Genomic DNA, 55,541 nt, shown 5'->3' with positions numbered 1-55,541 from the left:
GCGTCACCGCACGGATCATGTAGGCGACCTGCCAGTTGTTCTTCGCGCCGGAGGAGCGGCTATAGGCCGCCTCGAACCGGTCGTCGCGGAACGCCTTGTAGTCGGGCTGCACCTGCTCCGGCCCGAGCCAGCGCAGAGCCGAGGTCTCGGCCGAGGCGATCAGGCTCGGATTGTCGATCTCGAAGCCGGCCGGCAACCGATCGACCAGCATGACCTGACCGAGCTGCGGGCTCGCCTCGGTCACCTGCAGCACCACGACGAGGCGCGTGCCCTGCGCCACGCGGGTGATGTCGACCGGGCGTCCGTCGAGCGACATGTAGCGCCGTTGCAGCGTGAAGCCGTTTGCAGCCGCAGGCTCAGGCGTCGCCGGCGTTCCCGTGACGGTCACCACCGCGCGCACCGGCTCGGGGCCGGTATTGCGCAGGGACAGACCGTTGCCGAGCTCGTCCGAGCGCAGCGTGCGCGCGAGCGCGCCCTCATGGGCCGCGCCGCCAACATCAAGGCGGATGCGCTTGGCATCCTCGATCAGGGCCTGCGCGGCAAGCACCAGCCAGACCTTCTCCTGCGTGGAGAGGTAGCGGGTGCGCGCGCGCAGGTCCTCGACCACGCGCTGGGCGTCGACAACGATGCGACGGCTGACGCGCGCCTCGACGCCGAGCGCCATGATCGCCGCTGCATCGCGCAGGCGCGAGCCATAGTCGAACCGGCCCATATCGGTCTGGCCACGCGCGGTGAGCAGCGTCACCGCCGAGGCCAGAACCCGCTCGGCGCGGGCATGGTCGCCCATCAGGGCGAGGGCAGTGCCAAGCTGGCCGCGCGCCACCGGCGTCGCAATCTCGTTCAGCTGGGTATCGGCGAGCCAGCGCAGCTCGGACAACGAGCCGCGGCCGACGCGGGCGAGCACGTAATGGGCATAGGCGACGTCCATGCCCTTGTTGTCGCCGACGCCGTTGGTCGAGACGACCAGGGTGCGCAGCCGCTCGATGGCCGCGTTGAACGCCTGCGTCGGGACGCCGTAGCCCTTGTCCCTGGCGCGTGCCAGGAAGTCCGTGACATAGGTGTCGAGCCAGGGATCCTCGCTCGAGCCCGCCGACCACAGGCCGAAGGAACCCGTGCCCGACTGGCGCGACAGGATGCGGTCGATGGAATCGCGGATGCGGTCGGCCACCGGCTTTTCGAGGCCGAGCCCGCCCTCCGCCGCCGCCAGCACGTCGAGATAGAGCAGCGGCAGGGCGCGCGAGGTGATCTGCTCGGAACAGCCGAACGGATAGCGGTCGAGCGCGAGGATCAGGCCGGGCACGTCGATGGCCGTGGACGGGCCGACCGAGACCGCGACACGGGCGGAACCCGGCACGAAATCGGTCAGCAGGTCGGAGGAGACCGTGACGTTTTGGCCGGGATCCATGCTCATCACCGTGCGACGGCTGATGTCCGGATAGGCCGGGCGCACGCCGAGCGAATAGCGCGAGGTGACGTCGAGCCCGTTCGGGCCGGTGAGCTGCACGGCCAGACGCCCGACGCCGAGCCCGGCGGCGGTCAGCGGCAGCGACACCGAGCCGCGCCCGCCAGTGCCGCCAAGCTGCACCGTCTGGCTCGTCTGGGCGAGCCGCAGCGGGCCTTCCGGCGTGACGGTGACGCGATAGGCGCCGGCCGGCGCCTCGGCATTGACGAGGTCGAGCCGGGCGGTCGCGGTGTCGGCATGGCCGAGCGCGCGCGGCAGGGTCGCAGTCACAACGACCGGATCGCGGGCGATCACGTCCTTCGACGCCGAGCCATGCTTGGTCGTCGTCCAGGCCATGGCCATCAGGCGTACGGTGCCGTTGAAGTCGGGGATGTCGAACGACGCCTCCGCCGTGCCGTCCGGACCGACGGTCAGGATGCCCGAGAACAGCGACACCGGCTCCTGCGCGGGCGGCGCTGTGGCAGGACGGTTGGCCGCCCCGTCGCCGCCGGAGCGGATCGAGCCGCGCACCGCCGACATGCCGTCGATCAGGAGGCCGTAGAGATCGCGGACCTCGGCCGATAGGCGGCGCTGGCCGAGATAATACTCGTCCGGCTTCGGCGGCTGGTAGTTGGTGATGGTGAGGATGCCGAGATCGACGGCGGCGACCGTGACATAGGCCTGCTCGCCGGGCGCAACGCCCTCGATGCGGATCGGCACGCGCAAGGCCGTGCGCGGCTGCATCTTGTCGGGCGCGTTGAGCGTCACGCGCAGGCGGCGCTGGTCGGTATCGACGCCGAACCATGCGAGGCCGATAGCCCGGCCCGGCATGCGGGAGGCGGCAGCGTCCAGCGGCCGGCGCACGAAGACGGTGGCATAGGCCCCCGCGCCCCAGTTCTGGCCGACCGGCACCTCGATGGTGGACCGGCCCTGCGGCACGTCGACGGTGCGCTCGGCGAGCAGCCGGTCGCCCATGACGGCGACGGTGGCCGAACCCGCGAAGCGCGAATTGATCGACACGGTCATGGTGTCGCCGGTCCGGTAGGACGGCTTGTCGAGGCTCATCTCCAGCACGTCAGGCGTATCCGCCGTGCCGCCGGCGCCATAGCCGGATTCGAATATGACCGTCGTGGTCGGCCCGGCGACATCGCCACCCGACGTGACTTCAAGGCGATACTTGCCCCACGGCACCGGCACGGCGATGCGCGACGCCTCGCCCGAGGCGGTGGCCTGCACCTGCCCGTCGGCGATGCGGCGGGTCGAGACGACCGCCTGGCTGCCCCAGCCGTTCGTTCCGCGCGTCCAGATCCAGCGGGTTTCAAGGCGCAGGACTTGCCACGTCAACGTCTGGCCGCGACGCGTGCGCCCGTCGGCGGCGACCGAAATGGCCTCGAAGCTCGCAGTCTCGCCCTCGCCGACACGGTTGTCCTCGAACAGCGGCTTGACGCCGATCAGCGGCGTGCCGGGCAGCACGGGAACGGTGGCGGTGCGCTCGACGGCGCGGCCGCCGGGTTCGGCGACACGCACCTGCAGGCGCGCGGAGAGCGGCCGGGTCGTGTCCTCCATGCGCGGCAGCCGCGCGGAGATGGTCGCCTTGCCGGCATCGTCTGTCGTGATGCCGTCGCCGAGCGGCTCGCGGTCGCGCTTGGCTTCCTCGTCGCCGAGACCGAAGCGGAAGCCGGGGAAGTCCGGCAGGCTCGGCGTCGTCTCCATGACAACCTCGCCCTCGACGCCGAGATTGGCGCCGGGCATGCCGAACAGGTAGCGGGCATCGACGGTCGCGCCGAAGGGCTGCGAACGCGTCAGGCGCTGGGCAGCGGGCGTCAGGTCGAAGGCGATCCGATCGGGCACGAAGTCCTCGACGAGGAAGCGGACCTCGCCGGCCATCGGGCTCTTCGGATCGGTGACGGCGCGGATGCGCCAGGTGCCGGTCGGCGCGGAAGAGACGATCGGGATCGGCACGGCGCGCGCGCCGGCGCCCTGGTCCTGCGTGACGATGCGGCGATATTCGACGCCGTCCGGACGCTCGACGACGAGCGTCAGCGGCAGACCGGTGACGGCATCGCCCTTGGCGTCGCGCAGCAGCGCCGTGAGATAGACCGTCTCGCCGGGACGGTAGATGCCACGCTCGGGAACGAGGAAGGCGTCGAGCGGACCGGGCAGTTCGCGACCGGCGACGCCGCGATCCGAAAGGTCGAAGGCCGGCTGACGCAGGTTGAGGAAGGCATAGTCGCCGGCCGCCGTCGCGGCCACCAGCAGGGCCGGCGCGAGCGAACCCTCGCCGCGCGTCAGGCCCGGCTCGAAACGGACATGGCCGGAGGCATCGGTGCGCTTCGTCCCCAGCACCTCGTTGTTGCGGGCGAGGAGCCGCACCTCGACATCGGCCATGGGCTTGGCCGAGTTCAGCGAATGGATGTAGCCGTGGACACCATCGACACCGGACAGGGCTGTCACGCCGAGATCGGAGACGATGAACCACTGGGCGACGCGGCCGCTGGAGCCGGAATCGTCGTCGTCCGTGCGGCGCTGGGCATTGGTCGGCTTGGCGGTGATGACATAGACGCCGGGCTCGAGATTGCGCACGGCCTCGTCCACCGGGAAGGCGGTGGTCACGTCCTCGTTCAGGCGATTCTCGACGGCGAGCTGGCCCTTCCACGCCGAAATGCCGCGCTCGCTGATGAGCTGCTGCATCTCGTAGCTTTCGAGCGGCTTCGGGAACTCCTCCTGGATCGTCTGGGCGATGGAACGGTCACCCATGCGGATGATCTCGACATCGATCGAGGCGAGATTGACCGAGACGACCGGCAGGCCGCGCTGTCCCGCGCGCGGCAGGACATAGGCGCGGCCGGAGAAGCGGACGGAAGGCGTGCGGTCGCGGACATAGACGGAGACGTCGACATTGCGCGTCAGGCTCTCGCTCGGCAGCACCGAGGGCAGTCCCTCGCGGAGCTGGAACGTGTAGCGCTCGCCGTGCTTGAGGCCGTCGACGCAGATCTGGCGGTCATCGACCGTGATCGGCGGATTGTTGACGCCGGTCTGGCGGATATAGGGAGCGAAGTCGGTGCGGCCCTTGCGCAGGTCCTCCGAGAAGACGAAGCAGGCGCGGGGCCTGAGGCTGTCGGAATCGATCTTGGTCTCGCGCAGGCGGAAACCGTGCTGGTCGCGCAGGCGGTTATAGGCGTCGCGCGCCTCCGGCGTGTCGCGCGTCTCGACAACCGCGCGGGCGACGTCGATCGCCGGGCGCCATTGCTGGCGAGCGACCAGGAGCTGGCGCACCTGCGCGAGAGCGAAGGCTTCCTCGTTGCGATTCTGCGAACGACGGTAGGCCATGAAGGCCGCGCCCATCATGTCGTCCTGCAACTGCTGACGCTCGCGCCACTCGTTGGTGCGGATGCCGGCGAGAGCCTGCGAATAGCGCACCCAGGCTGCCGTATCCGGGCCGGAGCGCAGCGCGATCGCTTCCCACGCGCGGGCGGCCGCGCGGAAATCGCCACGCGTCGCCGCCGCGTCGGCGTCGCGCCTGACATCGGGAATCGGCCGGTCGTCGCCGGGGCGGCGGTTGGCGATGGCGGCCTCGAACCGGCGGGCTTGCTCCGTGAGGTCGTCGCGGTTGTAGGCGCGCAGCGGCAGCAGCATGGGCTGCGGCGCGGGATTGCGCTGCTCCTGGCCGGGGCGCGCCGGCGGGCGCGGCGCAGGCACCTGCGCGAGATCGATGATCTCGGGCTCGGAGGATTGGGCGAATGCGGCGGATGGGGCAAATGCGGCCTTGGGGCCGGCGAAACCGAGAACCGCTGCGACGATGAGCGGCCCCGCGGCCGCAACAAGACCTCGGATGCGCATAGTCAGTATTCCCCAGCGCGGCCCGACGCCCCATCGCCCGCGAGTCGCGACTGAACCACCCGCATCCCGTGCGAGCAATCAGGAGAGATACGTATTTCCCCGTAGGGTAACGCTCACCGCATTGTCGCGCGTGCCGCCGCGACGATCTTGTCGGGGGTTACTTTCACCGCGTCTTCCAGGGGCGGCGCGAAGGGCACGGGGATGCGCGGCGCGCCGAGGCGGCAGGCGGCCCTGATGCGCGCCGGGCCGAGGTCCTCGACCACGCTTGCCACCACTTCCGCGCCAAAGCCGGCAGCCTCCACGGCCTCGTGGACGACCAGCAGCCGGCCGGTCTTCTCGACGGAGGCGCAGACGGCGTCCCGGTCCCATGGCCAGAGCGTCCTGAGGTCGAGGAGATCGACACTGATGCCCTCGGCGGCCAGCTTCGCGGCCGCCTGCTCGACCGCCGGCATGATCGCCGACCATGAGACCAGTGTCAGGTCACGCCCCTCGCGCACGCGGCGCGCCTTGCCGAACGGGATCGGCTCGATGACGGAGGCGACCTCGCCGGTGATCGGGAAGAGATTCTTCGGGTCGAAGAACAGCACGGGATCGTCGGAGCGGATGGCGGTGACGAGAAGGCCCGCGGCATCGGCCGGCGTCGAGGGCGTCACCACGATCACGCCCGGCAGATGGACGAACCAGGATTCCAGCGTCTGCGAATGCTGGGCCGCCGAATTGCGCCAGATGCCGTGCGGCATGCGGATGACGACGGAGGGCTTGGCCTGCCCGCCGAACATGTAGCGGATCTTGGCGATCTGGTTGACCAGCTCGTCCATGGCGCACATGACGAAGTCGAAGATGCGCATCTCGATGATCGGCCGCGTGCCGACCAGCGCCGCGCCGAGGCCCGCGCCCATGATGGTGGACTCGGAGATGGGCGTGGACACCACGCGCTCCGCGCCGAACTCGGGCAGGAAATCCTTGTACTGGCCGTAGAGCCCGCCGCGCGCGACATCCTCGCCGAGGACCCAGACGGTCGGGTCGCGGCGCATTTCCTGAAGGGCGGCAAGGCGCACGGCCTCGACCAGCGATACCTGGTTGCTGCTCATGCCCGCCCCCCGAACGCGACCGCGCCCACGTCCTGCACATCGTCGTAGGCGATGGCCTCGTCTGGCCACGGCGCGGCTTTCGCGTCCGCGACGGCTTCGGCCATTTCAGCTTCCGCCGCCGAGCGAATGCCGTCGATCTCGGTCGCGGCCACACCGCGCTCCGCGAGGAGCCCGGCCAGCTTCTCGATGGGGTCACGCGTCTTTGCGGCCTCGACCTCGGCCGAGTCGCGCCATGCCGCCGCATCCGTCGAGGTGTGGCCGGTGATGCGATAGGTCTTCGCCTGCAGAAGGCGCGGCCCCTTGCCGGCGCGCACCTCGGCGACCAGTCGTCCGGCCGCCTCGTCCACCGCCATGACATCGTTGCCGTCGACCGTCTCGCCGGGCACCCCCAGCGAGGCGGCACGCGCGATGACGCCGGGCCCGGCAGTGACGGTGTCGGTGCGGGTGAAGGCCGCGACGCCGTTATCCTCGCAGATGAACAGAACGGGCAGGTGATAGAGCGCCGCCCAGTTCAGCCCCTCGAGGAAGGGACCGCGATTGATCGCGCCGTCGCCGAAGAAGCAGACGGCGATGGCGTCCGATTTCGTCATCTTGAGACCCTGCGCGGCGCCCACCGCGATGGGAATGCCGCCCGAGACAACGCCATTGGCGCCCAGCATGCCGACCGAGAAGTCGGCGATGTGCATCGAGCCGCCCTTGCCGCGACAATGGCCGCCCTCGCGGCCGAACAGCTCCCGCATCATGCCCTGCACGCCCGCGCCCTTGGCGAGCGCGTGGCCGTGGCCGCGATGGTTGGAGGTGATGCGGTCGTCGGGCCTGAGATTGAGGCAGACGCCGGTGGCGACGCCCTCCTGCCCGATCGAGACATGGAGCGGGCCGGGAATGACGCCTTCCCTGTGCGCGGTGAGCGCGGCGGTCTCGAAGGCGCGGATGCGGCACATGGCCGAGTAGAGCTCGACCAGTCGCTTGACGTTGTGCTGGGACTGCATGGGATCGCGTTCCGGTCAGGGTTTGCGGATCATTGCGGCTCGATGCCGGCTTCGCGGATCATCCGCGACCAGTTGGCGAGCTGTGCCTTGACGAAGGCGCCGAGCTCGTCGGGCGTCTGCGGGAAGGCATCGAAGCCGATCTCGGCGAAGCGCTTCACCAGCGCCGGGTCGGTGGCGATGGCGGTGAATTCCTTGTTGAGCCGGGCGACGACATCGGCCGGCGTGCGGGCCGGCGCGAACACGCCGTTCCACGAGGTGATGTCGAATTCCGGCACGCCGGCCTCCTGCATGGACGGCAGGTTCGGCAGCAGCTTCGACCGCTCGGCGGTGGTGACGGCGAGCGCCTTCAGCGCGCCGGCGTTGATCTGGCTGAGCGCCGCCGTGATATCGACGAACATCATGGAGATGCGCGAGCCGATAATGTCGGTGATCGCCGGCGGCGTCGACCGGTAGGGCACGTGCAGGATGTCGATGCCGGCGCGCTTGGCCAGGGTCGCGCCCGCGACGATGCCCGTGGAATTGCCGCTGGCATAGGTGAGCTTGCCGGGATTGGCCTTGGCGTGGGCCACCAGTTCGGCGACCGAGTTCACTGGCAGCTTCGGATCGGTCACCAGCAGGAACGGCAGGTTGCCCATCCGCGCCACGGGAGAGAAATCGGCGACCGGATCGTAGGTGAGGTTCTTCATCAGGCTCGGATTGGCCGAATGCGACGTGTTCGTCGTCATGAACAGCGTGTAGCCGTCGGGATTGGCGCGGGCGACATAGGTCGCCGCAACCGAGCCGTTGGCCCCCGCGCGGTTCTCGACCACGACGCCCTGCCCGAGCTTCGCCGCGAGCTGCTCGCCGACGATTCGCGCCACGGTGTCGGTGCCGCTGCCGGCCGCGAAGGGCACGACCATGGTGACGGGGCGTTCCGGCCAGGCGGCGCGCGCCGCGCCGGTGCCGGCGGCGAGCGCGGCGGCGCTCGCGATGAAAGTCCTGCGGTCGATCATGAAGGCGTACTCCCCGGGGGGACCAGAGCAATCCTTCAGGCGAAGCGGGTGCCGGTTCGCGTGAAGGAGTTGCGATCAAACAGGCGACGGCGCGATGCCGTCAGCGGCGGCGGATGACCCGTTCCGGGTTCTCTTCGTAGGGCGGCGTGTAGACGACGAGCACGCGCACCGGCGTATCGCTGGTCACCGTGAAGACATGCTCCATGCCGGCCGGAAAGAAGCAGGCATCGCCCGGCTTCATCGCGAAGCTCTGGCCATCGACCTCGGCGGTGGCCGCGCCTTCCAGCAGGTAGCAGATCTGGTCGATGCCGGGATGGGCGTGCGGCAGCGCGCCAGAGCCCTTCTCGATCGTGCCGATCAGCATCTCGACCGATTCCGCTCCGACCGTGTCGTGGCTGATCAGGCGGCGGTTGAGCGTGCCCGTATGGTTGGCGGGATGGTAGCCTGGGACGTCCGCCTCGCGGACGTGATAGCGGCGCGCGGATGCGCCAGCGGCGGCCTCTGCCGTCATTCCGTTCTTCCTCCCTGCGCCGGTCGCGCCGGCTCCGCCTTGTCGGCGTCTTGCGCCCGAGTGTGGATGGCCGGCCCGCCATGTCAAGGCGATGCGCGGCATGACTGGCACCGCCCGAACGGCACGAAACGGTGCGTTGCCATCGCGCCTTCCGCATGGGCAGACTGCCGGCCCCGCGCCGCCCCTCCGAACGCCCGCCATGCCGCCGCTCATCCTCGACAGCGTGACCCATCTGAAGGACGATGCCCGCGGTCATGTCGCGGCCTGCGCGTCGCACGGCGCGGTCTATGCCGCCTGGTATGCGGCCTCGAAGGGCGTTGCCGCACTGGTCCTCAACGATGCCGGCGTCGGTCGCCAACAGGCCGGTATTTCCGGCCTTCCCTATCTCGACGGGCTCGGCGTGCCGGGAGCCACCGTCTCGCACAATTCGGCCCGCATCGGCTGGGGCGAGGATATGCCGGCGCGCGGCGTCCTGTCCTTCGTGAACCGGACGGCCGCCGCACTGGGCCTCGCCCCCGGCATGGCCTGCGACGAGGCGCTCGCGATTCTCGGGCGGGCGAATCTTCCGCCCGCGCCCACGCCCTCCCCTCTGGACGAGGCGCGCCACGAAATCGTCGAGGCCAGCGCCAACGGCATCCGCGTCTTCGTGCTCGATTCCAACGGTCTCGTCGGCAAGGATGATACGGGACACGTCGTCGTCACCGCCTCCCATGGCGGTCTGCTCGCCGGCAAGCCGGAAACCGCCGTCAAGGCCGACGTGCTGGTCGCCGTCTATGTCGATGCCGATAGGGGCCTCGACGATGCCGGCATCTCGCGCCTGCCGGCGCTTCAGGCACGCGGCATTGCCGGCGGGGCAGTGTCAGCCTTTTCCGCGCGCATCGGCGACGGACTATCGGTCTGGACCGACGGCTTCATCTCCGCGCTGAACCCGCTGGCCGGGCAGCGCGGCGGGGTCATCGGCCAGTCGACACGCGATTTCGTCGCGGCCATGGTGGCATCAAAGGCCACGGGCTGAACCCAGCAAAAAAGCATCTCCGGGAGTGAACGCATGAGCGACGCCGCATCCAATACCCTGCGCACCATGACGGGCGGGCAGGCCCTTGCCGAAATGCTGAAACTCGCCAATCCCGGACCGATGTTCGGCATGGGCGGCTTCCAGCTCCTGCCCTTCTACGAGGCCTGCCGCGTCCTCAACGTGAAGCACTACCTGATCAACGACGAGCGCTGCGGCACCTTCGCGGCCGACGCCTATGCGCGCGTCACCAACAAGCCCGGTCTCGTCGACGCGACGCTCGGACCCGGCGCGACCAATCTCGTCACGGGCCTCGTCGAGGCCTTCAACGCCGGCATGCCGCTGGTCGCCATCATCGGCGACGCCAATCGCGAGCACGCCACCAAGAACATGACGCAGGAGACGCGTCAGCTCGACATCCTGCGTCCCATCGTCAAGGAGATCATCCGCATCGAGGTGATCCGCCGCGTGCCGGAAGCGGTGCGCCGCGCCTTCGCGGTCGCGACCTCGGGGCGGCCGGGTCCGGTGATCATCGACGTTCCCGAGGACATCGCCCATGGCGAGTTCGATTTCGAGGCCGGCGATTTCTGGATCGACCCGGCGACACTGAAGGCGCAGGCGCGCCGCTCGCGGCCTGACGGCGCCGACCTCGCGCGCGCCGCCGCGCTACTCGCCAAGGCGGAACGACCCCTGATTCTCGCCGGCGGCGGCATCCACATATCCGAGGCCTACGAGGCTTTGCAGGCACTGGCCGAGAAGCAGGGCATTCCGGTCGCCCACACCATGTCCGGCAAGGGCGCCATCGCCTGTTCGCATCCGCTTTCGGCCGGCCTGTTCGGCCGCTACGACCGCATCGCCAACAGCCTCATCGCCACCTCCGACTGCATTCTCGTGGTCGGCTGCAAGCTCGGCGAGATCGCCACCAAGCGCTTCTCGCTGCTGCCCCCCTCCAAGACCGTCATCCACGTCGACGTGCTGCCCGAGGAAATCGGCCGCACCACGAAGACCGAGGTTTCGCTGTGCGGCGACGCGCGGCTGGCGCTCGAGGATCTGGCCTCGGCGCTCGACGACGGCGTCGACCGGGTGGCGAAGCGCGCCGGCTACCTCGCCGAAATCCCGGTGAAGATGGCGGAGTGGATGAAGGGCGCCGCCGACCGGCTCGAATCGAAGGAAACGCCGATCAATATTGGCCGCCTGATGGGCGAACTGAACCGGATCATGCCCGAGGATGCCGTGCTGGTGGCGGACGGTGGCTTCGCCGGTCACTGGGGCGGCCTGCTGTTCGACACGAAGAAGGCCGGCCGGCATTTCGTTGCGGATCGCGGTTTCGCCTCCATCGGCTACGGCGTGCCCGGCGGCATCGGCGCGCAGCTCGGCGTCGGCCCGAAACGGCGCGTCGTCTCGATGACCGGCGACGGCGGCTTCAACATGTCGATGGGCGACCTGGAAACCGCCAAGCGCGTCGGCGCAAACTTCGTGGTCTGCATCTTCAACAATGCCGCCTCCGGCTATGTGAAGGCGCTCCAGCACTCGGTCTATGGACCCGGCAGCTACCAGTCCTCGGACCTCGTCGAGTTCAATTACGCCGATATCGCCAATGCCATGGGCTGCCGCGGCATCCGCGTCGAGGATCCGGAAAAGCTTGCGGGCGCGCTCGGCGAAGGCCTCGCCAACACGTCTTCGCCGACCGTGCTCGACATCGTGGTGACGCGCGATCCCGGCCGCATGCTGCCGGGCATCGACAACCGCACGCTGAAGGTGGCCAAGGGCGACAGGCCGGTGTGACGCGGCAGCCGCCTCCGTTCGTCATGCACGGGCCTTGGCCCGGTCATGACGGATAGGCTGCTGCCAGGAAGCTGACGGCGCGTTATCGCTCGACGATGACCGCCACGGGTCCGCCGCCGGGCGGACCCTGATGCTCGGCGCCGCCGGACACGTAGATCGTCGTCCGGCCGACAAGCCCCGCGAGCGCCCCCGCCACGAAGGCGCGGGCATGACGCGTGGAGGAAATGTCGGAATCGTCCAGCATGGTGTGGCGCGCGCCGCGCACCTCGCCGTCGGGGCTCGCCTCGGCCTTGGCCAGCACGGCGACGAGCTTCGCGCGCATGTTCGGATCGAGCTGGCCGGCAGCGGCGAGCCCGACCCGGCCGAGCGCCGCGCGCACCGGCTCGATGTCGATGGCGTCGGCCATGACGGCATGATCGATGGTCAAGGGCCCCGACCATGCGGCCGATCGGCCAAGCACGACGATCTCGTGGTTGACGAGTTCGACACCCGCCGAGGCGCTGGCCCGTCCAGAACAGAGCGCCATGTCGCGGCAGATGACGGCATCCGACAGCTTGTCCCGCTCGATCTCGCCGAGAGCCACGGCGACGCCGAGCGACGAGGCCCCGCGCGACAGGCCCATGGACTTCAGCGTGTCGCGCACCGCGACCGCCGCACCGCGGCGCTCAGCCTCGCCGATGCGCTGGGCGGTCAGCAGCGGACATTTGACCTGGACGAAGTGAACGTCGCCGGCATGGGCGATGCCGGCCTGCCGCATCGCCTCGGCAACGCCGGCCGCGACCTGGTCCACCTGGCCCATCCGGCCGAGATCCTCGGGGGCAAGGCCCGCAGTATGCACCCGGCCGATGGCGAGCGCCGGTCCCGCCGCACCCTCACCCTCGATGCGCTCGAATACGGTCCAGTGCGGCGACATCGCGCCTTCCGTCCCGCCGGACATGACGTAGCAGACCTCTTTCGCCTTTTGCGGCCCGACATGAGCGCTGAGCGCCAGCGTCAGCGACTGCGTGGCGAAGCCGCGGGTGAAGTCGTTGACGCAGCCATTGCCCTCGGTCTTGCCGAAAATGGCGAGGATGCCAGCCGGGTCGAGCTTGCCGGCTGCGATCGCGGCCTCGATGCCCGAGACGTCGTCGGGAGCGGATGCGGGAATGCGGTGCACGCGGGCAATGGGCATGGTATCGGTCCTTCCGGCGGCGGCTATGCAGGCTCCATGCCGCTTTTGCTTGACATGAGGGCCTCCTGTCACTAGACGGTCGCGTCTCCGAAAAGGACCATTTTGTCCAGCGGCTGGCCTTGGCCGTCGCGCACCGCTTTAGGATCCGACCGATGTCGCGTCGTTGTGAACTCACCGGCAAGGGTGTTCAGGTTGGCCACCGGGTCAGCCACTCGAATATCAAGACCAAGCATCGCTTCCTGCCGAATCTGCAGAACATCTCCTTCGCTTCCGAGGTTCTCGGCCAGACGGTGTCGCTGCGTGTTTCGACGCAGGCGCTGCGCTCGGTCGACCATAATGGCGGCCTCGACGCCTTCCTGCTGAAGGCCAATGCCGAGGTCCTCTCGGTGAAGGCCCGCCAGCTCAAGACGGCCATCGCCAAGAAGCGCGCCGAAGCCGCCTGATCGGCTTTGCCTTCCGGGTTTGCCAGCCGGCGTCGGGTGACCGACGCCGGTTTTCGTTGTTGGCCGCAGCGCGTGACTGTGCGTCATTGTCCCGCAGAGACAGCGTCACCATATCGAAATACGATAGGCACACGTTGATTTCGGCATAAGCCGAAGCCTCTCAGGTGGGAAACATATGACCTCCAAGACCCTGCTCCGCATTCTTGCCATGGCCACCGTCGTGGTGATGGTCGGCGCCACCGTCGCCGAGGCCCGGCGCAGCGGCTCGTCCGGCAGCCGCGGCGAGCGGACGCACAGCGCGCCGCCGGCCACTTCGACGGCGCCGACCACGGCCGCCCCGATGCAGCGCACCACGGCGCCTGCGCCGGCCCCGGGCATGAACCAGCCCGGCATGGCGCCGCGTCCCGGCATGACCCCGCCCGCCGCCCAGGGCTCGCGCTGGGGCGGCCTCGGCATGGGCCTCGCCGCCGGCTTCCTCGGCGCCGGCCTGTTCGGCCTGCTGTCCGGCCAGGGCTTTCTCTCCGGCCTCGGCTCGATGATGGGCATGCTCGGCTTCCTGTTCCAGTTCGCCCTGATCGCCGGCATCATCTATCTCGTCGTCCGCCTCGTTCGCGGCCGCCGCGAGCAGGATGCGGGCGGCCAGCCGGCCATGGCCCGCATGGGCAATGCTCCCGTCGGCCCGATGAGCGGCGGCAATGCCACGCCCGGCGGCATGCCCATGGGCGGCGGCCCGATCCCCGGCATGGCCGGTGGCTCGGTGGCTCCGGCTCCGCGCGCGCCCTCCGACACGATCGGCGTCACCCCGCAGGACTACGACCAGTTCGAGCGCCTGCTGGGCAATGTCTGCGAGGCCTATTCGCGCGAGGACCTGAACGGCCTGCGCGCCATGGCGACGCCGGAAATGGTCGGCTACTTCGCGGATGACCTGAAGGATGCCGCCAGCCGCGGCCTCGTCAATCGCCTGTCGAACGTCAAGCTGCTGCAGGGCGACCTGTCGGAAGCCTGGCGCGAACCGGATTCCGACTACGCCACCGTCGCCATGCGCTTCGCGATCACCGACGTGATGATCGACCGCGCCTCGGGCCGCGTCGTTGAAGGCAATCCGCAGGGCGAAGAGGTCATCGAATTGTGGACCTTCCGCCGGCCGCACGGCGCTGCCTGGCAGCTCTCCGCGATCCAGAAGACCTGACGCCTGCCCGTCCATCCGGTTTGAACCAGAGAGCCCCGGCCACGCGCCGGGGTTTTCTTTGGTCCCCATTGCTCTTGCTGGAGCGGCGTTCCGTGGCCGGCATGGTCGCCGAAAGGTCGGGGCCTGTTGATATTAACCTTTTGTCCATAGGTGTTGACGAAGTCTTAACGAAACCGTTGCGGTGCACGGACGCTCGTGGTTCCATTGCATCAGCCATGAAGACAGTCACCACAGAGATCCGCCTCGCGCGCCTGTCCGATGCACCGGTCGTCGCCGAAGTGCACGACGAAGCCTGGCGGGCGGCCTATCGCGGCCTCATCCCCGGCGCGGAGCTGGAGAAGCTGATCTCGCGACGCGGGCCGGGCTGGTGGGAGGCCGCGATCCGCAAGGGCAATCGCATCGCGCTGCTCGGCTTCGGCGATGAAGTGGCCGGCTACGCCAATTACGGCCGCAACCGCGCCAAGGCGCTCTCCTACGAGGGCGAAATCTACGAACTCTATCTGCGGCCGAAGTTCATCGGCCTCGGCCTCGGCCAGAAGCTGTTCGAATCCGCCCGCAAGGACCTTGTCGGCCACGGCCTCGACAGCCTGGTGATCTGGGCGCTGAGCGACAACGAGAGCGCCGTCCGCTTCTATCGCGGCCTCGGCGGTCGGCCAGTCGCGCGATCCTCGGAAACCTTCGGCACGCGCGCGCTCGACAAGACCGCCTTTGGCTGGGCCGCCTGACGGCACGCCCGCGCCGGCACTGCATCTTATCCTGAAGCCGCACTTGCCCCGGCATGGGCGATCCGGCTAACGAGGCGCGGCATTCACCCGTTTCCGCGCCGACGCTAGCCCCCGCCGCGCCCGCGCTCCGTCTTTCCGGAGTTTCCCTCCCATGCGTATCGACGCCATTTCGATCGGCAAGAACCCTCCCGAGGAGGTCAATGTCGTTGTCGAGGTTCCGGTCGGCGGCGAGCCGATCAAGTACGAGATGGACAAGGAGGCCGGGACGCTGGTGGTCGACCGGTTCCTCTATACCTCGATGCGCTATCCCGGGAATTACGGCTTCATCCCGCACACCCTGTCCGAGGACGGCGACCCCTGCGACGTGCTGATCGCCAACCAGCGCGGCATCGTGCCGGGCGCCATCGTCGCCTGCCGGCCGGTCGGCGTGCTGAAGATGGAGGACGAGGCGGGCGGCGACGAGAAGATCGTCGCGGTGCCCGTGCCGAAACTGACCCGTCGCTACGAGAACGTCCACGACATCAAGGACCTGCCCGAGATCACCCTCAAGCAGATCGAGCACTTCTTCGAGCACTACAAGGATCTTGAGAGCAACAAGTGGGTGAAGGTCATCGGCTGGGGCGATGCCGCCGAGGCCAAGCGCCTGATCCTCGAGGCGATCGAGCGGGCCAAGAAGGCCAAGGGCTGAACGCCGATCCGATGACAGGAGCGGCCGGGGCCGGCTGAAGCCGGCCTCAGCCCCGCTTCGGGCCCGCCGCCAGGGCTTCGGCGACCTTGGCGCGGATATCGGCCAGCGAGAACGGCTTGGTCACCACGTCGTGGACCAGCGCCTCGAGGCCGTGCGCACGCTCGCGCTGATCGGCATAGCCGGTCATCAGGAGGATGACGAGATCAGGGAATTGCGGCGCTGCCGCCAGCGCCAGGGCAATACCGTCCATCAGCGGCATGCGGATATCCGTCAGCAGGAGCGCGAAGCCCCCCGCCTCGCGTTCGAGGATGTCGAGGGCCTCGGCGCCATCGCGCGCCTCGGTGACCTCGTGGCCGTCAATCTCCAGCGCCCGGCGCACGAAGGCGCGCACCGGCTCGTCGTCCTCGGCGATCAGGATACGGGCCACGATCAGCTCTCGATGACGCCGACAAACGGCAATTGCCGCCAGGAATGGGCGACATCCATGCCGTAGCCGACGACGAACAGGTCGGGGCACTCGAAGCCGACATGGTCGGGCGTCAGGTGCACCGCGCGCTTGCCGGGCTTCTCCAGGAGCACGCAGGTGCGCACGCTCCTGGCGCCGCGCGCCATCAGCAGGTCCTTCGCATAGGTCAGCGTGCGACCGCTTTCGAGAATGTCGTCGACCAGCAGCACATCGCGGCCGGTCACCGGGCTCTCGATGTCGTGGACCACGCGCACCGTGCCGCTCGACACCGTGCCCTCAAGATAGCTCGACAGCGACATGAATTCGACCTCCGGCGCCATGCCCGCCGCATCCATGGCGCGGATCAGGTCGGCGGCGAAGACGAAGCTGCCCTTGAGCACCGCGATGACGAGCAGGCGCTCGGGTTTCGTCGCGGCGATCTCGTCGACAAGCGTCTTGTTGCGCTCCGCAATGGTCTCGGCCGAGAACAGGATGCGGATATTGGAACGGTTCATCAGTCACTCCGGCCGGTGCCGATCATGCGCGGTGGCTCTCGCCTGTTTGTAATGCGGCGGCGAAGCCACGTCACCGGCCGGCGGCGTCGGCGGGCGCGAAGAAGCGGACTTCGATGCTGGAACCGTCCGGCGGCGGCGAGGCGAGGCGCGAGCGGAACGGCGCGGCCTCCCCCGCTTCCAGCCGCGCCTTCGGCGCCGTGGCGGTCCAGGTGTAGATTTCCTTGCCCCCGGCATCGCGGACCGCGAGCCTGAGTCGCGGCAGGTCGATGGCGCGACCCGTGATGTTGACGAGATTGCCCTCGACCACCAGCACGACGACGCCGTCGACGATCTCGTTGGCGCCCTTCACGTTGCGGAATTCGACGCCGCGCAGGTTCACCGGCAGGCCGAGCCGCTCGTAGATTCCGGCGGTGTCCGGCATGGTCCGCACCACCTGCTCGCGGCCGAGCATGAAGGTCGCGAGGATCGCGGTCGACACCAGCACGATTCCCACCGGCAGCGACATGCGAAGCGACCAGCGCGGCGAGCGCTGGACCAGCGGGCGGGCACGCCGCCGCACGGCGGCCGATTCGATGTTCCGGCGCGGCGGGGCCGCCGGCTCCTCGTGGCCCTGCGCCGCATCGACGCGCGCCGGCAGCGGCGCGACATCGGCATCCGGCTGGAGCGAGGGCGATTCAGCGGCGGGAATGTCAGGGCCGCCATCGGCGGCTTCCCCGGCCGTCGCCTTCTTCTCGCGCTCCTCCTCGGCGAAGGCGGCGCCCCAGTCGGCGTCAGTGGTATCGTCCGGCGGCGGTGACCGGACGGGCTGGCCGATCGCGGCTGCGGCTTCCGCAACGGCCGGTTCCTCGACCGCCTGGTCGGCGGTGGCCAGCCAGACGGTGCGGCACTGGGCACAGCGGACCTGACGCCCGGACTCGCCCAGGACCTCCTTGGTCACCCTGAATGCCGTCGCGCAGGACGGACAAACGATCAGCATGATGCACGCCTTGGGGCCGGTTGCCCCCGCTTCACACTCGCGCAGCATGGTTAATTGGCGGTTACCACGAATTTGGCCAACCTTTTGAAATCCTTAGCAGGGGATTTTCGGGATTAGCCGGACATAACCGGAATCAACCGGGATCAGCAGAGAACATTGAAAATCATCCGCCCGACCCCGAAACGCGAACCGCCGCCAGCGTCGGAAGCGCTAGCGGCGGCGGATCGGTGCAGCAGAAGGGGTCTGACTTCCTTCGAGGCGAACGGTACCAAACGGCTGATTCGCTCGCAAGGGTGTTCCCGATCCTTTCCCGTCACGTGGGCTTCGATGGAGGCGCGTCATGAGCGCCCGCGCAGTCGTCGACATGATGAGGCAGATGATCGCCGCCGGCGCCACTCACGACGCCATGCTGATCGCCGCCGAGGCCATCGCGAGCATTGAGGATGCGGAGACCCGGCGCCGCGCCGCGGCCGCCGATCGAAAGCGTCGGCAGCGGGCCAAGGAGCGTGACTGTCCCGTGACAGTCACGGGACAGTCACGGGACATCCCCCCGCCCCCCGAGACAAAGGTTTCCCCCGTACCCCCTTCCAAAACTCAACCCCCCGTTCGGACCCTAAAGGGTCCTCACTGCCCCCCAGACGGAGACGAGAAGGCGCGCGCGACGCTCGCCGATGCTGATCGCGTGGTAGCCCAGATCTTGGAGGCATCGGTCCCGGAAGACCACGCCCTCCGAGGCGACGTGCTGGCGGCATCGGCCTGCCTGGGCTGGTTGCGATCAGGTTTCGATCCAGATCTCGACGTGATCCCCGCCGTTCGGAAAGCGATGGCTGGTCGGTACCGGATCGCCCATTGGTCCGGCTTGTCGACCTGGGTGGCCAATGCTCATCGCGACCGACTGGCGGCGGAAGAGGCTCAGCCGATGGCGGAGGTGATCCGAATGCCGAACCGGGCATACCCGGCGCCTCGCTCGCATCCTGCCCACGAAATCCTCAACCTCGCAGCGGAGGGTTGGCAATGAACGATATCGATCTCGTCTCGGACGCGGCGCTCCCGCAGGTTCATCGCAGCACGTCCGCATCGCTCGCGGTCCAGAAGCTGGCCGAGGTCTACGGGCCTTACATGTCGCGCTGGATGTTCGGCGGACGGCAGTTCGACGCCACCTGCGTCAAGCCGGCGATAGCTCGGCAGGCGCTGGAGCAGGCGGCATCGGTGGTGCCGCAGATGGCACGGCCGGCGACGGCTCAGGAAATCCGCCAGCACCTCGCCGCGTTGCTCGGCTGCTACCCGGCCGGCAAGACCGATCCGAAGGTCTTTGCTCGGATGCTGACCATGGACGTCAGCGACGAGCAGCCGTCGATCGGCGCCCTCACGATGGCGTGCCGGCAACTGCGCCGCGAGAGCGAATTCATGCCGATGATCAGCGAGGTTCTCGCCGCGCTGAGGGCGGCATCGGTGCGTGTCGGGATAGCGGCACGGGCTCTCGATGAGATGCCCAAAATGATCGAAGCCCATGAGGAGCAGATCGAGTATCAGCGCCGCCGTTGGGAAGCCGAGCGGAGACAGAACCAGGTGGCGCTATGACCGGCGACGAGCTCATTGCGCAGTGGATCGAAGGCGCGAAGATGGTGGCGCGCGTCTCGGCGGAACAGTTCGCAGCGGCGGCGCCCCGGCCATGGCCTGCCAACATGGAGGAGCAGGCAGCTAAGATCGCCCTGCGGATCGTCCGCGAGCAGTTGGGGCCTCTGGAGACGGTGGTACGGTCGGATGTCATCGACCGGGTGGCGGCGGTGGCGGCCGAGACCATTTGCTCCCGTCTCCGAGAGTTGCGGCCGCATGACTTCGTCGCGGGGCGCGCATGATGATCGTCAGCACCGCCACCCGTCTTGTCGATCTGGAGCGCGCCCGCGAGCGGCTATGGGGTGCCAAAGCCATCGCGGATTTTGCGGGGGTCAGCGAGGCCACCGTATACCGCTGGGCAGCCGGTGACGATTGCCCGATCTCCAAGCCGCGCGGCCGCTACATGGCGATGAGAACCGAGCTCGATCGTTGGCTTCAGAACCTCTGAGCCTTGCGATGCGCGATTTTGACAAGGTTTGCAAAGTTTAAGGCCGGGACGAAGCGCCCGGCCATCCGCCATACAATCGGGATGCTCGCACGCTTCTTTCGCAAAGCTGCCCCGATCGAACAGAAATCCGGACTCGCCGCGCCGGAGGACTGGCTGCTCGAACTGTTCGGCGTCTCCGCCGCCACCAGCGTCGGCGTCTCCGCTTCCACCGCCCTGACCGTGCCGGCCGTTGCCAGCGCCGTCCGCGTTATCTCGGAGGCGGCGGCATCGCTCAGCCGCATCGTGGTCGAGATACAGGCAGACGATTCCGAGAAAGAGCTGCCCGATCATCCGCTGACCGTCATGCTCAACGGCGACGTGAACGAGTGGACCAGCGGCTATGAGTTCATCCGCGACCTTGTCTCCGAGGCCCTGACCCGCGATGCCGGCGGTTTCGCCTGGGCCAATCGCCCCCGCGGCGATGTCATGGAGCTCATCAAGTACGACGTCGGCCGCTTCACCGTCGATTACGACTGGGAAGGCACCGGCGAGCCAACCTATCGGAAGGATGGCCTCGTCGTCCCGCGCAATGACGTGATCCACCTTCGCGGGCCGTTCTCCAAGAGCCCGCTGACCCTCGCTCGTGAGGCCATTGGCCTTGCCTATCTCCTCGAAGCCTATGCGGGGCGGCTGTTCAAGAACGGTGCGCGCCCGGGCGGCGTCGTCACGTTCCCGAACGGCATGGGCGAAGAACAGCTCAAGAAGATGCGCGCCGGCTGGAAGAAGGTTCACGAGGGAGCCGACAACGCCGGCAGCACGGCTCTGCTATGGGGCGGAGCGTCCTTCACCCAGTCGCAAATGACGTCTGTGGACGCCCAGTTCCTGGAGATGCGCCGGTTTCAGATCCTCGAAATCGCCCGCGCCTTCCGCGTGCCGCCGTCGATGCTGTTCGACCTTGAGCGGGCGACCTGGTCGAACGGCGAGCAGCAGGGCAAAGAGTTCCTGACCTACTGCCTGGAGCCGTGGCTTCAGGCCCTTGAAGCCGCCCTTCGCCGCGGCCTGTTCCATCCCGACGACCGCGCCCGCTACCGCGTCGTCTTCGATCGCGACGACCTCACCCGCGCCGACCTGACCGCGCGGGCCACCGCGATCAACGGCCTCATCGCCTCCCGCACCATCAATCCGAACGAAGGCCGCGACTGGCTCGGCATGAAGCCGCGCGCCGGCGGCGAGGAGTTCGCGAACCCCAACGTCACCGTCCCGGTGCCGACTTCCACCGAGCAGCAGAAGGAGCCGGCCACGTGACCGACCTGAACGACATCATCGCCATCGCGGACAAGCAGGACGCGGGCGCCGAGCTGGTGATCATCAACCCGATCACTCAGGAACTGACCGACCTCAAGTTCTGGATCGCAGGGCCTGACAGCAACGTGGCGCAGGACGCCAAGAACTGGGCCGCGGATCGCGCGAGACGGGAACACGTCTTGCAACTGCCGCCCGCCATGGCCAATGCGGCTGAGGTTCGCGAGATCACGCTGAGCATCGCTGTCGGGATGCTGGCCCGGTACGTCGTCCGCTGGGACGTGCGCCAGAACGGCGAGCCGGTTCCCTTCACCATCAAGAACGCCGAGCGCGTCCTAGCCTCGTCTCGCATCATCCGCGACCAGATCGACGCCTTCGCAGCCTCCCGTGACCCTTGGATCCCCAAGAAGGTCGACCCGGTGAAGAGGGAGGCCGGCGATGCAGCGGCTTGAGGTCAAGGTCGCCCTCACGGTCGAGGACAGCGGCGCAATCCATGGCATCGCGTGGCCATTCGGATCGCCTGACATGGTCGGCGACCTGATCACCAAGGGCGCGTTCGCCCATCCCGGCGCGCTGCCCATGCTGTGGGCGCACGATCAGAGCCAGGTCGTGGGTGTCTGGGACAGCATCGCCGAGACGGCCAAGGGCCTGGAGGTCAAGGGCCGCCTGCTGATCGATGACGTCGAGCGAGCCCGCGAGGTCCGCGCGATCGTGAAGGCTGGAGGGGCCGGCGGCTTGTCCATCGGCTTTCAGACGAAGAAGGCGGCTCCGCGCCAGGGCGGCGGCCGCACCATCAGTTCCCTGGACCTCAAGGAAGTATCCATCGTCAGCGTGCCGTCCCATCCGGGCGCGCGCATCATCACCGTGAAGGAGGCCCCCATGGCCGGAGAAGAGGGGGCCGCTGCCCCGACCGTCGAGGACCGCGTTGGCGCCCTCGAAACCGATGTCGCAGCCATCAAGGCCGATGTCGCCGCAATGAAGGGGACGGGCGAGGAGGCCGCGAAGGCCTTGACCCGCATCGAAACCAAGATGAACCGCCCGGCCGGCGGCAAGCAGCAGGACGCCGAGGTGCCGATCGAGCAGAAGGCCTTCGGCTCGTTCCTCCGCCGGGGCCCGACGACCATGTCTCTGGACGAGGTCAAGGCACTCCGCGTCGCTGACGACACGCAAGGCGGTTACTTCGCCACCCCGGAGTTCTCGAACGAGGTGCTGAAGGGCATCACCGAGATCTCTCCGATGCGGCAGGTTGCCCGCGTCGGCTCGACGGGGTCCGGCGCCGTGCTGTTGCCGAAGCGCACCGGCCGTCCGAACGGCCGCTGGGTCGGCGAGACCGAACCGCGTCAGGAGACGGGCTCGACCTACGGTCAGGTCGAGGTGCCGGTTCACGAGATCGCCTGCTACGTCGACGTGTCGCAGCGCCTGCTCGAGGACGCCGCGGTCAACGTCGAGAGCGAGGTTTCGACCGACCTCTCCGAAGAGTTCGGCCGCATGGAGGGCGACGTCTTCCTGAACGGCGACGGTGCCAAGAAGCCGCTCGGCATCCTCAAGGCACCGGACCTCACCTATCTGCCGTCCGGCAACGCCTCGACGCTCGGCTCCGCTCCGGCCGATCTCCTGATCAGCCTGATCTACTCGCTCCCGGCCCCCTATCGCAGCCGAGGCTCGTTCATGATGAACGGCTCGACGCTTGCGGCCATCCGGAAGCTCAAGGACTCGTCGCAGGGCTATCTCTGGCAGCCGTCGCTCGCAGAGGGCTCGCCGGAAACGATCCTCGGCCGTCCGGTCATCGAAGCGCCGGACATGGATGACGTCGCCGCGGGCACGTTGACGATCCCGATTTCCATTGCGGCGACTGCCATATCGAGAGCGTCCGCTACCTCCGCGACCCTGACGGCGAGACCTCGCACGCGGTCATTACGCTCGACAGCCTGATCACCCTGTCTTGGAAGTCGGGCTGATGCGCGCGGGAAAGCTCGACCGAGAGATCGTCATTCAGGTGCTCTCTACCAGCGTCAACCCATCGGGCACGCCGGTGCAGACGTGGACCATGCTGGCGACCATGCGGGCGCAGCTCGTCCAGCAGTCGACGGAGGAGTTTATTCGCGGCGGCGCCGTGGCTGAGACGGCGATCATCTTTCGGTGCCGATTCATCGCAGGGATCACGACGTCCCACCGCGTCGCCTATGCCGGCCAGGCGTTCAACATCAAAGAGGTGAAGGAGATCGGCCGCCGCGAAGGGCTGGAGCTGCGCACCGTTTCGGTCGGCGAGGCCGCGTCATGAGGGGCCTGAAGCCGCAGCTCGTGGTCTCGAATGAGGCGATCGTCCAGATGCCACCGCCGCCGTCCTCGCTGCCGAAAGACGGCAAGACGGAGTGGAGGCGCGTCGTGCCGGACCTCATCGCCCGGAAGGTGCTGACCGATACCGACCTCGGATCGCTGGAGGCCTATTGCACCGCCATTGCGGGCGTCCGCGAGACGGCGCGCCTCATCACCCGGCAGGGCCGCATCGTGAAGTCTCCGGCGGGCCCGAAGGCACACCCTGCCGTGCGAATGCAGCTCGCCTACCTGGAGAGCGCGCGCCGGTTCGCCGCCGAACTGGGCCTGACGCCTTACGCCCGCCAGCGGGCCGCCGGTGCCCCGCCGCCCGGAGCAGACGATGACTGGGCTTGAATGGCTCACCGACGGCTCTCCGATCTCTGATCCAGAGGGCCGCGGCGAGCGCGCCGTGCGGGCGCTGGGCAAGCTGAGGCATCCGAAATCGACACTGCCGGGTCGGGCCTTCCAGCTTGATCCGCCCTTCGAACGCATCGTGCGCAGGATCTATGGCCCGACAAATCCGGACGGCAGCCGACAGGTGCGCACCGTGTACCTGCAAGTTGGCAAGGGCTCGCGTAAGACCAGCCTCGCCGCGGCGCTGGCGCTGCTCCACACGTTCGGCCCGGAGCGCGTAGCGGCGGGCCAGAACTTCGTTGCAGCCGCCGACCGCAACCAGGCGCGCATCGCCTTCGAGGAGGCGCTGTCCATCGTGGATGCGACGCCTGCGCTTGCCGATGGGGCGCGCCCTGTCGATTCCAAGAACCGGCTGATGCACCTGAAGACCGGCTCACGGTTCGAGGCCGTGAGTAGCGACGGCAAGAAGAAGCACGGCGCGACGCCGAACTTCGTGCTGGTCGATGAGCTATGGGCCCATGAGAAGGCCGACCTCTGGCACGCCATGCGTACCGGCGCCACGAAGGTGGCGGGTTCGCTGCTGGTCGTCGCCACAACGGCAGGCAGGGGCAACGAGAGCCCCGATTTTCCGATCTACGAGTACGCCAGGAAGGTACAGGCCGGTGAGATCGTTGACCCCACCTTCCTGCCGATCGTCTTCGAGGCAGGCCGCGAGGAGCCCTGGGACGAAGAGGCGACCTGGGCGAAGGTGCTGCCCGGGCTCGCTTACGGCTATCCGGACTTAGCGTCTCTGCGTCAGATGGCGGCCGAGGCTCGCGAGCGGCCGGGCGACCGGGCCGCCTTCGAGCAGTTCTTCCTCGGCATCCGCCAGGACAACAGCCTGACGCCTTATGTCGACATGCGCGCCTACGACAAGGGCGCTCGACCGATCCCTGAAGACATCGACGGCGCGCCTTGCTGGATAGGCGTTGACATGTCGACCACGACCGACCTCACCGCCGTCCTGGCATGTGTCAGACCCCTAGAGAGCGATGAGTTTGTCCTGCTCCCCTTCTTCTTCGTGCCGGAGAACAACCTGCGCACCCGCGCTGACCGTGACGGCGTCCCCTATCCCGAGTGGGCGAAGCAGACATTCATCACTCCGACGCCGGGCAACGTCATCGATCCACGCGCCGTCGAACAGCGTATCCGCGATCTCTGCGAGCGCTTCGACGTCCGCGAGATCAACTTCGATGAGAAGTACGCCCAAGCGGTTATGGGACCGCTGACCGATGACGGCTTCCCCACGGCCTCGATGCGTCAGGGCTGGGTGACGCAATCACCCGCGCTCAATGTTCTCGAAGGGCTCATCCTGTCGGAGAAGATCGTCCACGCCGGCAATCCCGTCCTGCGCTGGTGCTTCGAGAACATCGCCATCCACAACGATAGCGCGGGCAACCGCACCATGCACAAGGGCAAGAGCCGCGATCGTATCGACGGCGCAACCGCTACCTGGATGGCCGTCTCGCGCGCCGTGCGCGAGGAGACCTCGCCCTATGACCGAGACGATTTCGTTGAAAACTGGAGCAGCTTCTGATGACAGAGGATCGCGAACAGCTTGTCGTTGACCTGATCGCGCGGGTCTCCGATTTCGAGCGCAACATTCAGAAGGCCGAAGGCACCGGCACGCGGTCGTTCACGAAGCTGCGCGAGGAATCCAGCCGCGTCACCCGCTCGATAGAGCAGGATTTCGAGCGCTCGACCGGGCGGGTCAATCAGGCCCTGACCAGTATGCAAAGCCATGCAGGCGCCTTCGTCAGCGGGCTCGCCTCGCGGTTCGCGGCCCCGCTGTCCGCGGCCGGCATCCTCGCCACGCTAAACAAGATGAAGACCGAACTGCTGGCGATCGATGACCTCGCCAAGCACGTCGGCCTCTCCATCGGGCAGGCGGCCGCGCTTCGCAACATCTCTACTGGCGTCGGTGCCGGGTCCGGCGCGATCGACCAGACGCTTCGCGGGATCGCCGACAACATCGCCGAGGCCGCCCGCGAGGAGAGCGAGTTCGGCAAGCTGCTGGAAGCCAATGGCATCAAGCTGAAGAACCGGCACGGCCAGGTCATTTCGACCAACGAAGCGCTGGGACACGCGGCCCGGCTGATCGCAAATGCGGCGAATGAGAGCGACCGGATCAAGATCGCCGAGATGCTTGGCGTCGCGAAGGAGCTGATCCCGCTCTTCGCCCGCGGCGCCGACAACCTCGCTTCCATGCGGTCGGAGCAGGAGCGCAGCACACGCGGGCTCGAGGAGGCCGTCCGGAAGGCGAGGGCCTTTGACGAGGCCTGGACCTCGGCATGGGGTAACTTCCAAGTCTCGTCCAAGGTCGCCCTCCTCGACATCGGCAGGGGGCTGGGCCACCTCGCCGAGCAGGCATTCACCTTCGTCAAAGGATTGAACGAACTTCGCAGCTTTAGGGTGGAGCAGGGGCCGGGCACCGGCATCCGATTGGAGACGCCGATCCCCGGCATCACCAACGGCCAGGGCGAGCTGCTGCCGAACTTCCGGCCGCCGGCGCCGCGCAACAGGCCTGCTTCGGCCGACATCGTCACGCCGAACCTCGGCCCGCGTACGGTCATTCCGCCCGGCAGCGATGGCGGAGGGGGTGGCGGCAGCGCCCCAACGGACACCGCGCTCACTCGGCTCAACGCCTACATCGACAGCCTTACGCGCCAAGATGCCGTGATGCGCGCGCAGATCGCGACGTTCGGGCAGTCGGAAGCGGCCCAAAAGGCGGCAATGGAAATCGCGCGTGCTCAGGTCGACCTCAACCGCCTCGACGCCAAGACGCGCGAAGAGGTGACGAAGCGGCTCACGGATCAGGTCAACGAGAGTGAAGCCCTTCGCGTTCGCCTGGAGGCGTTGAACAAGGCCCAGCGGCAGACCGTCGAGTTGAACGACTTCACCCGCGACAGCTTCAAGGGTCTCGCCAGCGACTTCACGTCCAACCTGGCGAACGGCGAGAACGCCTGGAAATCGTTCGGCGAGGCCGGCCTTCGCCAGCTTCAGCGGGTCGGCGACAAGCTCGCGCAAATGGCGCTGGACAATCTGTGGCTCAACGCCTTCGGCGGGGGCGGGGGCCTGTTCGGAGGCGGCGGCCTACTAGGAAGCCTGTTCGGAGGGATTGGCGGGGGCGGGTCCACCGGCACTCAGCTATTCGAGAACGGCGGCTACACCGGGGCGGGGCCGGCCGCCCAATTCGCGGGCTTTGTCCATAAGGGTGAGGTCGTCTGGTCTCAGCGTGACGTCGCCAACGCTGGCGGCGTGGCGGCTGTGGAGGCCATGCGGCTAGGTAAGCCGGGCTTCAGAGACGGAGGCATTGTCCCGCCGACCGTGCCCTCCAGTGTCGCGGTGCCGCGGTTCCAGTCCTTCGGTGCCGCCCGGGGTGGTGGCCCTATCACCTTCGCGCCGGTGACCAACATCACAGTTCAGGGTGACGCGGGCAAGGATACGCTCGCGGCTCTCAAGAACGAGCTCGACCAGCGCGACAAGCGTCTCGAAGCCAAGATGCCCGGCATCGTGGCCAAGGCGAAGCGGGACGGTATAGGCTAGCGCTTTCACTAGGAGCGCTCCGTGACCACCCGCCGTCGTCTTTTTGAGATGTCTACACCCGCAGCAAAAGAGCTGGCGGAACTGCGTGCGGTCGCGAATGACATCATGTTTGCGAACAGATGTTGCTTTCGCCTCGACAAGCTGCTGCTGGAGCCAGAGGAAAAGCGGGACGACACGATACTGCGGGCGCTCTGGTCGGCGGCGCTTGTCTCGTACTTTCGCTGCTTCTCGGGGGGCAAGCGGCTCGCCCTAAGAGCCGAAATCCTGAAGGAACTCCCCGGAGAGCCGCTGGAGTTTCACGCGCAACTTAACGAGATCAGGAACAAGCACATCGCTCATTCGGTGAATGTGCAGGAAGAAATGACCGTTGCCGTAGATGTGCAACCTGGCGCGGGCATCGGCGTGGTGCAGTTGACGCGAATGGAGATCGGTCCAAATGCCGAGATGAATCGGCTGATGGGCCAGGCAACCGCTTTCATAGCGCACAAGCTGGATGCCCAGATCCAAGAGAAGGTGGACATCGTTGTCGCGGAATTCGAGGCGATGACGCCGGAGGCCCGCGCGTTCTTGAAGGAGCTGACATTTCAGGTGCACGGTGTCGAGGGGGCTTCCCGCGTTCGGGAATGAACGGGGAGCCGGGCTCACCGCCACGGCTCAACTCTAAAGCCCTGACCACCTGCCAAGAAGGTCACCCGGAAATCCACACCATTGCTGCAGCTCACCTTCGTGACGCTGCCGAAGGCATCCTGCGGCTGAGGACGGAGGCGCGTGGCGCTAGGGCAGTTCAGCCCGCGTGCTTGGATCAGGCCGGCGTGCATTGCAAGCTGCTCAGGCGAACCTCCAGGTTCGCCGCGGTCGCCAAAATTCACCAGCACGAAGATGACGAAGCCGAAGGCGCCAAGAACCAGCCACGGCAACCAGGTGCTCGCAAACCCGCGCCGCTTGGGCTTCGGTGCCGGGACAATGATCATAACGATTCCCCCTGCGCAATTCTGCGCAAGGGGCGAGAGAAAAGCAAAAAAGGGGCGCGTCAATCGAACTTCAGGCTCTTCTTCAACTCTTCGAGCCTTTGAACTTCGGCACGTCGCTGCTTTTCGTCGGCCGCCTGTCGACGCTGGCTTTCGGCAATCGCCGCCCCAAATCGAGCGTTAGTTGCGTCAATCACCTTCTTCAATTCCGGTATGTGGTTGTCTTGCAACTCGGACGGTACGCAATAAATTTCTATCGTATTCCCCATGGCTACAGCGCGGCGCTTCATCATGTAAATATGCTGGGCCCACTCACTATTGAAATGTTCGGACCACAGCGTTGGCGCGTATTCCGACAATTGAATTACAACAGTGCGCATTTGTCCTTCGGACGGGTGGCCGTCACGAACGTCCTGCAATCCAACCATCTTAATTTCGTTAGACATAGGTTACCCCCTACTTTTCGCTAATCGGACTCCCGCTCCGCCGCCATTCTCCGCAACGAAGATTATTCCGGCGGATTCGAGCGCGGCCCGAATCTTATCGCCGGTATCCTCTCGACCTCCAAGCTCGCCGTCGCTGGCTTCGAGCCGCTTTACAGTCGGAAGCGATACGCCCGATGCCTCGGCCAACGCCGCTTGCGACCAATCCAGAAGCGCCCGCGCGGCCTTCACCTGACGAATTGATACTTTTGGTATTGACAAAGGTGCATCCCGTGACGATACTAAAAGTATCGCACACTTTGGCGATCGGAGCAAATCATGCCGCGACACCCATCTGCGGCAGCCGGCGAAGCTATGCCCGCTGCCCTGCCCTCACTTCGGCGCCAAGCCGAGGACGCCATTGACCGACTGCTGGCTTTGCTGGACGCCATCGACGGCGACACGGACCTGGAAGACGACGAACTCGAAGACGGTGGCGATAGAGAACCATCGCTTGGGTGGCGTGACTACCCGATCTACCAGAGCGGCAACATGTTCGGCGGCTGCGACGACCTCGAAGAGGAGTACATCTGATGACCACTCGTCGAGCGTTTGCTACCGGCCTTGCAAGCCTTGCACTCCCCGCCCCTACTCCCGTCGCGGCGGAAGACGTCGATGCGCGCGTCGTTCGGCTCGGCCGAGAGCTGTCCGCCGCCCTGGATGGCTTTTACGACGGCAAGTTCGGCGCGGAGATTATGCCGGCTTCAATGGGCCGCAAAACGGCGTTGCTCATCTTCGACATCGAAACGCGCACTGAGACGCAAGCGTTGTTGACCCCTCCCCCCGATTCTTACGAGCGCATGCTGTGGTTTTTCACGCGGTTCTGCGAGGCAGCGAAGGAGGTCGATCCGACCATCACTCGCTTCCGCACGTCCTACGACATCGAGACGGGCGTGCCGGCGAACGTCATTGCGCGACACTGCGCGCCCGAACTCGACCCATGGGATGGCCCGCTCCTAGCCGACGATGCCGGCAGGCCATCTTAAAATCCTGCGCCTGACGCAGATAAATGTTGAGCGCGCTTATTCTGCGTGCTACGCATATTTGCGATGAGAGCCAAAGAAGCGATCCCGATTCTTTCTGAAGCCTGGGGCGTCCCGATGGAGACGGCCTGGGTACTCGACCGTTCGCTTGCCGATGCTGGTTTGCGTCAGAAGGTGAAGGGTCGCAATCCTCCTCACATGACCCTCCGCGAGGGCATCCATTTCCTGCTCGCATGCATGACCTACAAGGTCGCCACGAAGGCGGCCGATGACGTCGCGTACTGGTCGGCGTTTCGTTGGAAGCCCATCGACGCGGACTGCAAAGAGCGAGGATCGATCGAGGACGCGGAGCGCAACGCGGCTCTCGGCGCATTGTCTCATCGGCCTGACGTGGGGGTGATGGAGTTTGGCGACGACGCCTGCAAGGTATATCCAACGGGATACAAGCAAGCCGTGGTGGATGTGCTTGCCGGCACTGATGACGGCGCCTCGCTCGTTGACTATCTGATGGCGCTGTCTCGCTGGCTTGTTGCGGTTGACGCCCCGACGCCGGGAGACATCAAGCTCGAGATCGTTCCGTCAAACGACCATGTCGCTGTCGTTTTTTCACAGGCGTTCCACGGCGAGATTCACACGGACTTTTTCTTTCGCGCCGACGACGGCCCAAGTGCTGACGATGACGCGTGCGGAATACACCGCTCCGTCTACGTCTACGGCGACGCGCTCCAGCAGATCCTCGCACGAACCGAAGGTCTGGAGCGCCGATGATGACGCGTCCCGACAACGGCAATGTTCCCACCTTCGTCAGCCGCGAGGTCGCCGCTCGCGAGTGCGGCATCAGCGTCGACACATGGGACGCGTGGGCGCGCGAGGGCTTCGTGCCGCAAGCCTCCATTCGTCGGGGCGGCGTCCTTCGCTGGTACTGGCCCGATGTCGTCTCGCGCCTCGCCAGCGGGCCGCTGCAGACGATCGAAGACGACCCATTCATGAAGGGAATCGCCGATGCCGATAAGGCGCAGCGCCGGCGTGCCGCTTCCTGACCACGTGTTCCGGGTCAAGCGGCCGAACAAGGAATACTACTTCTACCAGGAGCGCCGGGGACGACCGGACAAAGGCCCGCTCGTTCGGCTGCCCGACGATCCGCGCGACCCGCGGTTCTGGGAGAAGGTCGCCGAGCTAAAGAACGGTGCCGCCGGTGCTGCGGGGACGTTCAAGGCGCTGGTCGCTCACTTCAAGACGACGCACCGCTACACGACCAAATTGGCCGAGAGTTCGCGCGAAACTTACGACGTGGCGCTGAACTACATCGACGCCAGATGGGGCGCTCTGCCCGTTCGCGACGTCCTGCCAAAGCATGTGTATGCGCTACAGGAGTCACTCAGCGACCGGCCCTCCATGGCGAACATGGTGATGCGGGTACTTCGCGTGCTGCTGAAGGAAGGCATCAAGGCCGACTACTGCAGCATCAACGTCGCCCGCGAGATCGAGCCGTTGGATGAAGCAGGAATCGGTGCCGAGCCGTGGCCAGCGGAAGCCTTCGCTTACGTCATCCAGCACGCGCCACCACTCCTGATGCGCGCCGCCATTCTCGGACGCGCGACTGGTCAGCGAGGCGTCGATCTCGTTCGTATGCGTCCCGTGGATCGCCGCGAGAACGGCATCGACATGCTCGTGCGAAAGCTGGGCAACGAACGGCACTGGTGCCCCCTGCCCAACTGGTCGATCCCGATCATCGATGGATGGGGCGTAGAGCGAATGGTGCCCTATCTGACGATCGGCGACCGAATCATTTCCGAAGACCGGTTGCGTGCGGAATGGAAGATCTGGCGCGACGCGCAGGCCGACAAGATCCCCGCCGACATCACCCTGCACGACCTGAGAGCGTCGGCGGTATGCGAGAGGAGAATCGCTGGGCTCGCGCACCAAGTGATTTGCGACCAGCTCTGCATGAGCCCCGGCATGGTGATGCGGTACTCGAAACACATCGACCGAGAGATGAACGCCCGATCTGGAATGAAGACCCTGGAACGAGCGGAGAACAGCGACCTGAAAATTATCCAGGCTGCTATTGAAAATCGAAAAGCTTAACTCACTGAAAAAACAGGTGAAATCGAGATGCTCGGCATAATTGGCGGTTAAGCGGCGGGGCTGGCATGATCGCCGCGGCGATTCGCACGCGTCCGGCCGCAGCCAGAGAGGCACCCGACTTGGTCCGTTTCGAGAATGTCGGTTTGCGTTACGGGCTCGGCCCCGAGGTGCTGAGGGACCTGACCTTCGGTATCGACCCGCATTCGTTCCAGTTCCTCACCGGGCCGTCCGGCGCCGGCAAGACCAGCCTCCTGAAGCTCCTGTTCCTGTCGCTCAGGCCGACGCGCGGCCTCGTCACGGTGTTCGATCACGACACCGCGCGGCTTTCCAAGGACGAACTGTCCGTGCTGCGCCGGCGCATCGGCATCGTGTTCCAGGATTTCCGCCTGCTCGACCACCTGACAACCTACGAGAACGTCGCCCTGCCGCTGCGGGTGATGGGCAAGGACGAGGCGAGCTACCGCTCCGAGGTGGTCGACCTGCTCGACTGGGTGGGCCTCGGCGACCGTATCGACGCCTATCCGCCGATCCTCTCCGGCGGCGAGAAGCAGCGCGCCGCCATCGCCCGCGCCGTCATCGTGCGCCCCGAAATGCTGCTGGCGGACGAACCGACCGGCAATGTCGATCCGCCGCTCGCCAAGCGCCTGCTGCGCCTCTTCGTCGAGCTCAACCGCACCGGCACCGCCGTCCTGATCGCCACCCACGACCTGTCGCTGCTCGACCAGGTGGAGGCGCGCCACCTGATCATCCGCGACGGCTCGGTCGCCATCCTCGATCCGCGCCACGGCGAGGACGGCGGATGGTGATGTGGACCCGCCGCAGCGCCTCGCTCAGCCACTGGTTGGCGACACGCGATCGTCCGGCCCCTGCCGATGGCGGAACCGGCGCGCGTTCGGGCCGCGCGGCTTCGCTGGTGCCGGCCGCCTCGATCTCCGGCCGGGCGCTGGCGGTGATCATCGCCATCATGACCTTCCTTGGCTCGCTGACGGTCGGCGCGGTGGATCTGGTGCGCACTGCCGCCGAGGACTGGACCGCGTCCATCGTGCGCGAGGCGACAATCCAGGTGCGTCCGGTCTCCGGCCGCGACCTTGCCGCCGACGTGCGCCGCGCGACCGAGATCGCGGTCCGCTTCCCCGGTGTCGCCGACGTCTCGCCCTACACGGCGGAAGAAACGCGGCGGATGCTGGAACCCTGGCTCGGCGCCAGCCTGGGTGCGGAGGACCTGCCGATCCCGCGGTTGATCGTGGTCAAGCTCGCCGACGACCGGCGCACCGACATGACCGCCTTCCGCAACGCCCTTGCCGCCGAGGTGCCGAGCGCCAGCCTCGACGACCATCGCCAGTGGTTCGACCGGCTGCGCGCCATGGCGCGCGCGGTGATCGTCGTCGGCCTGACCATCGTCTCGCTGATGGTCGCGACCATGGCGCTGTCGGTGGTCTTTGCGACGCGCGCGGCGGTCGAGACCAACCGCCCCGTGGTGGAGGTGCTGCATTTCGTCGGCGCGCGCGACAGCTTCATCGCGGGCGAGTTCCAGCGCCACTTCCTCTGGCTGGCGCTGAAGGGCAGCGCGATCGGCGGCCTCATGGCGCTCGCCGCCATCCTCGTCTCGGGCTTCGTCGCCGGTCGCTGGCGCGCGACGGCCGGGGGCGACCAGATCGAGGCGCTGTTCGGCTCGTTCTCGCTGGGATCGACCGGTTATGCCGGCATCGCAGCGCTGGTCCTGCTGGTGACGGCGGTCGCAGCCGCGACCTCGCGCTGGACCGTCATGCGGACGCTGCGCGCCATCGACTAGGCTGCCCGCCGCCCGGCCGGCGCGCGTTGCCCTGCCCGGTCCGCCATGGTCTTATCCGCCGCCTCAGATCAGGAGCATGCCGAGATGAAGACCCGCGCCGCCGTCGCCTGGGAGGCCAACAAGCCGCTGACCATCGAGACCATCGATCTCGACGGGCCGAAGGCGGGCGAGGTGCTGGTCGAGATCATGGCGACCGGCGTCTGCCACACCGACGCCTACACGCTGTCGGGCCTCGATTCCGAGGGCAAATTCCCCGCGATCCTCGGCCACGAGGGCGCGGGCATCGTCCGCGAGATTGGCGCGGGCGTCACTTCGGTCAAAGTCGGCGACCACGTCATCCCGCTCTACACGCCGGAATGCCGGGCCTGCAAAACCTGCCTGTCGCAGCGCTCCAACCTCTGCACCGCCATCCGCGGCACGCAAGGGCAGGGCCTGATGCCCGACAACACCTCGCGCTTCTCCTGCGAGCCCGTCGGCTCGGCCAGGCGCAACGAAGTGTTCCACTATATGGGCTGTTCGACCTTCTCGAACTTCACGGTGCTGCCGGAGATCGCGGTGGCGAAGGTCCGAGAGGACGCCCCCTTCGACAAGATCTGCTACATCGGCTGCGGCGTCACCACCGGCGTCGGCGCGGTGATCTACACGGCCAAGGTCTGGCCGGGCGCGAATGTCGTGGTCTTCGGCCTTGGCGGCATCGGCCTCAACGTCATCCAGGCGGCCCGCATGGTGGGCGCCGACAAGATCATCGGCGTCGACCTCAACCCGGCCAAGGCCGAAATGGCGAAGAAATTCGGCATGACGCACTTCGTCAATCCCGACGAGGTCGGCCGCGACAAGGTGGTTCAGGCCATCGTCGACCTGACCGGCGGCGGCGCGGACTTCTCCTTCGAGTGCATCGGCAACATCCACACCATGCGCCAGGCGCTGGAATGCTGCCATCGCGGCTGGGGCGAGAGCATCATCATCGGCGTCGCGCCTTCAGGCACCGAGATTTCCACCCGGCCGTTCCAACTGGTCACCGGCCGCGTCTGGAAGGGCTCGGCCTTTGGCGGCGCCAGGGGCCGCACCGACGTACCGAAGATCGTCGACTGGTACATGGAGGGGAAAATCGACATCGATTCCCTGATCACCCACACCATGCCGCTCGATCAGATCAACACCGCCTTCGACCTGATGCACGAGGGTAAGTCGATCCGCTCCGTCGTGGTCTATTGACCGCATTGTTGCGAATGACGGCCCTGCGCTGACGAAACCCTGCAACAATCCGCCTTCAGCTTCCGTTCATTCCGATGATGATCGCCTGCCCGTGGGTATGGCGTCGTCTGGCTTGAACGGGAGCATGTCATGCACGACCGCGATTATGTGAAGCTGCAACCGGCCCAGATGGGCTTCCGCTATGTCGGCTCAGTGCCGTCCGAAGCCCGTCCGCTGCTGACGCGCGCCTATGAGAGCCTCAAGCGCGACATGGGCGGAAAATGGGACGCCCAGATCGCCGCACGGGAAATCTGCTGGATGAACATCTGGCAGGAGGACGAGGAGGGCGACACCATGGAGCTCTCCGACAGGGCGCTGGCGAAGGAACTGCACGACTGGTGCGCCGTGGCGGCCGGCAGGTTTGCCGAACAGGGCGCGATCATGGACGGCTACGGCTTCGTGGTGAACCCTGTCGGCTCCAAGCCGCAGGCCTGGCACGTCGACTACACCACCGATGCTGCCGCCATCTGGATTCCGTTGACGCAATTCACCGACCGCAACGCCACGCAGTTCATCACCCTGCCGGAAACGACGCCGGACGACGTGCTGGAGAGGGTCGCGTCCAATGTCGACGAGGTGGATTTCGCGGCTCTCGCCCGGGGCGTCGACCATTTCGAGGTCCACCAGATCGTCGCCCGGCCAATGTCGGTGCTCTATATGGGGCGCGGCACGATCCATCGCGGCATTTCCAATACCGGCGACGACAACCGCATTTCCTTCTACGTCTCGCTGCACTTCATCCGCGACTATTCCGTCTATCCCTATGCCGCCGACGAGCGGTCCGAGAAGGCGGTCGTCAACTTCAACGACTGAACACGCGGCGGCGGGTTCCTGACGGGATCGGCCGTGATCGAAGCACGACCGGACCGAAATCCCGGCCACAGTCGAAACGGGCTGGCGAAGACGAAAGAGCTGGCGGTCCCGAAGGGATTCGAACCCCTGACCTTCGGTTTAGGAAACCGCTGCTCTATCCTGCTGAGCTACGGGACCGGCGCGCCCTCTATCTCACGGCGGCAGGGCCGCCCGCAAGCGCGTCAGCTTCCGAACAACGATGCGCGCTTGGCGGCCGAGGGCTGCTCGGGACCGGGATCGTCAGGGGCGCGCGCCATCGGAAACACCGTCTCGGTCGGCACCGGGCGCGGCTTCGCCACGGGCGCTGCCTCCGGCAGAGGCACCGCGGTCGGCGCCAGAACCACGGGCGGCGGCGGAACGGGAGTCGGCAGTTCGACGACATTGGCCGCAACCGGAGCGGCGGCGACCTCCGCAGTCGGCGCCGCGGGCTCCGGCACGATCTCAATCAGCGGCGCCGGCTGGGGTGCCTCGTGGGCGTCCGCCAGCACGTCGTCGACCTGCAGCAGCGGCCCGCCGATCTCGGCGACGGGAACTTTCCACTCGAAGGCGTCGAGCCGTCCCGACAGAAGCGAAGCCGGCAACCAGACATCGCTAACCTGACCGTCGGCGCTCCAGACGGGGTCGCGCGCAGCGCGCAGCGCCCGGGCCATCCACTCGCGCGCGCGCCCGTGATCGCCGCTCTCCTTGGCGACCAGCTCGGCCATGAGCAGGCAGGCGCGCTGCGTCGGCGTCGCGGCCGTCAGTTCGCCGAGCGCCGTATGGGCGGCGGCAAAATCGCCGGCATCGATGGCGGCGCGGGCGACCGCCATCAGTCCCTCGGGATGCGAGGGGGTCAGGCGTGCGAGATACTGGACGCGCTTCAGGGCGTCGAGCCGGGAATCACCGCTGCGCGCATGGGCATAGGCTTCGGCGAGATCCGGGTGCGGGGCGGTCTTCCACGTCGCCTCGATGACCTTGGAGGCCTTGCGCGTGTCGCCGTCGGCCGCGAGCAGCCGGCCGGCGATGGCGGCCGCCGGCACCAGCGAGGGCGCGAGCCCATGAGCCTCCATGGCAAGGGCTCGCGCTGCGGCGGGATCGCGGTCCTCGGCCTGCACGGCCTTGGCCGTGAGCAGGACCGCCTTGAGGCGCTTGGCCTGATCCTTGTCGATGACGCGGGCGGCATATTGCCGCTCGACGCTGGCGAGCGCACCGTCCCAGTCGCCGGCGCCGGTCTGGTGCTCCAGCACGGCCTGGCTTGCCCAGGCCGCCGTCTGCGACGCCTTGGCGGCCTCTTCGGCGATGGCGCGCGCCGCGACCGGATCGGTGCGGCGCTGGGCCTCGACATAGAGGCCGCGCAAACCGAGCACCCGCGTCTCCGGCTTCGCCACCATGGCGCGGAAGGCCTGTTCCGCTCCGCCACGGTCGCCCGCCAGCTGCGCGGCCTGCGCGCGGAGCAGCAGGGTGAGCGGCGCATCCGGCGCCAACCGCTCGGCCTCCGCCGCATGACGTTCGGCCGCGCGCCGGTCGCCTGCGCCGATCGCCACGATGCCACGCTCGATCGCCTCCTGGCCGCGCTGGGCGCGGCGGCGGCGCAGCACGCGCCCGGCGATGGTGGGGCTTGCGATCAGCCATTTCACGAAGCCGATGGCCATCATCACGACCACGGCGCCGATCACCAGCGCGATGACGCCGGTCAACACCTCCAGCTCGATATGGCGGCCGAGCCAGCGCACGGTCACGGTGCCCGGCTGATCAGCGATCCAGGCGGCGCCGAAGGCCAGCGCCGCGACAAGGGCAAGGAACAGGACGACGCGAACCATCTGGAACTCCTTACCCGCCCGTCAGCGACTGCACGGCGTCGCCGGCAAGCCGCCGCAGCGCCTCGTCGGCAGCGTGGCGCGCGCGGGCCTCCGTCGCCCAGTTCGCGCCAATGGCGCGGACCGGCTCCGGAAGCCTGTCGAAATCGGCCAGCCCGCCGCCGAGATCGCCACGGCCGAGCTTGGCCTCGATCCGCGAAACCGCGGTCGGCACATCGTCACCGGCAGCTTCGCCGATCGGCCGGACGCGGACGAGATTCTGCGCGCTGGTGGCCAGGCGGTCGAGAATGCCGCCCGATGCGCCCGCGCCCGGCGCCGCTTTCACCAGCGCCGGCGCGAGCACCGCGAAGCGCTGGGCGATCTGAGCCTGCGTCGGCAATCCGCGCTCCGCGGCGGCCGATAGCGGCCGCGCGGCCTCGGCCGGCAGGCCAAGCGCGAGGGCGGTGCGCAATTCCGGCGCGAAGGTGCCGCCACGTTCGACCGCCGCACGCAGCGTGCCGAGAGCCACAACGAGAGCCGCGCGCTGGCCGATATCCGAAGCCCGCATGCGGTTGGCGTCGAGGGCGGCGATGCGGGTTTCGGCGGTCTTGCCGGCCGCAGCCGCCGCCTCGACCTCGCGACGCAGCGCGGTCAGCGCCGTTTCGAGCCCGGCGATGCGATCGACCTGCGGCGCCGTGGCGCTGCGGATTCGCGCGTCGATGGCGCCAGGATCGGCGGCCGGAACGGATGCCGCCGGGGCGGAGGAAGCGACGGCGGCCAGATTGCGCTGAGCGCCGGCGATAGCTTCGACCGCAACCTTCAGTGCCTCGATTTCGCGGTTGATCGCCGTGATGTCGGCGGGCGCGGCTGCATCGCCGGGCGTAGCGGAAGCGGCAACCGGCGCGGGGCGCTGCTCCAGGGCCGCGATCCGCGTCTCCAGCCGTGCTCGGGCGGCGTCGAGGACCTCCAGCCGGCCGGTGATGGGCGCAAGATCGACGGGAGCCGCAGCCGCGACGGGCGCCGGCCGGGCCGAAACCTCGCGCAGGATGCGATTGAGCTCGTCCACGCGCGCCTCGAGGGCGGGCATCCGGTCACGGCTCTGGCCGGGCAGCACGCCGCCGACCTGCGCCGCGACGCCGAGGCCGCCGGTGAGAAGCGCTCCGATAATGCCGGCAGCCGCGAGCCGTCCGAAACCCGGCGTCTGCGCGGCCGACGGTGTCATGGCGGGTCGCGGCGCTTCGGGAGGAGCCTCGGCCATGGCCCGCGGCGGCGGCTCGCGAAACGTTCCGTCCGGCTCCGCGGCCGGCGGATCGACAAGCGCCGGGGACGGTGCGGCGGCGGGCGCGGCGGCCGGATTTTCTTGGCTGGATTCAGCTGCCGGCGCTTCCGCGACGGCCTCCGGCGAGGCGGCGGTCGCGGGGCTATCCGCGCGGCTGGTCCCATCCGGCGCGGACGGCGTCCCGGCCGCGGCCGTTTCCTGCGCGACTTCGCTCGCCTCGAGCGTAATGGTCGGAGCCTTGCCGCGGCGCTTCGGCGTCCCGTCGTCGGTCGGGCGGTCGTCTGTCGCCATCCGTCGTCTCCCGTGAGCCCCGTCCATGATCTAGCCCGCGGCGCGCGTCGGCCGCAACCCGACTACCCCTCGAGCAAGGCGAGCAGGGCCTCCTCGTCGGGCCGCGCGGCGACGGCGATCGATCGCCAGCCGGTATCCCGGAACGGTGCGGCCACCGCCTCCGAAAGGCAGATGTGAACGAGATCGGTCGCCGCCGCTGCGGCTCCACCCTGAACGACAAGACGCAGGAAGCCCGCGCTGGCATTGGGCGAATAGTGCAGCGCCGCGTCGAGGCGTTTCGCGACAAGCGCCTCGCCAAGCGCGGCCGGAGGCATCGGTTCGGACATCATCCGGTAGACCACCGGCGCGACAAGCCTGAGACCGGCCGAGGCAAGCGCGGCGCCGAGATCGCCGGCACGCGTCTCACCGCCGGGGCTGAGCACGGTCGCGCCCGGCGGAAGACCCGCCGCGACGATCAGCGCGGCCAGCGCGTGGACATCGCCGGCGGCGGAGCGGACGTCGCGGAAACCGGCGCGGCGCAGCGCCTCGGCGGTGCGGTCGCCGACGGCAAAGGTTGGCCGGTCTCGCATGGCGCCGACAATCGCCTCGGGCAGGAACGCCACGGTTCGCGGGCTGGTCACGGCGAGCGCCGCCGTCGCTTCGGGACGGTCAGCCGCGACAGACTCGGCGCGGAACAGCGGCACGACGAGCGGTTCATGGCCGAGCGCCACGAGCCTTGCCGCGGTCGCCTCCGCCTCGGGCAGCGGCCGGGTGACCAGAACCCGCATCACGCGGCCTGGAAGAACCCGGGACCGGCGCGGCCCTTCAGTTCGGCAGCGGCATCCTCGCCGAGCGCCGCCGCATCAGCGACAGCGCCTTCGCGCCGGGCGACGTGGCTCTCGCTGCCATCCGGCCGGAGGATTTCGCCGGTAAAGGCGATGCGCCCCGCCTCGATCGTCGCCAGCCCGGCAATGGGGGTGCGGCAGGAACCGTCGAGAACGGCGAGGAAGGCCCGTTCAGCGGTCAGCGCCGTCTCGGTCGGCTCATCGTTCAGCGGCGCGAGCAGGTCCCGCGCGCGGGTGTCGGCGAGCCGCGCCTCGATGGCGATGGCGCCCTGCCCGACCGCCGGCAGGAAGCGGTCCGCCGGGATGATCTCGGTGACGTGGGAAGCCAGCGCCAGCCGCCTGAGGCCAGCCATGGCGAGCAGCGTGCCCGCGACGCTGCCATTGCCGACCTTTTCGAGCCGGGTCGGCACATTGCCGCGAAAGACGACGACCTTGAGGTCCGGCCGCTCGCGCAGGATCTGGGCCTGCCGACGCAGCGAAGCCGACCCGACCACCGCGCCCTCCGGCAGTTCCGCGATGGTCAGGGCCTTGTGGCCGATGAAACCGTCGCGCACGTCCTCGCGCATCGGAAAGGCGACGAGGCCAAGCCCGTCCGGCAGGACGGTCGGCATGTCCTTGGAGGAATGCACCGCGAGGTCGATGCGGCCTGCGACGAGCGCCTCCTCGATCTCCTTGGTGAACAGGCCCTTGCCGCCGGCCTCCGACAGCGGACGGTCGAGAATGGCGTCGCCGCTCGTCTTGATGATTTCGACGGCGATATCCGTCTCGTCGACGCCATGCGCCCGGGCGAGCGAGGCGCGCACCTGATTCGCCTGGACGAGGGCCAGGGCGGAACCGCGGGTGCCGATGCGGAGGAAGGGCGATTGCGCCATAGCAAGGTCCGGTGATACGCGAAGCGCGCGATCATAGCGATGGAACCCCATACCGGAAGCCCCGCGTCGCGCCATGTCTTTTGACGCACCGGCGTCAACCATTTGCACCGGGCGCTTTCGGCCGGACAGGGATTTCATGCTGGTACTGGGTATCGAGACAACCTGCGACGAGACGGCCGCTGCCGTCGTGCGCATCGACGCGGCCGGCCATGGCGCGATTCTGTCCAATGTCGTGCGTGCCCAGCTCGACGAGCACGCGCCCTATGGCGGCGTGGTGCCCGAGATCGCGGCGCGCGCCCATGTCGAGGTGACCGATCTCGTCACCGCGCAAGCCCTGCGCGAGGCCGACGTCGCGATGGCCGATATCGACGCGGTTGCGGCAGCGGCAGGGCCCGGGTTGATCGGCGGCGTTCTGGTCGGCCTCACCACCGCCAAGGCCATGGCGCTGGTTGCCGGCAAGCCGCTGGTGGCGGTGAACCATCTGGAAGCTCACGCCCTGACCGCCCGGCTGACCGACCGGGTCGCCTTCCCCTATCTGCTGCTGCTGGCCTCCGGCGGCCACACCCAGCTTCTCGCGGTGAAGGGCGTCGGCGACTACGCCAAGCTCGGCACCACCATCGACGACGCCATCGGCGAGGCCTTCGACAAGGTCGCGAAGCTGCTCGGCCTCGGTTATCCCGGCGGCCCGCAGGTGGAAAGGCGCGCGATGAGCGGCGATCCCGCGCGATTTGCCCTGCCCCGGCCGCTGATCGGCCGGCCCGAGCCGGATTTCTCGCTGTCGGGGCTCAAGACCGCTGTCCGGCTGGAGGTCGAGCGGCTGATGGACCGGCAGAACGAGGTGACCGAGCAGGACATCGCCGATATCTGCGCCTCGTTCCAGATGGCCGTCGCCGACATGGTCGCCGACCGGGCCAGGGTCGCGATCCGCCGCTTCCGCGAGGCGCATGGCGAGCCGACGGCGCTCGTGGTCGCCGGCGGCGTCGGCGCCAACCAGACCCTCAAGGCGGTGCTTCAAAAGACCGCGGACGCGGCCGGACTGCCGCTGGTCGTGCCTCCGCCGAAACTCTGCACCGACAATGGCGCGATGATCGCCTGGGCGGGCGCCGAACGGCTGCGGCTCGGCCTGACGGACGCCTTCGACATCGCGCCGCGCGCCCGCTGGCCCCTCGATGCGGGGGCGGCTAGCTTCGGCTCGGGGCGCCTTGGCGCCAAGGCATGACCGGAGCCAAGGCATGACGGTGGGAGAAAGACCGGCAGTCGCCGTGCTGGGCGCGGGCGCCTTCGGCACCGCGCTCGCCAATGCCGCGGGTCGCGCGGGCCGGCGCACGCTGATCTGGGCGCGCGACGCGGCGGCGGTCGAGGCGATCAACGGCAAGCGCAGCAACGAGGCCCGCCTGCCGGGCGCTCGCATCCACGACCTCGTTTCCGCCACCGGTACGCTCGAGGAAGCCGCCCGCGCCGACATGATCCTTCTGGTGGTGCCCGCGCAGGCACTGCGCGGTGTCACCGAAGCCGTCGCGCCTTTCGTGCGCGCCGGCACACCGCTGGTGATCTGCGCCAAGGGCATCGAGCGCGGCACCGGCCGCTTCATGTCGGAGGTCGTGGCGGAAGCAGCTCCCTCGGCGGTGCCAACGATCCTGTCCGGCCCCGGCTTCGCCGCGGACATCGAGAAGGGCCTGCCGACGGCGCTGACCGTCGCGGCCGAGGACGACGCGGTGGCGAGGTCCATCGCCGACCGGCTGGGCTCGTCGAGCCTGCGGCTCTATCACACCAGCGACCTGCGGGGCGTCGAGATCGGCGGCGCGACCAAGAACGTGCTGGCGATCGCGGCTGGCGTGGTGTCGGGCCGCCTGCTCGGCGCCAGCGCCGTGGCCGCCCTGACCGCGCGGGGCTTCGCGGAGTTGACCCGCTTCGGGCGGCATTTCGGCGCACGCCCCGAGACGCTGATGGGCCTGTCGGGCCTCGGCGACCTGATTCTGTCCTGTTCCAGCCTCCAGTCGCGCAATTTCGCGCTCGGCCATGCCCTGGGGCAGGGCAAGGGGCTGGATCTCGTTTCGGGCAAGGGAGCGCTTGCCGAAGGCGCCCTGACGGCCGAAATACTGGTGGAGAAGGCGCAGGATGCCGGCATCGACATGCCCATCGCCGAGGCGGTGGACGCGGTGCTCGGCGGCATGATCGACGTCGACCAGGCGATCGCCCAGCTCATGGCGCGGCCGCAGAAGGCGGAATAGGGCTGGAGGAGCCTAGATGACGAACTTCTTCGAGAAACTCGCGCGCGGCGTCGAGGCCGCCACCAAGGCGATGGGCTCCGATCTCGTCGCCGAGACCCATCCCTTCGACCTCACCCATTCCGTGGTCTTCCCCGTAGCCAAGCTGATGAAGCGGCGCACGGGCGGCGAGCCGATCGTGGTGATCGAACTCTCGGATGGCAAGACGACGATGACGCTGGCCGAGTTCGACCGCTTCGTCACCGAGCTCGACGCCTTCCGCAAGCTGATCCCGACCGCCGGCAATGCGCCGAAGATCGAGGGCGCGTGAATGGCCCACTGGCTCTACAAGTCCGAGCCCTTCAAATGGTCCTGGGACGCGCAGGTGAAGGCCGGCGCGAAGGGCACGTTCTGGGATGGTGTCAGGAACCATGCGGCGAAGCTGAACCTCATCCGGATGAAGCTCGGCGAGCGCGGCTTCTTCTATCATTCCAATGAGGGCAAGGAGATCGTCGGCATCGTCGAGGTCATCAGGGAGGCCTATCCCGATCCGACCGCCGAGGCCGGCGAGCCGTGGGTCGTGGTCGAGATCAAGGCGGTGAGGCCGCTGAAGACCCCCGTGACGCTCGAGCAGGTCAAGAAGGAGCCGAGGCTCGCCAATATGGCGCTCCTGAAGCTGTCGCGCCTGTCGGTTCAGCCGGTCACCGACGAGGAATGGGCCATCGTCTGCCAGATGGGCGGCGTCGATCCGTGAACGGGCCAGCCGGCAGGCAGGCCGGACAGGGAGCAGCGGGATGACCTCCGGCGGTTCGCGGCACTGGGAAACGGTCTATGCCACCAAGGCCGAGACCGAGGTCAGCTGGTTTCAGGATTGTCCGACCCCCTCTCTGGCGATGATCGCGACGGCCGGCGCGACCAGCGCCTCCGCCATCGTCGATATCGGCGGCGGCGAATCGCGGCTCGTCGATGCGCTGGTCGCAGACGGACATCGGGACGTGACCGTCCTCGATCTCTCCGGCACCGCCTTGCAGGTGGCGCGGCACCGGATGGGCGCCGCAGCGGTCGGGGTCGAGTGGATCGTCGCCGACGTCACGGCATGGCGGCCGGCGCGCCGATACGATGTCTGGCACGACCGGGCGGCCTTCCATTTCCTCATCGAAGAGGCGGAACGCGCAGCCTATGTCGCGGCGCTGGATGCGGCCTTGCCGCCGGGCGGGCATGCGATCATCGCGACCTTCGCGCTCGATGGCCCGGAGCGGTGCAGCGGCCTGCCCGTGGCGCGCCATGATGGCGAGAGCCTGGCAAGGGTGCTCGGTGCCGGTTTCCGGCGCATCGACACGCGGCCGCACAGCCACGTGACGCCCTGGGGGACGGCGCAGTCGTTCCAGTTCAGCCTGTTCCGGAAGGAATGAGTTGCGCCGGACGCCGGGCAAGGCTTCCGGTCGAAGGGTTCGCAAGCGCCGCCGCGCGCATTAAGGTCGCAGCGAAACACCGTTTCGCGAAAGCCTGACCATGACCGAGACCCAGCCCGCCAATCGCGGCCCGCTCGCCGGCATCCGCATCCTCGACCTGACCGCCGTCATCCTCGGCCCCTATGCGACCATGCTGCTCGGCGACATGGGCGCGGAGGTCATCAAGGTCGAGAGCCCCGGTCAGGGCGGCGGCGACATCATGCGCTGGGCCGGCGCGCATCCGGAGGCCACCGGCCCCGGCATGGGTCCGCTCTACATGATGTTCAACAAGAACAAGAAGTCGGTGGCCTTCGACCTGAAGCGCCGCGAGGACCAGGATGCCTGTATCGAGCTCGCCCGCACCTGCGACATCGTCTGCTCCAACATGCGCATGGATACGGCCGCGCGGCTGCGCATGGACTATGCGAGCATGGCGGCGGCCATCCCGAACCTGATCTATGTCCATGCCGCCGGCTTCGGCGCCGATGGTCCATACGCAGGCCGCCCGGCCTATGACGACCTGATCCAGGGCATTTCCGGCGGCGCCGACATCCTGCCGCGGGTCGACGGCAACGATGCGCCGCGCTACCTGCCGACGCTTGCCGCCGACAAGACGGTGGGCCTGTTCATGGTCCAGGCGGTGCTCGCCGCCCTGTTCCACAAGCAGCGCACCGGCGAGGGCCAGTTCGTCGAGGTGCCAATGTTCGAGTGCTACACGCATTACGTGATGCACGAGAACCTCTACGGCCACGTCTTCGACCCGCCGCCGCCGGGTACCGGATTCGGCTACGGCCGCATCCACAATCCGGACCGGCGACCCTACAAGTCGAAGGACGGCTGGATCGGCATCCTGCCCTACAGCGACAAGAACTGGGCCGATTTCTTCGTGCTCGCGGGCCGGCCGGAACTGAACGTCGATCCGAAATTCGCGACCTATCAGGCGCGCATGATCAACATCAAGGAGCTTTACTCCATGATGGACGCCATGGTCTCCACCCGCACCAACGATGACTGGTCGAAGGTGCTCGGCGAGAAGAATATCCCGTTCTCGCCGATCAACCGCTTCGGCGACCTGATGGACGACCCGCACCTGAAGGCGGTCGGCTTCTTTCGCAAGCACCACCATCCCGACGGCTATGACTGGGTCGACATGAAGCACCCGGTGAACTACGCGGCCAGCCCCGCCTCGCTGCGCGCGGCGCCGCCGAAGCTCGGTCAGGATACGGAGGAAGTGCTGCGTGAAGCGGGCGTGAATTTGCCGAAGGCGGCGGAGTAGGGCTCGGATCTTGGCGAGGCGGCTTGCTCGTCACGGCCGGGTTTGGCCCGGCCATCCACGCCTTGAACTCCGGACCGACCAAATTCGTGGATACCCGGCACAAGGCCGGGCATGACGAATGGGACAGTTCCCGGCAAGGCGCTCAGATCGCCCGATAGACAGCTGTCTCGAACGCCTTGAACAGCTTTACCGCGCGCGGATCGTAGAACGGCACGATCTGCGTCAGGAACACCGCCGCGACGCCCTTCGCCGGGTCGATCCAGTAATAGGTGTTGGCGAAACCACCCCAGAACAGCGAGCCGGGCGAGCGGCCTTCCGCGCTTTGTTCGCGGTTGATCTCGAAGGCGAGCGACCAGCCCGTGGAGATGCCGGGGAAGAAGTCGACGCTTCGGAGGCCCATCGGCGACATCAGCCCCATGGCCGGGATGGAAAGATCAGGGATCTGGTCGGTGGACAGCGCGACGATGCTCTCGGGCTTCAGGATGCGCGCGCCGTTCAGCTCGCCGCCGTTGAGGATCATGCGCACGAAGGTCAAATAGTCCGGCGCGGTCGAATACATGCCGCCGCCGCCTGACTCGAATTCCGGCTCCTGCACAACCACCATGTCGGTCGGCACATAGCTGCCGTCTTCCTTAACGCCGTGCACGGCCGCGCGACGCGCCTGCTGCGACGCGCCGAGGCGGAACATCGAATCCGTCATGCCGAGAGGGCCGAAGATGCGCTCGGCGAAGACCTCGCCGAGGCGCTTGCCGCTGACCGCCTCGACGATCTGGCCGGCCCAGTCGGTCGAGATGCCATAGATGAAAGCACTGCCCGGTTCGGCGATGAGCGGCGCGGCGAGCGAGGCCTTGAGGCCGGTATTGGTGCCCGGCAGGCCGGTCGCCTTCATATATTTGCGGATGGCCGAGGAGGCGAAGTCGTAGCAGTAGCCGGAGGTGTGGGTGAGCAGGTGCCTGACCGTCACCGGCGTCCTGGGCGTGCGGGTCAGCGGTTTGCCGTCCGCGTCGAAGTCGTGGAGCAGCTGCGCCTTGCCGATCTCTGGGCAGTAGCGCCCGGCCGGGGCATCGAGATCGACTTTTCCCTCCTCGACGAGCTGCATCAGCGCGACCGTGGTCACCGCCTTGGTCATCGAGGCGACCCAGGCGACCGTGTCGGTCGTCATCGGATCGGGACCGGCGAGGCTCCGCTTGCCGAAGGCGCCTTCATAGAGCGAGCCCCTGATGTCGCCGACCATCGCGACGACGCCGGGCACCTCGCCGGATTCAGCCGAGCGGGCAAGGATTTCGTCGAGCGCGGCCTTCATGGGGTGCATCCGGTCGTTGGCGGGGCCGACACCATCGGCGGCGGCTGGCGGCGGGTCAATTCGGCCGAACCGCCAGACGCCGTCTTCGTCCAAGGTCGGGCGACCAAAGTGTGACGCCGCCTCTCTTGAGCCGACATGTCGCCGCGACGTAAAGTCCGCGCGACAGAGGAGGCGGCCGGACAAAGGGCCGCCCCGTGGGGAAACGGCCTGTTGCCGCCGCCGGACGGACGGCAACCCATCGAGAGGGACAGCAATGTCGTCGGAAAAGCTCTATCCCGTCAGCGCCGATTGGGCGTCGCGCGCCTATGTCGACGAGGCCAAGTACAAGGCCATGTACGAAGCCTCCGTGAAGTCGCCGGACGCGTTCTGGGGCGAGCACGGCAAGCGCATCGACTGGATGAAGCCCTTCACCAGGGTCAAGAACACCTCCTATGCGCCGGACAACGTCTCGATCAAATGGTTCGAGGACGGCACCACCAACGTTTCCTACAACTGCGTCGACCGACATCTCGCCAAGCGCGGCGACCAGGTCGCGATCATCTGGGAGGGCGACGACCCCAAGGACGACGCGAAGATCACCTACCGTCAGCTCCATCGGCAGGTGATGAAATGGGCCAACGTCCTGAAGGGTCAGGGCGTGAAGAAGGGCGACCGGGTCACGATCTATCTGCCGATGATCCCCGAGGCCGCCTATGCCATGCTGGCCTGCGCCCGCGTCGGCGCGGTGCATTCCATCGTCTTCGGCGGCTTCTCGCCGGACAGCCTCGCCGGCCGCATCGAGGACGCCTCGACCGCCGTGGTGATCACCGCCGACGAGGGCCTGCGCGGTGGCCGCAAGGTGCCGCTCAAGGTCAATGTCGATGCCGCCGTCGAGAAGGCGCCCGGCGTGGTCAAGAGCGTCATCGTGGTGAAGCGCACCGGATCTCCCGTCGCGATGAAAGATGGCCGCGACCACTATTACGACGATCTCGCCGCCAATGCCGCCGATGAATGCCCGCTGGAGGAGATGAACGCCGAAGACCCGCTGTTCATCCTCTACACGTCCGGTTCGACCGGGAAGCCGAAAGGCGTGCTGCACACGACCGGCGGCTATCTCGTCTATGCCTCGATGACGCACCAGTACGTCTTCGACTACAAGGACGGCGACATCTACTGGTGCACGGCCGATGTCGGCTGGGTCACCGGCCACAGCTACATCGTCTACGGCCCGCTGGCGAACGGCGCGACGACGCTGATGTTCGAGGGTATTCCGACCTATCCGTCGATCTCGCGCTTCTGGGACGTGGTCGACAAGCACAAGGTCAACACCTTCTACACCGCCCCGACCGCCATCCGCTCGCTGATGGGCGCCGGCGAGGACCCTGTGAAGAAGACTTCGCGCGCCTCGCTGCGCCTGCTCGGCTCGGTTGGCGAGCCGATCAATCCCGAGGCGTGGGAATGGTATCACCGCGTCGTCGGCGACAACCGCTGCCCGATCGTCGATACCTGGTGGCAGACCGAGACGGGCGGCATCCTGATCACGCCGCTGCCGGGCGCCATCGCCCAGAAGCCAGGTTCGGCCACCAAGCCGTTCTTCGGCGTGAAGCCCGAGATCGTCGATGCCGAGGGCAAGGTTCTGGAAGGAGCCGCCGAGGGCAATCTGGTCATCGCCGATTCCTGGCCCGGCCAGATGCGCACGGTGTTCGGCGACCACGAACGCTTCGTGCAGACCTATTTCTCGACCTACCCGAACAAGTATTTCACCGGCGACGGCTGCCGGCGCGATGCCGACGGCTATTACTGGATCACCGGCCGCGTCGATGACGTCATCAACGTCTCCGGCCACCGCATGGGCACGGCCGAGGTCGAATCCGCCCTCGTCGCCCATCCGAAGGTCTCCGAGGCGGCGGTGGTCGGCTATCCCCACGACATCAAGGGTCAAGGCATCTATGCCTATGTGACGCTGATGGGCGGCGAGGACCCGACGGAGGAGCTGCGCAAGGAACTCGTCGGCTGGGTGCGCAAGGAGATCGGCCCGATCGCCTCGCCGGACCTGATCCAGTTCGCCCCGGGCCTGCCGAAGACCCGCTCCGGCAAGATCATGCGCCGCATCCTGCGCAAGATCGCCGAGGACGAGTTCGGCGCGCTCGGCGACACCTCGACCCTGGCGGACCCGGCGGTGGTCGATGACCTGATCACCAACCGGCAGAACCGCAAGAGCGCGTGATCATGGGCGCCGGGCGGCATGTGACGCTCGGCGCTGTCCTCGCCACGCTTGGTCTGCCGCCGGCATTCGCCTGCAATCCCGACCGCGCCGAGGCCGTAGCGGGTCTGCGCGCCGATACGCCGCTGGTCTTCGCGGCGCCCGACGGTCGGCGCTTCCGGCTCCTTGCGCTGGCAGGTGACGCGGTCGTCCCCGTCGACCGGATCGTCCGTATTGCGCCGCTCGGCGGGCTCGACCGGCACGAGCGCCTGCCCGTCATCGCCCTCGGCCCCGACGGTCCCGTCGAAAGCGCCCTGCTGCGTGACGGCCGCGCCCGCCTCTCCGCCAGCAGGGTCATCCCCCGCGACTGCTGGAGGGCGCTGGAGGCGGCCGAGACCGAGGCCGTCGCTGCACGGCGTGGCATCTGGCGCGAGCCCGACGCCCTGCTCGATGCCGGCGATGCCGACGCCCTGAAGCGGTTCGATGGCCGTTTCGCGGTCGTTGCCGGCCGTGTCAGGAGTGTCAGAACCGTCCGCCGCATCACCTATGTCAATTTCGGCGCCTTCGGGTCGGGCGCGCTGACGGTAACCATAGCCGAGCGCGACATGCCCGCCTTTCGGGAATTCGGGCTTGAACCTGCCGCAATCCGTGGGCACATGCTGCGCGTGCGTGGGGTCGTGACGATCCGACGCGGCCCCTTCATCGCGGCGGCGATGCCGGAGCAGATCACAATCGCGGAGGCGCCGACACGCGGCGCAAGGTAGCTCAGGACCGTGATTCGGTTCGCAGGAGCGCGGGGTGGGTTTTGCCGGTCGGCCGTGCCAGCCGCGATGGCGCTTGCCCTGATTCTGTCGGGCTGCGCGACCTCACCCGAGGTTCCCGTGCCCGTTCCGGAGCCGACGCCGACCGAGTCGCGACTGCCACCGCTGACCTCGCGCGACCATTCGCGCATCCTCGCGGCCTTCGGCGGCGAATACAGCGCCCCGGCCGTCGAGCGGCTCGCCAGCGAGATCTTCGAGAAGCTCGGCGCCGCCTCCGACCGGCCGGACCAGCGCTATCGGCTGACTATCCTGAATTCGCCGACGATCAACGCCTTCGCCCTGCCCTCGGGCCATCTCTATGTCACCCGCGGCATGCTGGCGCTGATCAACGACGTCAGCGAATTCGCTGCCGTGCTCGGCCACGAGATGGCCCATGTCTCGGCCCGCCATGCGAACCAGCGCGAGGATCAGGTGCGCACCAGCGAGCTGGTGGCGGTGATGCGCGCGCGCCTCCTCAACGACCTCGCCGGCGCCGAAGCCCGGCGCGAGGCCGCCCGCGTATCGCTCGCCGGCTTCTCGCGCAGCCAGGAGCTGGAGGCCGATGCCATTGGCGTCGCGCTCATCGCCAAGGCCGGTTTCGACCCCTACGGCGCCTCGCGATTCCTCCAGACCATGGATCGCAACGCCGCCCTGCGCACGCCGACGCAGGCGGCCGGCGGCAGCCCGGACTTCCTCGCCTCGCACCCCTCGACGCCCGAGCGCGTGCGCCAGGCTGTGCTCACCGCCCGCCAGCATATCGCCCCGGACGGCCGCCCCCGCGACCGCGAGCGCTACCTGCGCGCCATCGAGGGACTGACCTTCGGCGAGGATCCGCGCCAGGGCGTCGTGCGCGGCCGCACCTTCATCCATCCCCGCCTCGGCTTCACGGTCACGGCGCCGGACGGCTTCACGCTGGAGAATTCGCGCTCGGCGGTCACCGGTCTCGGCCCCAACGACATGGCGGTGCGCCTCGACGTGGTGCGCGTGCCCGCGAGCCAGACGCTGACCGCCTACCTGACCTCGGGCTGGATCGACGGCCTGTCGGAGACGACGGTCGAACAGGTCTCGGTCAACGGCTTCCAGGGCGCGACCGCCGTGGCGCGCGGCAACGACTGGTCGTTCCGAATCTTCGTCGTGCGTTTCGGCAGCGAGGTCTACCGCATCATCTACGCCGCCCGTGACCTGAACGGTGACGTCGATGCCACCTTCCGCGCCTCGATGGAGAGCTTCCGTCGCCTCACCGCGGCGGAAGCCGCGGTCAAGCCCGACCGCATCCGCCTGATCCGCGCCGGCGAGGGCGACACGGTCGACACTTTCGCGCGCCGGATGCAGGTGCAGGACCGGGCGGTGGAACGGTTCCGGGTGCTCAACGGCCTCGGCGACGGCGACCAGCCGCGCGGCGGCGAACTGGTCAAGATCATCAGCGAATAGACTACCATACAAGTTTCGCTTGCGCCGGGCCGCCCCTTGGCCTTTCCTCTCCGGCCTGAATGAGGAAACACCAGGGGCATCCGACAATGACACTCAAGACGTTCGACCTGACCGGCCGCCGCGCACTCGTCACCGGCTCGGGCAGCGGCATCGGCCTTGCCTATGCCGAGGGTCTTGCCGGCGCCGGCGCGGAAGTGATCCTCAACGGCCGCGACAAGACCAAGCTCGACGCGGCCGAGAAGGCGCTGAAGGCGAAGGGCTTCAAGGTCGCGACCAGCGCCTTCGACGTGACCGATCCGGCCGCCGTCAATGCCGGCATCGACGCGATCGAAGCGACGCGCGGTCCGATCGACATCCTCGTCAACAATGCCGGCATGACGATCCGCGAGAAGCTGGAGGATTTCGCCGATGCCGACTGGCGCCGTGTCATGGCGACCAATATCGACAGCGTGTTCTATGTTTCCAAGGCTGCGGCGCGGCACATGCTGAAGCGCGGCTACGGCAAGATCATCAATACCTGCTCGGTGATGAGCGAACTCGGCCGGCCCTCCATCGCGCCCTACACGGCGTCCAAGGGCGCGGTGAAGATGATGACCAAGCAGATGGCCGTGGAGTGGGGCGCGCGCGGCATCCGCTCCAACGGCATCGCGCCCGGCTATTTCAAGACCGAGCTCACCGACGCGCTGGTGAAGGATCCGGCCTTCAGCGCCTGGGTCGGCACGCGCACGCCGCTGGGACGCTGGGGCAACGTCGAGGAATTGCAGGGCGCCTGCGTGTTTCTTGCCGCCCCCGCCTCGGACTATGTCACCGGCCACGTGCTGTTCGTCGACGGCGGCCTGACGGCGTCGGTCTGAAGATCAGCGCACCACCATCACCGCGTTCCTCGCCAGGCGCGGCAGGATCTTCGCGAAATCCGCTATGCGGATGGCGACGCAGCCTGCGGTCGGCGTGAAGCCGTCGCGCGCGCCGTGCCAGAAGATGGCGCTGCCGCGATGGCGGCGCACCGGCGCGTCGTTCCAGCCGAGCTCGACGATCACGTCATAGAGGTGGTCGGTGCGTGTCAGCCGCTCCTCGGCGGGCCCCGGCGGGCGGCGGATGAGGCGGTTGTAGCGCCGGTCGCCGGCATCGTCGCACCAGGCATCCTCCGGACGAATCGCGCGCACCGGTCGCGCGACCTGCGGCCTGCCGAGCCTGTCCTTGCGAAAGAAGACGCGGCGCAGCGGCAGGCGCGCGCGCGGCGTCCGGCCGTCGCCCTCGCGCTTGACCGTGTTGATACCGCCCCGGCCGAGGGCGCAGGGAAAGGCGGCAAGGCCGACATGAACCATGCCTCGCGACGGTTTGCCGGGCAGGGAATGGACAAAAATCCGTGCAATCAGGCCTTTCGCCATGAAAATGTCATCCATATCTCTACGACCGCGTCCGGCACTTCCGTAACGCGTCCGCCTGTTTGCGCGTAGTGCCCTTCTGTGTCCTATTCGAGCGCCCGTGACCACGGCCGCAAGTCCATCCCCCGGGTGATTCCATGAGCCAAGTCCGCAAGATCCTGCTCTGCGACGACGATGCCGACATGCGCGAGGCGCTGGCGGAGCAGCTGGCGCTGCACGAGGAGTTTCAGACGATCAGCGTCGATGCGGCCGCCAAGGCGATCCAGTCGGTCAAGGGCGATCATTTCGACCTTCTGATCATGGATGTCGGCCTGCCGGACATGGACGGGCGTGAAGCCGTCAAGATCATGCGCAAGGGCGGCTTCAAGAGCCCGATCATCATGCTGACCGGGCATGACACCGATTCCGACACGATCCTCGGGCTTGAGGCCGGCGCCAACGACTATGTGGTGAAGCCGTTCCGGTTCGCCGTGCTCCTCGCGCGCGTCCGCGCGCAGTTGCGCCAGCATGAGGCCAGCGAGGACGCGGTCTTCCAGATCGGCAGCTATTCGTTCCGGCCCTCCGCCAAGCTGCTGGTCAACGAGAAGAACTCCAAGATCCGCCTGACAGAGAAGGAGACGGCGATCCTGCGCTATCTCTACCGGCAAGGTATCAAGCCGGTCTCGCGCGAGATCCTGCTGTCGGAGGTCTGGGGTTACAATTCCGGCGTCACCACCCACACGCTGGAGACGCATATCTATCGGCTTCGCCAGAAGATCGAGAAAGACCCCGGCAACGCCTCGCTGCTGGTCACCGAGGGCGGCGGCTACAAGCTCGTTCCCTGAGGGCGGCTTCGGACGGCGGCATGCGCCCGGCGCGCTGGTGGTCGGATGCATTTTCTGCGAATCGTCGCCGTCAGGATTATAAGAAGCCTTCTCTCCCCCAGCGGACCTCATGGCCCTCGACGACGACATCGCCCTTCTGGCCCGGGTGCCGCTATTCGCAAGCCTGGGCGGCGAACCCGTTCGCCTCCTTGCCTTCTCGTCGGAGACGCGGGAATTGCGGGCGGGCGACATCCTGTTCAAGGAAGGTCAGGCGGCCGATTCGGGCTATGTCGTGGTCGAGGGCAGCCTGACCCTCGCCAATTCGGCGGGCCTCACCGACCGCCACGCCACGCGAGGTGCGCTGCTCGGCGAGATCGCTCTGATCGTCGAGACCTTGCGGCCGGCGACCGCCACCGCGCGCGAGCCCTGCACGGTGCTGCGAATCCCCCGCACTCTGTTTCGCCGGGTGCTCAGCGAGTTTCCGGATGCGGCCCTGCGCCTCCACGAGGACTTCCGCGAGAAGATGCGCGCGACCACCGCTGACCTCAACCGCGTGGGGCGACTGTTCGGGCCGGACGATCGCCGCTGAGCCTTGCTTGACGCAGGGTGATGAGCCCACCAATGTCCGCTGCGGTGGCCACGCGCCGCCTGGAGAGCGGTGATGCCGGATAGCGGCGCGCGTGGCGCCTCGCCCCGCCAAGACGGTTCGGACCTGTCCCGACGCTTCGGCGGGCTGCTGATCCTGTGCGGGTTGCCGCTCCTTCTCCTGGTCCTGCTGCTCGGCTGGTCCACTTATGGCCGCGCCGAGATCACCGCGCAGGCGCGTGAACATCTGCTTGAGCATCTGCTGCTGGTCGCCGGCACCATCGCGACTTTCATCGTGCTGGCCCTGCTCGTCTGGCGCCAGTTCGTCGCGCCCGCGGTCGCGCTCGCTCGCGCGGCCGCCGGGCAGGGCGCCGCCGACGAACTCCCGGCTCCCTGGCTCGGCCTGCGCGGACAGCTCGATCTGGCGACAAGCCGGCAGGATGCGAAGATCCATCAGCTGCGCGCCATGATCGACGGCATTCCGCTGCGCACGGTCTATGTCGATCACGACCTCATCTATCGCGATGCCAACAAGGAATTCCTCGATTTCGTCGGCAAGCGCCGCGACCAGGTCATCGGCCATAGCGTCGGAGAGGTTCTCGGCCCGAAGGTCGTGACGCAATACGAGAACATGGCCGAGCGTGTGCGCGCGGGCGAGACCATGCGCTGGGAGGGCTGGATCGATTTCGTCGAAAAGGGTGGCCGCTACCTGCAGGTCTCGCTGATGCCCTATGTCGCGGTCGGCGACACGCGGGTCGGCTTCCTCACGTTCACCCGCGACCTGACCGAGCTGAAGCTTGGCGAGCAGGAGCTGGCCCGCAGTGAGGCACTGAACAGGGCCGTCGTCAGGGCATCGCTCGACGCCATCATCGTCACCGACGAGGATTGGACGATCCTGGAGTTCAACCCGACCGCCGAGGTCCTGTCAGGCTATAGTCGCGACGACGCGCTCGGCATGAAGGTCACCGAGTTGGTCATCCCGCAGGATCTGCGCGAGGAGCAGATCAGCGCGATGGAGCGCTACAAGACGCGCGCCGAAGGTCGCAATCTCGCCCGCCGGTTCGAGACGCGGGGCCTGCGCAAGGATGGCAGCACCTTTCCGATCGAATATTCGGTCAACGCTGTCCGTTTCGGCGAGCAAAGACTGTTCATGGCGCATGTCCGCGACCTGACGGAGCCGCAGCGGCTGCAGGCCGAGGCCACCGCCAACCGCGAGCGACTGCATCAGGTCGAAAAGCTGTCCG

Annotated in this window: 58 protein-coding genes and 1 tRNA gene (2 of these 59 running past the window's edge); 40 read left to right on the top strand and 19 right to left on the bottom strand. The window is 67.7% G+C overall.

Translation table 11 applies throughout. The features are described from left to right. The 5 genes from JNK84_RS18050 to JNK84_RS18030 form a co-directional block, all read right to left on the bottom strand. Positions 1 to 5,281, bottom strand: the 5' portion of a protein-coding gene (locus JNK84_RS18050) for an alpha-2-macroglobulin family protein (RefSeq protein WP_293426244.1). Its footprint begins 107 nt before the window's first position; 5,281 of the gene's 5,388 nt are visible here — the first part of the coding sequence; it begins with the start codon at positions 5,279 to 5,281; the stop codon falls past the left edge of the window. A 113-nt stretch (positions 5,282 to 5,394) separates the two neighbouring features. Then, complete coding sequence (locus tag JNK84_RS18045; RefSeq protein ID WP_293426242.1) at positions 5,395 to 6,372, bottom strand: alpha-ketoacid dehydrogenase subunit beta; 978 nt, start codon at positions 6,370 to 6,372, stop codon at positions 5,395 to 5,397. Then, complete coding sequence (locus JNK84_RS18040; RefSeq protein WP_293426240.1) at positions 6,369 to 7,361, bottom strand: thiamine pyrophosphate-dependent dehydrogenase E1 component subunit alpha; 993 nt, start codon at positions 7,359 to 7,361, stop codon at positions 6,369 to 6,371. Before JNK84_RS18040 ends, JNK84_RS18045 begins: the two co-directional genes overlap by 4 nt. Positions 7,362 to 7,390: 29 nt before the next feature. Continuing rightward, a complete protein-coding gene (locus tag JNK84_RS18035; RefSeq protein WP_293426238.1) occupies positions 7,391 to 8,353 on the bottom strand; it encodes a Bug family tripartite tricarboxylate transporter substrate binding protein in 963 nt (320 codons plus the stop codon). Between the two features lie 100 nt (positions 8,354 to 8,453). After that, positions 8,454 to 8,864, bottom strand: coding sequence for a cupin domain-containing protein (locus JNK84_RS18030; RefSeq protein ID WP_293426236.1), 411 nt, complete (start codon positions 8,862 to 8,864; stop codon positions 8,454 to 8,456). A gap of 199 nt (positions 8,865 to 9,063) precedes the next feature. Here JNK84_RS18030 and JNK84_RS18025 point away from each other — a divergent pair, with 199 nt between their 5' ends. Both JNK84_RS18025 and JNK84_RS18020 read left to right on the top strand, forming a co-directional pair. Then, the gene (locus JNK84_RS18025) at positions 9,064 to 9,879 is read left to right on the top strand and encodes a hypothetical protein (RefSeq protein WP_293426234.1); all 816 of its coding nucleotides are present in this window, start codon (positions 9,064 to 9,066) and stop codon (positions 9,877 to 9,879) included. Between the two features lie 33 nt (positions 9,880 to 9,912). After that, on the top strand, positions 9,913 to 11,661 hold the full coding sequence (locus JNK84_RS18020; RefSeq protein WP_293426232.1) for a thiamine pyrophosphate-binding protein: 1,749 nt from the start codon (positions 9,913 to 9,915) through the stop codon (positions 11,659 to 11,661). 82 nt (positions 11,662 to 11,743) lie between these two features. Here JNK84_RS18020 and JNK84_RS18015 read toward each other — a convergent pair whose 3' ends face one another. Then, positions 11,744 to 12,832 (bottom strand): ring-opening amidohydrolase, encoded by a 1,089-nt coding sequence (locus tag JNK84_RS18015; protein WP_293426230.1) that lies wholly within the window; start codon positions 12,830 to 12,832, stop codon positions 11,744 to 11,746. Positions 12,833 to 12,984: 152 nt separating this feature from the next. On the opposite strand from JNK84_RS18015, the gene rpmB reads away from it, so the two are divergent. The 4 genes from rpmB (at position 12,985) to ppa (ending at position 15,877) form a co-directional block, all read left to right on the top strand. Next, positions 12,985 to 13,275 carry a 50S ribosomal protein L28 gene (gene rpmB / locus JNK84_RS18010; protein ID WP_293426228.1) on the top strand — a complete coding sequence of 97 codons (291 nt, stop codon included), beginning with the start codon at positions 12,985 to 12,987 and terminating at the stop codon, positions 13,273 to 13,275. 175 nt (positions 13,276 to 13,450) lie between these two features. Further along, on the top strand, positions 13,451 to 14,464 hold the full coding sequence (locus JNK84_RS18005) for a Tim44 domain-containing protein (protein ID WP_293426226.1): 1,014 nt from the start codon (positions 13,451 to 13,453) through the stop codon (positions 14,462 to 14,464). Between the two features lie 215 nt (positions 14,465 to 14,679). Next, positions 14,680 to 15,189, top strand: coding sequence for a GNAT family N-acetyltransferase (locus JNK84_RS18000; protein ID WP_293426224.1), 510 nt, complete (start codon positions 14,680 to 14,682; stop codon positions 15,187 to 15,189). A gap of 151 nt (positions 15,190 to 15,340) precedes the next feature. Beyond that, a complete protein-coding gene (gene ppa / locus JNK84_RS17995) occupies positions 15,341 to 15,877 on the top strand; it encodes an inorganic diphosphatase (protein WP_293426222.1) in 537 nt (178 codons plus the stop codon). A gap of 46 nt (positions 15,878 to 15,923) precedes the next feature. Here ppa and JNK84_RS17990 read toward each other — a convergent pair whose 3' ends face one another. From JNK84_RS17990 to JNK84_RS17980, 3 genes are all read right to left on the bottom strand, one after another. Beyond that, the gene (locus JNK84_RS17990; protein WP_293426220.1) at positions 15,924 to 16,304 is read right to left on the bottom strand and encodes a response regulator; all 381 of its coding nucleotides are present in this window, start codon (positions 16,302 to 16,304) and stop codon (positions 15,924 to 15,926) included. Between the two features lie 2 nt (positions 16,305 to 16,306). Then, a complete protein-coding gene (gene hpt, locus JNK84_RS17985; protein ID WP_293426218.1) occupies positions 16,307 to 16,837 on the bottom strand; it encodes a hypoxanthine phosphoribosyltransferase in 531 nt (176 codons plus the stop codon). A 70-nt stretch (positions 16,838 to 16,907) separates the two neighbouring features. After that, on the bottom strand, positions 16,908 to 17,813 hold the full coding sequence (locus tag JNK84_RS17980) for an MJ0042-type zinc finger domain-containing protein (RefSeq protein WP_293426216.1): 906 nt from the start codon (positions 17,811 to 17,813) through the stop codon (positions 16,908 to 16,910). Between the two features lie 340 nt (positions 17,814 to 18,153). Here JNK84_RS17980 and JNK84_RS17975 point away from each other — a divergent pair, with 340 nt between their 5' ends. The 12 genes from JNK84_RS17975 to JNK84_RS17920 all read left to right on the top strand — a co-directional run bounded on the left by JNK84_RS17975 (position 18,154) and on the right by JNK84_RS17920 (position 28,041). After that, positions 18,154 to 18,831 (top strand): hypothetical protein, encoded by a 678-nt coding sequence (locus JNK84_RS17975; protein WP_293426214.1) that lies wholly within the window; start codon positions 18,154 to 18,156, stop codon positions 18,829 to 18,831. Continuing rightward, on the top strand, positions 18,828 to 19,394 hold the full coding sequence (locus JNK84_RS17970) for a hypothetical protein (RefSeq protein ID WP_293426212.1): 567 nt from the start codon (positions 18,828 to 18,830) through the stop codon (positions 19,392 to 19,394). The genes JNK84_RS17975 and JNK84_RS17970 overlap by 4 nt, the downstream gene beginning before the upstream one ends. Then, complete coding sequence (locus tag JNK84_RS17965) at positions 19,391 to 19,672, top strand: hypothetical protein (RefSeq protein ID WP_293426210.1); 282 nt, start codon at positions 19,391 to 19,393, stop codon at positions 19,670 to 19,672. Before JNK84_RS17970 ends, JNK84_RS17965 begins: the two co-directional genes overlap by 4 nt. Next, positions 19,669 to 19,878: a helix-turn-helix domain-containing protein gene (locus JNK84_RS17960; RefSeq protein ID WP_293426208.1), complete on the top strand. Its 210-nt coding sequence runs from the start codon at positions 19,669 to 19,671 to the stop codon at positions 19,876 to 19,878. The genes JNK84_RS17965 and JNK84_RS17960 overlap by 4 nt, the downstream gene beginning before the upstream one ends. 81 nt (positions 19,879 to 19,959) lie before the next feature. Beyond that, the gene (locus JNK84_RS17955) at positions 19,960 to 21,162 is read left to right on the top strand and encodes a phage portal protein (protein WP_293426206.1); all 1,203 of its coding nucleotides are present in this window, start codon (positions 19,960 to 19,962) and stop codon (positions 21,160 to 21,162) included. Beyond that, on the top strand, positions 21,159 to 21,611 hold the full coding sequence (locus JNK84_RS17950) for a hypothetical protein (protein ID WP_293426205.1): 453 nt from the start codon (positions 21,159 to 21,161) through the stop codon (positions 21,609 to 21,611). Before JNK84_RS17955 ends, JNK84_RS17950 begins: the two co-directional genes overlap by 4 nt. Next, a complete protein-coding gene (locus tag JNK84_RS17945) occupies positions 21,598 to 23,091 on the top strand; it encodes a phage major capsid protein (protein ID WP_293426203.1) in 1,494 nt (497 codons plus the stop codon). Before JNK84_RS17950 ends, JNK84_RS17945 begins: the two co-directional genes overlap by 14 nt. A gap of 10 nt (positions 23,092 to 23,101) precedes the next feature. Beyond that, positions 23,102 to 23,440 carry a phage head closure protein gene (locus JNK84_RS17940; protein ID WP_293426201.1) on the top strand — a complete coding sequence of 113 codons (339 nt, stop codon included), beginning with the start codon at positions 23,102 to 23,104 and terminating at the stop codon, positions 23,438 to 23,440. Then, a complete protein-coding gene (locus JNK84_RS17935) occupies positions 23,437 to 23,829 on the top strand; it encodes a phage terminase small subunit P27 family (protein ID WP_293426199.1) in 393 nt (130 codons plus the stop codon). The genes JNK84_RS17940 and JNK84_RS17935 overlap by 4 nt, the downstream gene beginning before the upstream one ends. Continuing rightward, entirely contained in the window at positions 23,816 to 25,405 is a 1,590-nt protein-coding gene (locus JNK84_RS17930; protein ID WP_293426197.1) for a terminase large subunit, read from the top strand. Before JNK84_RS17935 ends, JNK84_RS17930 begins: the two co-directional genes overlap by 14 nt. Further along, positions 25,405 to 27,414, top strand: coding sequence for a hypothetical protein (locus JNK84_RS17925; RefSeq protein WP_293426195.1), 2,010 nt, complete (start codon positions 25,405 to 25,407; stop codon positions 27,412 to 27,414). Before JNK84_RS17930 ends, JNK84_RS17925 begins: the two co-directional genes overlap by 1 nt. A 21-nt stretch (positions 27,415 to 27,435) precedes the next feature. Further along, the gene (locus JNK84_RS17920; RefSeq protein ID WP_293426192.1) at positions 27,436 to 28,041 is read left to right on the top strand and encodes a hypothetical protein; all 606 of its coding nucleotides are present in this window, start codon (positions 27,436 to 27,438) and stop codon (positions 28,039 to 28,041) included. 14 nt (positions 28,042 to 28,055) lie between these two features. On the opposite strand, the gene JNK84_RS17915 is transcribed toward JNK84_RS17920, so the two are convergent. From JNK84_RS17915 to JNK84_RS17905, 3 genes are read right to left on the bottom strand one after another with little or no spacing between them, the layout of a single operon-like run. After that, positions 28,056 to 28,385 carry a hypothetical protein gene (locus JNK84_RS17915; protein WP_293426190.1) on the bottom strand — a complete coding sequence of 110 codons (330 nt, stop codon included), beginning with the start codon at positions 28,383 to 28,385 and terminating at the stop codon, positions 28,056 to 28,058. A 59-nt stretch (positions 28,386 to 28,444) separates the two neighbouring features. Continuing rightward, entirely contained in the window at positions 28,445 to 28,810 is a 366-nt protein-coding gene (locus JNK84_RS17910) for a hypothetical protein (protein WP_293426188.1), read from the bottom strand. Between the two features lie 21 nt (positions 28,811 to 28,831). After that, entirely contained in the window at positions 28,832 to 29,056 is a 225-nt protein-coding gene (locus JNK84_RS17905) for a helix-turn-helix domain-containing protein (protein ID WP_367272362.1), read from the bottom strand. Between the two features lie 123 nt (positions 29,057 to 29,179). Between JNK84_RS17905 and JNK84_RS17900 the strand changes: the two genes are divergently transcribed. From JNK84_RS17900 to JNK84_RS17860, 9 genes are all read left to right on the top strand, one after another. Then, positions 29,180 to 29,398, top strand: a complete 219-nt coding sequence (locus JNK84_RS17900) for a hypothetical protein (protein ID WP_293426184.1) — start codon at positions 29,180 to 29,182, stop codon at positions 29,396 to 29,398. After that, positions 29,398 to 29,850, top strand: a complete 453-nt coding sequence (locus JNK84_RS17895) for a hypothetical protein (RefSeq protein WP_293426182.1) — start codon at positions 29,398 to 29,400, stop codon at positions 29,848 to 29,850. Before JNK84_RS17900 ends, JNK84_RS17895 begins: the two co-directional genes overlap by 1 nt. Positions 29,851 to 29,913: 63 nt before the next feature. Beyond that, complete coding sequence (locus JNK84_RS17890) at positions 29,914 to 30,615, top strand: hypothetical protein (protein ID WP_293426180.1); 702 nt, start codon at positions 29,914 to 29,916, stop codon at positions 30,613 to 30,615. Further along, entirely contained in the window at positions 30,612 to 30,887 is a 276-nt protein-coding gene (locus tag JNK84_RS17885; RefSeq protein ID WP_293426178.1) for a hypothetical protein, read from the top strand. Before JNK84_RS17890 ends, JNK84_RS17885 begins: the two co-directional genes overlap by 4 nt. Next, positions 30,850 to 31,935, top strand: a complete 1,086-nt coding sequence (locus JNK84_RS17880; RefSeq protein WP_293426176.1) for a hypothetical protein — start codon at positions 30,850 to 30,852, stop codon at positions 31,933 to 31,935. Before JNK84_RS17885 ends, JNK84_RS17880 begins: the two co-directional genes overlap by 38 nt. Positions 31,936 to 32,054: 119 nt before the next feature. Beyond that, positions 32,055 to 32,741, top strand: coding sequence for a cell division ATP-binding protein FtsE (gene ftsE, locus JNK84_RS17875; RefSeq protein WP_293426174.1), 687 nt, complete (start codon positions 32,055 to 32,057; stop codon positions 32,739 to 32,741). After that, positions 32,735 to 33,727, top strand: coding sequence for a cell division protein FtsX (locus JNK84_RS17870; protein WP_293426172.1), 993 nt, complete (start codon positions 32,735 to 32,737; stop codon positions 33,725 to 33,727). Before ftsE ends, JNK84_RS17870 begins: the two co-directional genes overlap by 7 nt. A gap of 84 nt (positions 33,728 to 33,811) precedes the next feature. Then, on the top strand, positions 33,812 to 34,942 hold the full coding sequence (locus JNK84_RS17865) for an S-(hydroxymethyl)glutathione dehydrogenase/class III alcohol dehydrogenase (protein ID WP_293426170.1): 1,131 nt from the start codon (positions 33,812 to 33,814) through the stop codon (positions 34,940 to 34,942). 129 nt (positions 34,943 to 35,071) lie between these two features. Next, positions 35,072 to 35,794, top strand: a complete 723-nt coding sequence (locus JNK84_RS17860) for a hypothetical protein (RefSeq protein ID WP_293426168.1) — start codon at positions 35,072 to 35,074, stop codon at positions 35,792 to 35,794. Between the two features lie 100 nt (positions 35,795 to 35,894). On the opposite strand, the gene JNK84_RS17855 is transcribed toward JNK84_RS17860, so the two are convergent. The 5 genes from JNK84_RS17855 to hemC all read right to left on the bottom strand — a co-directional run bounded on the left by JNK84_RS17855 (position 35,895) and on the right by hemC (position 40,874). After that, positions 35,895 to 35,971, bottom strand: a tRNA-Arg gene (locus JNK84_RS17855). 44 nt (positions 35,972 to 36,015) lie between these two features. Then, positions 36,016 to 37,632, bottom strand: a complete 1,617-nt coding sequence (locus tag JNK84_RS17850; RefSeq protein ID WP_293426166.1) for a heme biosynthesis protein HemY — start codon at positions 37,630 to 37,632, stop codon at positions 36,016 to 36,018. Positions 37,633 to 37,642: 10 nt separating this feature from the next. After that, a complete protein-coding gene (locus JNK84_RS17845; RefSeq protein WP_293426164.1) occupies positions 37,643 to 39,178 on the bottom strand; it encodes a COG4223 family protein in 1,536 nt (511 codons plus the stop codon). Positions 39,179 to 39,240: 62 nt separating this feature from the next. Continuing rightward, positions 39,241 to 39,945, bottom strand: coding sequence for a uroporphyrinogen-III synthase (locus JNK84_RS17840; RefSeq protein ID WP_293426162.1), 705 nt, complete (start codon positions 39,943 to 39,945; stop codon positions 39,241 to 39,243). Next, entirely contained in the window at positions 39,945 to 40,874 is a 930-nt protein-coding gene (gene hemC, locus JNK84_RS17835; protein WP_293426160.1) for a hydroxymethylbilane synthase, read from the bottom strand. The genes JNK84_RS17840 and hemC overlap by 1 nt, the downstream gene beginning before the upstream one ends. A gap of 136 nt (positions 40,875 to 41,010) precedes the next feature. Here hemC and tsaD point away from each other — a divergent pair, with 136 nt between their 5' ends. From tsaD to JNK84_RS17805, 6 genes are all read left to right on the top strand, one after another. Next, complete coding sequence (tsaD, locus tag JNK84_RS17830; protein ID WP_293426158.1) at positions 41,011 to 42,093, top strand: tRNA (adenosine(37)-N6)-threonylcarbamoyltransferase complex transferase subunit TsaD; 1,083 nt, start codon at positions 41,011 to 41,013, stop codon at positions 42,091 to 42,093. 19 nt (positions 42,094 to 42,112) lie between these two features. Then, a complete protein-coding gene (locus tag JNK84_RS17825; protein WP_293426297.1) occupies positions 42,113 to 43,105 on the top strand; it encodes an NAD(P)H-dependent glycerol-3-phosphate dehydrogenase in 993 nt (330 codons plus the stop codon). Between the two features lie 16 nt (positions 43,106 to 43,121). Beyond that, positions 43,122 to 43,412, top strand: coding sequence for a hypothetical protein (locus JNK84_RS17820; protein ID WP_293426156.1), 291 nt, complete (start codon positions 43,122 to 43,124; stop codon positions 43,410 to 43,412). After that, on the top strand, positions 43,413 to 43,835 hold the full coding sequence (locus JNK84_RS17815; protein WP_293426154.1) for an EVE domain-containing protein: 423 nt from the start codon (positions 43,413 to 43,415) through the stop codon (positions 43,833 to 43,835). A gap of 40 nt (positions 43,836 to 43,875) precedes the next feature. Then, the gene (locus tag JNK84_RS17810; RefSeq protein WP_293426152.1) at positions 43,876 to 44,493 is read left to right on the top strand and encodes a class I SAM-dependent methyltransferase; all 618 of its coding nucleotides are present in this window, start codon (positions 43,876 to 43,878) and stop codon (positions 44,491 to 44,493) included. 100 nt (positions 44,494 to 44,593) lie between these two features. Next, positions 44,594 to 45,808 carry a CaiB/BaiF CoA transferase family protein gene (locus JNK84_RS17805; RefSeq protein ID WP_293426150.1) on the top strand — a complete coding sequence of 405 codons (1,215 nt, stop codon included), beginning with the start codon at positions 44,594 to 44,596 and terminating at the stop codon, positions 45,806 to 45,808. 142 nt (positions 45,809 to 45,950) lie between these two features. Here JNK84_RS17805 and JNK84_RS17800 read toward each other — a convergent pair whose 3' ends face one another. Next, entirely contained in the window at positions 45,951 to 47,111 is a 1,161-nt protein-coding gene (locus JNK84_RS17800; protein WP_293426148.1) for a serine hydrolase domain-containing protein, read from the bottom strand. Positions 47,112 to 47,364: 253 nt separating this feature from the next. On the opposite strand from JNK84_RS17800, the gene acs reads away from it, so the two are divergent. The 4 genes from acs to JNK84_RS17780 all read left to right on the top strand — a co-directional run bounded on the left by acs (position 47,365) and on the right by JNK84_RS17780 (position 52,378). Then, complete coding sequence (gene acs / locus JNK84_RS17795) at positions 47,365 to 49,317, top strand: acetate--CoA ligase (protein ID WP_293426146.1); 1,953 nt, start codon at positions 47,365 to 47,367, stop codon at positions 49,315 to 49,317. A gap of 2 nt (positions 49,318 to 49,319) precedes the next feature. After that, positions 49,320 to 50,057 carry a hypothetical protein gene (locus tag JNK84_RS17790; RefSeq protein WP_293426144.1) on the top strand — a complete coding sequence of 246 codons (738 nt, stop codon included), beginning with the start codon at positions 49,320 to 49,322 and terminating at the stop codon, positions 50,055 to 50,057. 66 nt (positions 50,058 to 50,123) lie between these two features. Further along, positions 50,124 to 51,524 (top strand): M48 family metalloprotease, encoded by a 1,401-nt coding sequence (locus tag JNK84_RS17785; protein ID WP_293426142.1) that lies wholly within the window; start codon positions 50,124 to 50,126, stop codon positions 51,522 to 51,524. An 86-nt stretch (positions 51,525 to 51,610) separates the two neighbouring features. Further along, entirely contained in the window at positions 51,611 to 52,378 is a 768-nt protein-coding gene (locus JNK84_RS17780) for a glucose 1-dehydrogenase (protein WP_293426140.1), read from the top strand. A gap of 3 nt (positions 52,379 to 52,381) precedes the next feature. Here the strand turns inward: JNK84_RS17780 and JNK84_RS17775 are convergent, their stop codons facing one another. Beyond that, on the bottom strand, positions 52,382 to 52,912 hold the full coding sequence (locus tag JNK84_RS17775) for a L,D-transpeptidase family protein (RefSeq protein WP_293426138.1): 531 nt from the start codon (positions 52,910 to 52,912) through the stop codon (positions 52,382 to 52,384). A 134-nt stretch (positions 52,913 to 53,046) separates the two neighbouring features. Between JNK84_RS17775 and JNK84_RS17770 the strand changes: the two genes are divergently transcribed. The 3 genes from JNK84_RS17770 to JNK84_RS17760 form a co-directional block, all read left to right on the top strand. Further along, positions 53,047 to 53,733, top strand: coding sequence for a response regulator transcription factor (locus JNK84_RS17770; RefSeq protein ID WP_293426136.1), 687 nt, complete (start codon positions 53,047 to 53,049; stop codon positions 53,731 to 53,733). Positions 53,734 to 53,842: 109 nt separating this feature from the next. Next, positions 53,843 to 54,301 carry a cyclic nucleotide-binding domain-containing protein gene (locus JNK84_RS17765; protein ID WP_293426134.1) on the top strand — a complete coding sequence of 153 codons (459 nt, stop codon included), beginning with the start codon at positions 53,843 to 53,845 and terminating at the stop codon, positions 54,299 to 54,301. Between the two features lie 72 nt (positions 54,302 to 54,373). Then, a protein-coding gene (locus JNK84_RS17760) for a hybrid sensor histidine kinase/response regulator (RefSeq protein ID WP_293426133.1) crosses the window boundary here: on the top strand, positions 54,374 to 55,541 show its 5' portion. The gene runs 1,097 nt beyond the window's last position; 1,168 of the gene's 2,265 nt are visible here — the first part of the coding sequence; its start codon is at positions 54,374 to 54,376; its stop codon lies beyond the right edge, outside the window.

Origin of the sequence: Phreatobacter sp. (assembly GCF_016793595.1) — a bacterium.
Lineage (GTDB): Bacteria > Pseudomonadota > Alphaproteobacteria > Rhizobiales > Phreatobacteraceae > Phreatobacter.
This window is presented reverse-complemented; position numbering and strand designations above follow the sequence as displayed.

Coding starts and splice junctions, on each gene's coding strand:
- JNK84_RS18045 (WP_293426242.1), bottom strand. CDS start 6,372: ATGAGCAGCAACCAGGTATCGCTGGTCGAGGCCGTGCGCCTTGCCGCC.
- JNK84_RS18040 (WP_293426240.1), bottom strand. CDS start 7,361: ATGCAGTCCCAGCACAACGTCAAGCGACTGGTCGAGCTCTACTCGGCC.
- JNK84_RS18035 (WP_293426238.1), bottom strand. CDS start 8,353: ATGATCGACCGCAGGACTTTCATCGCGAGCGCCGCCGCGCTCGCCGCC.
- JNK84_RS18030 (WP_293426236.1), bottom strand. CDS start 8,864: ATGACGGCAGAGGCCGCCGCTGGCGCATCCGCGCGCCGCTATCACGTC.
- JNK84_RS18025 (WP_293426234.1), top strand. CDS start 9,064: ATGCCGCCGCTCATCCTCGACAGCGTGACCCATCTGAAGGACGATGCC.
- JNK84_RS18020 (WP_293426232.1), top strand. CDS start 9,913: ATGAGCGACGCCGCATCCAATACCCTGCGCACCATGACGGGCGGGCAG.
- JNK84_RS18015 (WP_293426230.1), bottom strand. CDS start 12,832: ATGCCCATTGCCCGCGTGCACCGCATTCCCGCATCCGCTCCCGACGAC.
- rpmB (WP_293426228.1), top strand. CDS start 12,985: ATGTCGCGTCGTTGTGAACTCACCGGCAAGGGTGTTCAGGTTGGCCAC.
- JNK84_RS18005 (WP_293426226.1), top strand. CDS start 13,451: ATGACCTCCAAGACCCTGCTCCGCATTCTTGCCATGGCCACCGTCGTG.
- JNK84_RS18000 (WP_293426224.1), top strand. CDS start 14,680: ATGAAGACAGTCACCACAGAGATCCGCCTCGCGCGCCTGTCCGATGCA.
- ppa (WP_293426222.1), top strand. CDS start 15,341: ATGCGTATCGACGCCATTTCGATCGGCAAGAACCCTCCCGAGGAGGTC.
- hpt (WP_293426218.1), bottom strand. CDS start 16,837: ATGAACCGTTCCAATATCCGCATCCTGTTCTCGGCCGAGACCATTGCG.
- JNK84_RS17980 (WP_293426216.1), bottom strand. CDS start 17,813: ATGCTGATCGTTTGTCCGTCCTGCGCGACGGCATTCAGGGTGACCAAG.
- JNK84_RS17975 (WP_293426214.1), top strand. CDS start 18,154: ATGAGCGCCCGCGCAGTCGTCGACATGATGAGGCAGATGATCGCCGCC.
- JNK84_RS17970 (WP_293426212.1), top strand. CDS start 18,828: ATGAACGATATCGATCTCGTCTCGGACGCGGCGCTCCCGCAGGTTCAT.
- JNK84_RS17965 (WP_293426210.1), top strand. CDS start 19,391: ATGACCGGCGACGAGCTCATTGCGCAGTGGATCGAAGGCGCGAAGATG.
- JNK84_RS17960 (WP_293426208.1), top strand. CDS start 19,669: ATGATGATCGTCAGCACCGCCACCCGTCTTGTCGATCTGGAGCGCGCC.
- JNK84_RS17955 (WP_293426206.1), top strand. CDS start 19,960: ATGCTCGCACGCTTCTTTCGCAAAGCTGCCCCGATCGAACAGAAATCC.
- JNK84_RS17945 (WP_293426203.1), top strand. CDS start 21,598: ATGCAGCGGCTTGAGGTCAAGGTCGCCCTCACGGTCGAGGACAGCGGC.
- JNK84_RS17935 (WP_293426199.1), top strand. CDS start 23,437: ATGAGGGGCCTGAAGCCGCAGCTCGTGGTCTCGAATGAGGCGATCGTC.
- JNK84_RS17930 (WP_293426197.1), top strand. CDS start 23,816: ATGACTGGGCTTGAATGGCTCACCGACGGCTCTCCGATCTCTGATCCA.
- JNK84_RS17925 (WP_293426195.1), top strand. CDS start 25,405: ATGACAGAGGATCGCGAACAGCTTGTCGTTGACCTGATCGCGCGGGTC.
- JNK84_RS17915 (WP_293426190.1), bottom strand. CDS start 28,385: ATGATCATTGTCCCGGCACCGAAGCCCAAGCGGCGCGGGTTTGCGAGC.
- JNK84_RS17910 (WP_293426188.1), bottom strand. CDS start 28,810: ATGGTTGGATTGCAGGACGTTCGTGACGGCCACCCGTCCGAAGGACAA.
- JNK84_RS17900 (WP_293426184.1), top strand. CDS start 29,180: ATGCCCGCTGCCCTGCCCTCACTTCGGCGCCAAGCCGAGGACGCCATT.
- JNK84_RS17895 (WP_293426182.1), top strand. CDS start 29,398: ATGACCACTCGTCGAGCGTTTGCTACCGGCCTTGCAAGCCTTGCACTC.
- JNK84_RS17890 (WP_293426180.1), top strand. CDS start 29,914: ATGAGAGCCAAAGAAGCGATCCCGATTCTTTCTGAAGCCTGGGGCGTC.
- JNK84_RS17885 (WP_293426178.1), top strand. CDS start 30,612: ATGATGACGCGTCCCGACAACGGCAATGTTCCCACCTTCGTCAGCCGC.
- JNK84_RS17880 (WP_293426176.1), top strand. CDS start 30,850: ATGCCGATAAGGCGCAGCGCCGGCGTGCCGCTTCCTGACCACGTGTTC.
- JNK84_RS17870 (WP_293426172.1), top strand. CDS start 32,735: ATGGTGATGTGGACCCGCCGCAGCGCCTCGCTCAGCCACTGGTTGGCG.
- JNK84_RS17865 (WP_293426170.1), top strand. CDS start 33,812: ATGAAGACCCGCGCCGCCGTCGCCTGGGAGGCCAACAAGCCGCTGACC.
- JNK84_RS17860 (WP_293426168.1), top strand. CDS start 35,072: ATGCACGACCGCGATTATGTGAAGCTGCAACCGGCCCAGATGGGCTTC.
- JNK84_RS17850 (WP_293426166.1), bottom strand. CDS start 37,632: ATGGTTCGCGTCGTCCTGTTCCTTGCCCTTGTCGCGGCGCTGGCCTTC.
- JNK84_RS17845 (WP_293426164.1), bottom strand. CDS start 39,178: ATGGCGACAGACGACCGCCCGACCGACGACGGGACGCCGAAGCGCCGC.
- JNK84_RS17840 (WP_293426162.1), bottom strand. CDS start 39,945: ATGCGGGTTCTGGTCACCCGGCCGCTGCCCGAGGCGGAGGCGACCGCG.
- hemC (WP_293426160.1), bottom strand. CDS start 40,874: ATGGCGCAATCGCCCTTCCTCCGCATCGGCACCCGCGGTTCCGCCCTG.
- tsaD (WP_293426158.1), top strand. CDS start 41,011: ATGCTGGTACTGGGTATCGAGACAACCTGCGACGAGACGGCCGCTGCC.
- JNK84_RS17820 (WP_293426156.1), top strand. CDS start 43,122: ATGACGAACTTCTTCGAGAAACTCGCGCGCGGCGTCGAGGCCGCCACC.
- JNK84_RS17815 (WP_293426154.1), top strand. CDS start 43,413: ATGGCCCACTGGCTCTACAAGTCCGAGCCCTTCAAATGGTCCTGGGAC.
- JNK84_RS17810 (WP_293426152.1), top strand. CDS start 43,876: ATGACCTCCGGCGGTTCGCGGCACTGGGAAACGGTCTATGCCACCAAG.
- JNK84_RS17805 (WP_293426150.1), top strand. CDS start 44,594: ATGACCGAGACCCAGCCCGCCAATCGCGGCCCGCTCGCCGGCATCCGC.
- JNK84_RS17800 (WP_293426148.1), bottom strand. CDS start 47,111: ATGAAGGCCGCGCTCGACGAAATCCTTGCCCGCTCGGCTGAATCCGGC.
- acs (WP_293426146.1), top strand. CDS start 47,365: ATGTCGTCGGAAAAGCTCTATCCCGTCAGCGCCGATTGGGCGTCGCGC.
- JNK84_RS17790 (WP_293426144.1), top strand. CDS start 49,320: ATGGGCGCCGGGCGGCATGTGACGCTCGGCGCTGTCCTCGCCACGCTT.
- JNK84_RS17785 (WP_293426142.1), top strand. CDS start 50,124: ATGGCGCTTGCCCTGATTCTGTCGGGCTGCGCGACCTCACCCGAGGTT.
- JNK84_RS17780 (WP_293426140.1), top strand. CDS start 51,611: ATGACACTCAAGACGTTCGACCTGACCGGCCGCCGCGCACTCGTCACC.
- JNK84_RS17775 (WP_293426138.1), bottom strand. CDS start 52,912: ATGGCGAAAGGCCTGATTGCACGGATTTTTGTCCATTCCCTGCCCGGC.
- JNK84_RS17770 (WP_293426136.1), top strand. CDS start 53,047: ATGAGCCAAGTCCGCAAGATCCTGCTCTGCGACGACGATGCCGACATG.
- JNK84_RS17765 (WP_293426134.1), top strand. CDS start 53,843: ATGGCCCTCGACGACGACATCGCCCTTCTGGCCCGGGTGCCGCTATTC.